50 protein-coding genes and 1 pseudogene (1 of these 51 running past the window's edge) are annotated in these 56955 nt (G+C 62.1%); 23 read left to right on the top strand and 28 right to left on the bottom strand.

Features of this window, described 5'->3' with window-relative positions:
- A protein-coding gene (locus LPW39_RS15115; RefSeq protein WP_230776738.1) for an Rrf2 family transcriptional regulator crosses the window boundary here: on the bottom strand, positions 1 to 40 show its beginning. The gene continues 446 nt to the left of window position 1, outside the view; the window shows 40 of its 486 coding nt (coding positions 1-40); it begins with the start codon at positions 38 to 40; its stop codon lies beyond the left edge, outside the window.
- Between the two features lie 403 nt (positions 41 to 443).
- Positions 444 to 1346 carry a LysR family transcriptional regulator gene (locus tag LPW39_RS15110; RefSeq protein ID WP_230776736.1) on the bottom strand — a complete coding sequence of 301 codons (903 nt, stop codon included), beginning with the start codon at positions 1344 to 1346 and terminating at the stop codon, positions 444 to 446.
- Between the two features lie 98 nt (positions 1347 to 1444).
- On the opposite strand from LPW39_RS15110, the gene LPW39_RS15105 reads away from it, so the two are divergent.
- The 4 genes from LPW39_RS15105 to LPW39_RS15090 all read left to right on the top strand — a co-directional run bounded on the left by LPW39_RS15105 (position 1445) and on the right by LPW39_RS15090 (position 5387).
- Positions 1445 to 2398 (top strand): hydroxymethylglutaryl-CoA lyase, encoded by a 954-nt coding sequence (locus LPW39_RS15105; RefSeq protein WP_230776734.1) that lies wholly within the window; start codon positions 1445 to 1447, stop codon positions 2396 to 2398.
- 58 nt (positions 2399 to 2456) lie between these two features.
- A complete protein-coding gene (locus tag LPW39_RS15100) occupies positions 2457 to 3662 on the top strand; it encodes a CaiB/BaiF CoA transferase family protein (RefSeq protein ID WP_230776732.1) in 1206 nt (401 codons plus the stop codon).
- Between the two features lie 65 nt (positions 3663 to 3727).
- On the top strand, positions 3728 to 4723 hold the full coding sequence (locus LPW39_RS15095; protein ID WP_230776730.1) for a Bug family tripartite tricarboxylate transporter substrate binding protein: 996 nt from the start codon (positions 3728 to 3730) through the stop codon (positions 4721 to 4723).
- 316 nt (positions 4724 to 5039) lie between these two features.
- Positions 5040 to 5387: a VOC family protein gene (locus tag LPW39_RS15090; protein ID WP_230776728.1), complete on the top strand. Its 348-nt coding sequence runs from the start codon at positions 5040 to 5042 to the stop codon at positions 5385 to 5387.
- 75 nt (positions 5388 to 5462) lie between these two features.
- On the opposite strand, the gene LPW39_RS15085 is transcribed toward LPW39_RS15090, so the two are convergent.
- From LPW39_RS15085 to LPW39_RS15005, 17 genes are all read right to left on the bottom strand, one after another.
- Positions 5463 to 5969, bottom strand: coding sequence for a DUF6882 domain-containing protein (locus LPW39_RS15085; RefSeq protein WP_230776718.1), 507 nt, complete (start codon positions 5967 to 5969; stop codon positions 5463 to 5465).
- Positions 5970 to 6179: 210 nt separating this feature from the next.
- Positions 6180 to 6794, bottom strand: coding sequence for a L,D-transpeptidase (locus LPW39_RS15080; protein WP_230776716.1), 615 nt, complete (start codon positions 6792 to 6794; stop codon positions 6180 to 6182).
- Positions 6795 to 6890: 96 nt separating this feature from the next.
- The gene (gene efeO, locus LPW39_RS15075; RefSeq protein WP_202883117.1) at positions 6891 to 7730 is read right to left on the bottom strand and encodes an iron uptake system protein EfeO; all 840 of its coding nucleotides are present in this window, start codon (positions 7728 to 7730) and stop codon (positions 6891 to 6893) included.
- A gap of 140 nt (positions 7731 to 7870) precedes the next feature.
- Positions 7871 to 9217: an iron uptake transporter deferrochelatase/peroxidase subunit gene (gene efeB / locus LPW39_RS15070; RefSeq protein ID WP_230776713.1), complete on the bottom strand. Its 1347-nt coding sequence runs from the start codon at positions 9215 to 9217 to the stop codon at positions 7871 to 7873.
- Positions 9218 to 9262: 45 nt separating this feature from the next.
- A complete protein-coding gene (gene efeU, locus LPW39_RS15065; RefSeq protein ID WP_230776703.1) occupies positions 9263 to 11368 on the bottom strand; it encodes an iron uptake transporter permease EfeU in 2106 nt (701 codons plus the stop codon).
- A 364-nt stretch (positions 11369 to 11732) separates the two neighbouring features.
- Entirely contained in the window at positions 11733 to 12341 is a 609-nt protein-coding gene (locus LPW39_RS15060) for a response regulator transcription factor (protein ID WP_230776691.1), read from the bottom strand.
- Positions 12338 to 13408, bottom strand: a complete 1071-nt coding sequence (locus LPW39_RS15055) for a sensor histidine kinase (RefSeq protein WP_230776683.1) — start codon at positions 13406 to 13408, stop codon at positions 12338 to 12340. Before LPW39_RS15055 ends, LPW39_RS15060 begins: the two co-directional genes overlap by 4 nt.
- A gap of 80 nt (positions 13409 to 13488) precedes the next feature.
- Positions 13489 to 14613: a porin gene (locus tag LPW39_RS15050; RefSeq protein ID WP_230776674.1), complete on the bottom strand. Its 1125-nt coding sequence runs from the start codon at positions 14611 to 14613 to the stop codon at positions 13489 to 13491.
- A gap of 205 nt (positions 14614 to 14818) precedes the next feature.
- Positions 14819 to 15727 (bottom strand): CorA family divalent cation transporter, encoded by a 909-nt coding sequence (locus tag LPW39_RS15045; RefSeq protein ID WP_230776672.1) that lies wholly within the window; start codon positions 15725 to 15727, stop codon positions 14819 to 14821.
- Complete coding sequence (locus LPW39_RS15040; protein WP_230776671.1) at positions 15724 to 16677, bottom strand: CorA family divalent cation transporter; 954 nt, start codon at positions 16675 to 16677, stop codon at positions 15724 to 15726. Before LPW39_RS15040 ends, LPW39_RS15045 begins: the two co-directional genes overlap by 4 nt.
- Complete coding sequence (locus tag LPW39_RS15035; protein WP_230776669.1) at positions 16674 to 17087, bottom strand: hypothetical protein; 414 nt, start codon at positions 17085 to 17087, stop codon at positions 16674 to 16676. The genes LPW39_RS15040 and LPW39_RS15035 overlap by 4 nt, the downstream gene beginning before the upstream one ends.
- The gene (locus tag LPW39_RS15030) at positions 17059 to 18003 is read right to left on the bottom strand and encodes a CorA family divalent cation transporter (protein WP_230776667.1); all 945 of its coding nucleotides are present in this window, start codon (positions 18001 to 18003) and stop codon (positions 17059 to 17061) included. The genes LPW39_RS15035 and LPW39_RS15030 overlap by 29 nt, the downstream gene beginning before the upstream one ends.
- Before the next feature lie 2 nt (positions 18004 to 18005).
- Complete coding sequence (locus LPW39_RS15025) at positions 18006 to 18335, bottom strand: hypothetical protein (RefSeq protein ID WP_230776665.1); 330 nt, start codon at positions 18333 to 18335, stop codon at positions 18006 to 18008.
- 128 nt (positions 18336 to 18463) lie between these two features.
- Positions 18464 to 18829, bottom strand: a complete 366-nt coding sequence (locus LPW39_RS15020) for a hypothetical protein (RefSeq protein WP_230776663.1) — start codon at positions 18827 to 18829, stop codon at positions 18464 to 18466.
- A gap of 407 nt (positions 18830 to 19236) precedes the next feature.
- A complete protein-coding gene (locus LPW39_RS15015; RefSeq protein WP_230776661.1) occupies positions 19237 to 19797 on the bottom strand; it encodes a DUF6036 family nucleotidyltransferase in 561 nt (186 codons plus the stop codon).
- Entirely contained in the window at positions 19794 to 20483 is a 690-nt protein-coding gene (locus LPW39_RS15010) for a helix-turn-helix transcriptional regulator (protein ID WP_230776659.1), read from the bottom strand. Before LPW39_RS15010 ends, LPW39_RS15015 begins: the two co-directional genes overlap by 4 nt.
- A gap of 249 nt (positions 20484 to 20732) precedes the next feature.
- Positions 20733 to 22967 (bottom strand): NADP-dependent isocitrate dehydrogenase, encoded by a 2235-nt coding sequence (locus LPW39_RS15005; RefSeq protein WP_230776657.1) that lies wholly within the window; start codon positions 22965 to 22967, stop codon positions 20733 to 20735.
- Positions 22968 to 23298: 331 nt separating this feature from the next.
- Between LPW39_RS15005 and arfB the strand changes: the two genes are divergently transcribed.
- From arfB to LPW39_RS14990, 3 genes are all read left to right on the top strand, one after another.
- The gene (gene arfB / locus LPW39_RS15000) at positions 23299 to 23715 is read left to right on the top strand and encodes an alternative ribosome rescue aminoacyl-tRNA hydrolase ArfB (RefSeq protein WP_230776647.1); all 417 of its coding nucleotides are present in this window, start codon (positions 23299 to 23301) and stop codon (positions 23713 to 23715) included.
- 73 nt (positions 23716 to 23788) lie between these two features.
- Positions 23789 to 24538, top strand: a complete 750-nt coding sequence (locus LPW39_RS14995) for a response regulator (RefSeq protein ID WP_230776644.1) — start codon at positions 23789 to 23791, stop codon at positions 24536 to 24538.
- Positions 24535 to 25953: an ATP-binding protein gene (locus tag LPW39_RS14990; protein ID WP_230776642.1), complete on the top strand. Its 1419-nt coding sequence runs from the start codon at positions 24535 to 24537 to the stop codon at positions 25951 to 25953. Before LPW39_RS14995 ends, LPW39_RS14990 begins: the two co-directional genes overlap by 4 nt.
- A 33-nt stretch (positions 25954 to 25986) precedes the next feature.
- Here LPW39_RS14990 and LPW39_RS14985 read toward each other — a convergent pair whose 3' ends face one another.
- A complete protein-coding gene (locus LPW39_RS14985) occupies positions 25987 to 26325 on the bottom strand; it encodes a hypothetical protein (protein WP_230776635.1) in 339 nt (112 codons plus the stop codon).
- 381 nt (positions 26326 to 26706) lie between these two features.
- On the opposite strand from LPW39_RS14985, the gene LPW39_RS14980 reads away from it, so the two are divergent.
- Positions 26707 to 28842, top strand: coding sequence for a TonB-dependent receptor domain-containing protein (locus tag LPW39_RS14980; RefSeq protein ID WP_230776632.1), 2136 nt, complete (start codon positions 26707 to 26709; stop codon positions 28840 to 28842).
- A 68-nt stretch (positions 28843 to 28910) separates the two neighbouring features.
- Here LPW39_RS14980 and LPW39_RS14975 read toward each other — a convergent pair whose 3' ends face one another.
- Positions 28911 to 30134: an MFS transporter gene (locus LPW39_RS14975; RefSeq protein ID WP_230776624.1), complete on the bottom strand. Its 1224-nt coding sequence runs from the start codon at positions 30132 to 30134 to the stop codon at positions 28911 to 28913.
- A 278-nt stretch (positions 30135 to 30412) separates the two neighbouring features.
- On the opposite strand from LPW39_RS14975, the gene LPW39_RS14970 reads away from it, so the two are divergent.
- Positions 30413 to 31087, top strand: a complete 675-nt coding sequence (locus LPW39_RS14970) for a phytanoyl-CoA dioxygenase family protein (RefSeq protein WP_230776621.1) — start codon at positions 30413 to 30415, stop codon at positions 31085 to 31087.
- Between the two features lie 21 nt (positions 31088 to 31108).
- Here LPW39_RS14970 and kdgR read toward each other — a convergent pair whose 3' ends face one another.
- Both kdgR and kduD read right to left on the bottom strand, forming a co-directional pair.
- Positions 31109 to 31969 (bottom strand): DNA-binding transcriptional regulator KdgR, encoded by an 861-nt coding sequence (gene kdgR, locus LPW39_RS14965; protein WP_230776619.1) that lies wholly within the window; start codon positions 31967 to 31969, stop codon positions 31109 to 31111.
- Positions 31970 to 32010: 41 nt separating this feature from the next.
- On the bottom strand, positions 32011 to 32838 hold the full coding sequence (kduD, locus tag LPW39_RS14960; RefSeq protein WP_230776617.1) for a 2-dehydro-3-deoxy-D-gluconate 5-dehydrogenase KduD: 828 nt from the start codon (positions 32836 to 32838) through the stop codon (positions 32011 to 32013).
- A 256-nt stretch (positions 32839 to 33094) separates the two neighbouring features.
- Here kduD and kdgT point away from each other — a divergent pair, with 256 nt between their 5' ends.
- The 7 genes from kdgT to LPW39_RS14925 all read left to right on the top strand — a co-directional run bounded on the left by kdgT (position 33095) and on the right by LPW39_RS14925 (position 39519).
- On the top strand, positions 33095 to 34126 hold the full coding sequence (kdgT, locus tag LPW39_RS14955; RefSeq protein ID WP_230776615.1) for a 2-keto-3-deoxygluconate transporter: 1032 nt from the start codon (positions 33095 to 33097) through the stop codon (positions 34124 to 34126).
- 84 nt (positions 34127 to 34210) lie between these two features.
- Positions 34211 to 34972, top strand: coding sequence for an SDR family oxidoreductase (locus LPW39_RS14950; protein ID WP_230776613.1), 762 nt, complete (start codon positions 34211 to 34213; stop codon positions 34970 to 34972).
- Between the two features lie 98 nt (positions 34973 to 35070).
- Positions 35071 to 35916: an ureidoglycolate lyase gene (locus LPW39_RS14945; protein WP_230776611.1), complete on the top strand. Its 846-nt coding sequence runs from the start codon at positions 35071 to 35073 to the stop codon at positions 35914 to 35916.
- A gap of 188 nt (positions 35917 to 36104) precedes the next feature.
- Positions 36105 to 36410 (top strand): hypothetical protein, encoded by a 306-nt coding sequence (locus LPW39_RS14940; RefSeq protein WP_230776609.1) that lies wholly within the window; start codon positions 36105 to 36107, stop codon positions 36408 to 36410.
- A gap of 114 nt (positions 36411 to 36524) precedes the next feature.
- Positions 36525 to 37547 (top strand): P1 family peptidase, encoded by a 1023-nt coding sequence (locus tag LPW39_RS14935; RefSeq protein ID WP_230776607.1) that lies wholly within the window; start codon positions 36525 to 36527, stop codon positions 37545 to 37547.
- 42 nt (positions 37548 to 37589) lie between these two features.
- On the top strand, positions 37590 to 39023 hold the full coding sequence (locus LPW39_RS14930) for a TAXI family TRAP transporter solute-binding subunit (RefSeq protein ID WP_230776605.1): 1434 nt from the start codon (positions 37590 to 37592) through the stop codon (positions 39021 to 39023).
- A complete protein-coding gene (locus LPW39_RS14925) occupies positions 39016 to 39519 on the top strand; it encodes a hypothetical protein (protein WP_230776603.1) in 504 nt (167 codons plus the stop codon). Before LPW39_RS14930 ends, LPW39_RS14925 begins: the two co-directional genes overlap by 8 nt.
- Positions 39520 to 39609: 90 nt before the next feature.
- On the opposite strand, the gene LPW39_RS23665 is transcribed toward LPW39_RS14925, so the two are convergent.
- Together LPW39_RS23665 and LPW39_RS14915 are read right to left on the bottom strand one after the other, a co-directional pair.
- Complete coding sequence (locus LPW39_RS23665) at positions 39610 to 40029, bottom strand: DUF7684 family protein (RefSeq protein ID WP_456236975.1); 420 nt, start codon at positions 40027 to 40029, stop codon at positions 39610 to 39612.
- A gap of 1298 nt (positions 40030 to 41327) precedes the next feature.
- Entirely contained in the window at positions 41328 to 42116 is a 789-nt protein-coding gene (locus LPW39_RS14915) for a hypothetical protein (RefSeq protein ID WP_230776599.1), read from the bottom strand.
- An 881-nt stretch (positions 42117 to 42997) separates the two neighbouring features.
- Between LPW39_RS14915 and cydD the strand changes: the two genes are divergently transcribed.
- The 5 genes from cydD to cydX all read left to right on the top strand — a co-directional run bounded on the left by cydD (position 42998) and on the right by cydX (position 49465).
- Entirely contained in the window at positions 42998 to 44728 is a 1731-nt protein-coding gene (cydD, locus tag LPW39_RS14910; protein ID WP_230776597.1) for a thiol reductant ABC exporter subunit CydD, read from the top strand.
- Positions 44725 to 46446, top strand: coding sequence for a thiol reductant ABC exporter subunit CydC (gene cydC, locus LPW39_RS14905; protein ID WP_230776586.1), 1722 nt, complete (start codon positions 44725 to 44727; stop codon positions 46444 to 46446). Before cydD ends, cydC begins: the two co-directional genes overlap by 4 nt.
- Before the next feature lie 94 nt (positions 46447 to 46540).
- Entirely contained in the window at positions 46541 to 48142 is a 1602-nt protein-coding gene (locus tag LPW39_RS14900) for a cytochrome ubiquinol oxidase subunit I (RefSeq protein ID WP_230776577.1), read from the top strand.
- 4 nt (positions 48143 to 48146) lie between these two features.
- Entirely contained in the window at positions 48147 to 49301 is a 1155-nt protein-coding gene (gene cydB, locus LPW39_RS14895) for a cytochrome d ubiquinol oxidase subunit II (RefSeq protein WP_230776569.1), read from the top strand.
- Between the two features lie 29 nt (positions 49302 to 49330).
- Positions 49331 to 49465, top strand: coding sequence for a cytochrome bd-I oxidase subunit CydX (cydX, locus tag LPW39_RS14890; protein ID WP_021025677.1), 135 nt, complete (start codon positions 49331 to 49333; stop codon positions 49463 to 49465).
- A gap of 64 nt (positions 49466 to 49529) precedes the next feature.
- Here cydX and LPW39_RS14885 read toward each other — a convergent pair whose 3' ends face one another.
- On the bottom strand, positions 49530 to 50864 hold the full coding sequence (locus LPW39_RS14885; RefSeq protein WP_230776559.1) for a L,D-transpeptidase family protein: 1335 nt from the start codon (positions 50862 to 50864) through the stop codon (positions 49530 to 49532).
- 69 nt (positions 50865 to 50933) lie between these two features.
- On the bottom strand, positions 50934 to 52295 hold the full coding sequence (locus LPW39_RS14880) for a L,D-transpeptidase Cds6 family protein (protein WP_230776553.1): 1362 nt from the start codon (positions 52293 to 52295) through the stop codon (positions 50934 to 50936).
- Between the two features lie 405 nt (positions 52296 to 52700).
- On the opposite strand from LPW39_RS14880, the gene LPW39_RS14875 reads away from it, so the two are divergent.
- A complete protein-coding gene (locus tag LPW39_RS14875) occupies positions 52701 to 54155 on the top strand; it encodes a hypothetical protein (protein WP_230776551.1) in 1455 nt (484 codons plus the stop codon).
- 95 nt (positions 54156 to 54250) lie between these two features.
- Here the strand turns inward: LPW39_RS14875 and LPW39_RS14870 are convergent, their stop codons facing one another.
- Complete coding sequence (locus LPW39_RS14870; RefSeq protein ID WP_230776549.1) at positions 54251 to 55381, bottom strand: nuclear transport factor 2 family protein; 1131 nt, start codon at positions 55379 to 55381, stop codon at positions 54251 to 54253.
- Positions 55382 to 56065: 684 nt separating this feature from the next.
- Between LPW39_RS14870 and LPW39_RS14865 the strand changes: the two are divergent.
- Positions 56066 to 56955 (top strand): annotated as a pseudogene (locus LPW39_RS14865) (hypothetical protein); the annotation flags it as partial.

Raw genomic sequence — 56955 nt, 5'->3', positions numbered from 1 at the left:
GCACATGCAGAACATCGGAAAACTGGCTGTTGTGTTTCATGCAACTATTGTAGTTACATGAAATGAATCCGCGCCAGCAGCTCCGCAAAGAACCATTACCCCCGCTAAGGTCAAGCGCTTGTCGTCATTTCTATCGACCTTACAAGTTTTGTCGGCTCTCCATGCGCTTTGAATTTTTCTCACTGAAGTTTGAGCTCGGAACGTTTTGAGCTCAGCCAGAGGGTGTGCAGGGGCTGCGGATTGAAAACGAGGATCGCGGTCTTGCTATCGCGCCACGTGGTGTAGCCAAGCCGCTGGTCAATGGCATCACCGAAGGATTTTGGCCCCTTTCAGAACTTGCACGCTGCGATGAAGACGTTGCGGTCGCCCTCGCGCAGCACAATGTCGGTCTTGCCCGCCCTATTGAATGTCTCGCCCGTCGCCTTGCCCTGCAAGGCCTGCGGCTACTGCGCCGCCAAATGGTTCAACAAAGCCTTGGCCGCCGACGACAGCAAGGCCGCGTCCCGGTAGCTGATCGCAAACTGCCGCTTCGCCCAGCTGTCCGCCAGCGGAATCACCCGAACATCCGTGTTGGCGGCAAAGCTCAGTGCCACTTCGCGCGGCACCACGCTGATCGCCAGGTTGGCCTGGACCACGCGCAGCGCAGCATCGAAGTTGGAGACGTGCACGCGGTGGCGCAGCGCCTTTCCTTCTTGTGCGGCAGCGCGGGTGAGCAAAATTTGCACTGCGCTCAACGCCGGCATGCTGACATGTTCGTAGTCCAGTACGTCAGAGAAATGCACCGCTGCGCTTTGCGCCATGCGTGCGATGGGGTGGCTTTTGTGGGCCGCAATGGCCAGGTGGTCGCTGCCATAGGGCTGGGTCTGCAGGCCGCTCAAATCGGCTGCGTCCCAGCAAATCCCCATGGCCGCACGCCCTTCACGCACGCCGCGCACCACATCCGGGCTCACGCACTCCTCCAAAGTCACACGGATACTGGCATGCGCGGGTTGCTGCAAAAAACTCGCGACATGGTCGGCCAGGGATTCGGCCATCACCGACGCCGTGACCAATACCCGTACCTGCCCCTGTACGCCCTTGCTGTAGGCCGCCATCTCCTGCTGCATGTGGTTGGCGGCGGCGAGCATGGTGCGCGCATGTTCCAGCAAAGTGTCGCCCGCTGCCGTGGGGCGCAGGCCGCGCCGTTCGCGGATGAACAAGGGCGCGCCCATCTGGTGCTCAAGCTGCGCCAGGCGCTTGCTGATGGCGGATGCCACCAGCGCCTCGGCCTGCGCCACACGGGCAATGCTGCGCTGCTCACATACCTGCACAAACAGCCGCAGGTTCAGCAGACTCAAGTCATACATGATTTTCCTTTTTGGAACGAAACCGCTTCCGCATTGGATTATTGCTGATGCTTTGGAAAATCTAAAATCAGAGCCAACGACAAAAGCCAGGAGACACGATGACCGCCACCTCAACCCTAGCTACACGGCGCGCCAGCATTCGCGAAGTTGGCCTGCGCGATGGCCTGCAAAGCCTGGCCAGCATCGTCAGCACCGCCGACAAATGCGCCTGGATTGACGCCGCCTACGACGCCGGTATGCGCGAGATGGAGGTGGGCTCGATGGTGCCCGCGCACCTGCTGCCCCAGCTGGCCGATACCGAAGCCGTGCTTGCCCATGCCTGCAGCAAACCCGGCTTGCTCGCTTCCGTGCTGGTGCCCAACCTCAAAGGCGCCGAGCGCGCCTTGGCAGCGGGCGCGCAGTCCATGGTCGTGCCCTTGTCGGCCAGCCATGCGCACAGCCTGGCCAATCTGCGCAAAACCCCTGACGAAGTCGTGGCGGAAGTCGCCCGCATCCGCGCAGTGCGCGACGCAGCGGGCAGCCACGCCCACATTGAAGGCGGCGTGGGCACGGCCTTTGGCTGCACCCTGCAAGGCGATGTGGCCGAAAGTGAGGTGCTGCGCCTGATGCAGGCCTTGCTGGACGCAGGCGCCGACCATGTGAGCCTGGCCGATACCGTGGGCTATGCCGACCCCGACAGCGTGCGCCGTTTGTTTGAAAAAGCCCGGCGCCTGGTGGGCAACCGGCTGCGCACCGCCCATTTTCACGACACCCGCAGCATGGGTCTGGCCAACGCCTATGCGGCCTGGCAAACCGGCATCACCCACTTTGACGCCTGCCTGGGCGGCATTGGCGGCTGCCCGCATGCACCGGGTGCCAGTGGCAATGTGACCACTGAAGACCTGGCCTATATGCTGCAGCGCATGGGCGTTGATACGGGTCTGGATGTTCCCGCCCTGTTGCAGCTGCGCCAACGTATGCAGGCCTGGCTGCCCAACGAGCGGCTGCACGGCAGCCTGTGGCAAGCCGGTGTGATTGCAGCACCCCAGGCTTCCACCGCCATTTGCGCTTAATTTTCAAACCAAATCAACCGCTGGCGCTAACCCCATGCATGCTGGTGGCCATCAAAATATGAGTACCCCATCTCGCTCCCCATCGCTCCCACTCGCCGGAATCCGCGTGGTCGAATTCACCCACATGGTCATGGGCCCCACCTGCGGCATGGTGCTGGCCGACCTGGGTGCCGAAGTCATCAAGGTCGAACCTGTCGAGGGCGACCGCACGCGTTACTTGCTGGGTGCGGGCGCCGGCTTTTTCCCCATGTTCAATCGCAACAAAAAAAGCATTGCGCTGGACCTGCGCCAGCCCCAGGGACTGGAAGCTGCCATTCGCCTGGCCAGCACTGCCGATGTGGTGGCGCAAAACTTCAAGCCCGGCGTGATGACCAAGTACGGCCTGGATTATGCCGCGCTGTCCAAGCTGAACGAGCGCCTGATCTATGTGAACCACACCGGCTTTTTGCCCGGGCCGTACGAGCACCGCACGGCGCTGGACGAGGTCGTCCAGATGATGGGGGGCCTGGCCTACATGACAGGCCGCCCCGGCGACCCGCTGCGCGCGGGCACCAGCGTGAACGACATCATGGGCGGCATGTTTGGCGCGATCGGCGCCATGGCAGCGCTGATGCAGCGCGCACAAACCGGCAGGGGGCAAGAGATTGACTCGGCGCTGTTCGAGAACAACGTCTTTCTCGTCGGCCAGCACATGATGCAGTACGCCGTGACGGGCGAGGCGGCCGATCCCATGCCCAACCGCATCTCGGCCTGGTCGGTGTACGACGTGTTCACCGTCCAAGACGGCGAGCAGATCTTTTTGGCGGCCGTGAGCGATGCCCAGTGGCGCACCATGTGCCAGGCCTTTGGCTGGGCCGATCTGCTGGCCAACCCGCGCTACACCACCAACAACGAACGCGTACGTGAGCGCCCGGCCCTGCTCGCCGATCTGCGCGCGCGCCTGGCCCGCATGGATGTCGCACAGGTCGCCAAAATCTTTGAAGACAACGCCCTGCCCTACGCCCCCATCAGCAAGCCAGAACAACTGCTGGACGACCCGCACCTGCAGGCCTCCGGCGGTTTGGCCGAGGTAACGCTGACCGACGGCGAACGCGCCGGCCAAACCGCACAGACCACCTTGCTGCCGCTGCGCATGGCGGGCGAGCGCCTGGCCGTACGCCAAAACCCGCCGCGCCTGGGCGAGCACACCGCCGAGTTGCTGGCCAGCCTGGGCTACGACGCCGCGCAGATCAGCGCCATGCAGGCCACCCAGGCAGCGGCGTAACGCTACCAATATAAGAGCAAAACATCCCTTACAGACAGGCGCAAAGCCGCAATCAGGAGACAAACATGCACCCCACCCGCCCATTCACCCGCCGCACCGCACTGGCCATGGCGCTGGCCAGCCTCACGAGTGGCGCCTTGCCCGCGCTGGCGCAAACCAAGCCGGCAGGGCACGATAAAGCGCTGCGCGTCATCTTGCCGCTATCGGCGGGCTCGGGGGCCGATGGCGCCATTCGCGCCATCAGCACGCCCATCAGCAAAGTCCTGGGCCAGACCCTGGTGATTGAGAACCTGCCTGGCGCAGGCGGTATCACTGGCACGGCGCAGATTGTGCGGGCGGCCAAAGATGGGGACACCATCGGCATCGTCAGCAACAACCATGTCGTCAACCCCAGCCTGTACAAAAACATGCCCTTTGATTCGATCAAGGACATCGCGCCCATCACCATCATCGGCACCACGCCCTTTGTGCTGGTGGCCAACCCCAAGGTGCCCGCACGTACCGTGCAGGAGCTGATTGCCCACGCCAAGGCCCATCCCGGCACGCTCAATTACGGCTCATCGGGCAATGGCACCATCCTGCATTTGGGCGCCGCCATGTTTGTCGAGCAGGCCCAGATCGATGTGCCCCACATCCCCTACAAAGGCACGGGCCAGCTGATGAATGACTTGCTCAGCGGCCAGGTGCAACTGGGCGTGGTGGCGGTCGCACCCGCCATGGCCCACATCAAGGCCGGGAACCTGCGCGCCATCGGCATCACCAGCGCCAAACGCAGCGCCAGCCTGCCCGATGTGCCCACCATTGCCGAACAAGGCCTGCCGCAGTACGAGCTGGACGGCTGGATCGCCGCCATCGCCCCAGCGGGTGTACCCAAGGCCGAAATGGATCGCCTCTACCAAGGCTTTGTGCAAGGCATTGCCTCCCCAGAAGCCCGCGAAGCGCTCATCGCCCAGGGCTACGAGATCCAGCTCACCCCGCCGGATGTGGCGACCCGCTTTATGGCGAGCGAAAAGCTGCGCATGCAGGCGGCGGTGAAAGCCGCGCAAGTCAAAATGGATTGAGCCCGCAGATGGGTCGAGCTCCTCCAACAAAAGGCAGAATCAGACTGCTCTACGCTTTGAGACTGTCTTTTCGCACGTAGTTGCCACCATGAAACTTTGGATCGCCATCGCTGCCCGAGGTGTTTAGACCCGGGATTTGATGGATAGGATTCATTTTTAATCGTTCGGGCTCGGATGACGCAAGCGACGACGACAATCGCTGCGCTGCTGTAGTTCAGCTTTGTGAAGCGACCCACTGCAACGGGTTGTGCATTCAACCGGTCAATGCGCTATGCCACAATCGCGCAGCCCACCACCACCCCCCAAAGCAATGGAAATGGCCTTGTTCAAGAAGCTGGAGTCTGTCGTTTTGTTTGTCGCCGATATCGATGCCGCGGCCGCCTGGTATGCGCAGCTCTTGGGCACGGAGGTACAGCACGAAAACGCGCACTATGCCTTTGTGCAAGGCCCGGGCCTCTTGATCGGCTTCCATCCCGCCGATGGCAAATGCCCGGGTGGCGTGGGCGGCACCACGGTGTACTGGGAGGTGGCAGACCTGGGCGCGGCCATCGAGCGCCTGCAGGCGCAGGGCGCCCGGCTGTACCGGGGGCCGATGACGACCAGCCTGGGGGCTACAGCGGCGATGCTGCTGGACCCCTTTGGTTGCAGCCTGGGCTTGCTTTGACCGGCGGACGGCTAGTCGCGGGCGGCTAGTCGTGCGTAGCTAGCTGCGGGCGGCTAGCTGCCGGGCGGCAACCCTCTACTGCAGCGCCTGGTCCGGGTTCTGCACCACTTGCAGATGCAGGATGCTGAAGTACAGCGTGATATCGCCTTGCTGGTCGATAAAGGTGCCGATGGCGCGCTGCAGGCGGGCGGCAATGCAAAGGCACTCGGTCGCCTCGGGCCTGCCACCGGGAATGCTTGCGGTGGTCAGCAAGGCCAGCTGGTGCTCGCGGCCAAAGTCGTGCACGACCTCCAAGGCCTGGCCATGCTGGGCGGGGATATTGGCATTGGCCCAGCTCCACACAAAGCTGCCTTCGCTCTCGCTGCTGGTGCCCACCAGGCAGACGGTGCCCCGCACTTCATGCAAGGGCGCCTGCAGCACCAGACTGGCACTTTCCAGATCCCAGTGGTACTGCGGCGCGCTCTGCAGGCCAAACTGGCGTGGCCATTCGGTGTTGCGGGCCATCATGGTCTCGACGGCCTCGCGGCTCCATGCTGCCCAGTCGGTCTCGCCCGCTTCGGGGCTGGTGGTGGTGTCGTTCATAGCGCTAGCGGTTCAAAATGCAGCCGCCATTGTCGGCCAATATAGGAACCTGTTCAAAGTCTCTACGCAGCCGCGCTGGAGTGCAATCGGGATGAGTTCGAGGAGCTGGTGCGCAGCATGCACCGGGGTGCAAGCAAGGGCCGGCGCGCAGAAATCGCCCGACTCCACTCCAATTTGATCGCTGACGTGCCACCCTCAGACGGGCTTAGCTCATTCAATGTGCACGGCAATGCCGGTAGGGATCAGCGAGAAGAGGTCAACTATCTCGTCATTTCTCATACGTATGCATCCATGCGAAACCGGTCTTCCAATTAAATGCTCGTCGGCTGTGCCATGGATGTAGATGAATCTTCTCAAGGTGTCCACACTGCTTGCGCGATTGATGCCGTATTGCAAGCCTTCTAACCAGAGGATGCGTGTCAAGATCCAATCGCGGTCCGGAAAACGTTCTGCGAGTTCCGGATCAAATATCTCGCCGGTGGACCTTCTCCGCCGAAACACTGCGCCCTTAGGACATCCCTCTCCTATCTTCAACCGAATGCGGTGAACGCCGGTAGGCGTGCAATAGCTACCAGTTTCGCAACCCGTTCCGTTCGCTGCCGTCGATACATCGTAATGACGTTCAACGCCATTGGCCAACGCTAAATGAAGCGACTGCCGTTCGACCGAAACGTGTATACGCGCGGGCATTTCGATGGAGGAAAGCACTTGTACAAGCATCGTTCGGCGACTCAGTTGGAAGTTGAACTGAGAGCAGCATATCGCCAACGCTGAAATTGTTCCAGCCAGCGCCGTCATTGCTAAACCGGCCGTATCTGGCTTCAACGTAGTCCAGCGAAATGCGGCACTGAAGTCATCATGAAATAAAAAAACCGCCCCTTGCACAGGGGCGGTTCATCGTTCAGCAAGCTGAGGGCGCTATCAGTTCAGGCCGAGCATGCCGCGCAGCTTGGACAGGTCTTCGGCCAGCGTGTTCACGCGGCCAGCCAGGATCTTGCGGTCGGCCTCATTCAGCTTGGTGTACAGCTCAAAGCTGCCATCGGGCTTGCGGTACTTGGCCAGGATGTCGAACACGGTCTTGAAGTTCGACGCGGTCTTTTCGACAAAGGCCTTGTCCTTCTTCTCGACCAGGGGGCGCAGCAGTTCGAAAATCTTGTCCGCACCTTCGAAGTTGGCCTGGAAGTCATCCAGGTCAGTGTGGCTGTAACGCTCTTCTTCACCCGAGATCTTGGTGGCAGCCACCTCTTCCATCAGCACGGCAGCGCCGCCCACCACCTTTTCCGGCGGGAAGGTCAGGCCGCTCACGCGCTTTTGCAGTTCCTTGGCATCGGCCAGCAGCTTGTCGGCAAATGGGGTCAGGCCCTTGGTGCTTTTTTCAACCCAGAGGCCGTATTCGATGCGGTGGAAGCCGGTGAAGCCCGGGTCCTTCTCGGCCTTTTCATGGTCATCGGCGCGCGAGTCCATGCTCTTGTCCAGATCGGCAAACAGCTCGGCGATTGGCTCGATGCGCTCGTAAGGGCGGCGCACGGTGGCGTACATCTTCTTGGCTTCTTCCACCTTGCCGGCCTTGACCGCATCGGTGAAAGCCTGCACGCCCTTGACCAGCTCGCGCAGGTTGTTGTTGACGTACAGCTTGTACTCCGCCAGTGGCTTGACCAGCTCCAGCGCAGACACGCCTTCTGCCGCCCAGCTGGACAGGGGGATGACGCTGGCACTGCCGGCCAGCAGCAGGCCTTGCAAGAATTGGCGACGCATGGACATACGAGAACTCCTAGATACTGTTAGATTGATAATTTTTGGCTTCCAGTATCTCAATGCCAAACCCAGGCTGGCGTCCTTCAGGAAGATGGACGCGCCCAGGCCTTGCAGTACAGACACCAGTGGCTGGTTAGGAAACGGGATCAGGCCTTCTTGGCGGCAGCGGCCAGCAGGCCACGGCCCAGCCAGTCATTGGCATCGGCCACGCCGGGCAGCACATAGAAAAAGCCGCCACCAATGGGCTTGATGTATTCTTCGAGCGGCTCGCCATCCAGGCGCTTTTGCACCGTGACAAAGCCCTTTTCCAGATCGGCCTGGTAGCAGATGAACAGCAGGCCCATCTCCAGCTGGCCCGACTTGGTCACGCCATTCGAGTAGTTAAAGGGGCGACGCAGGATCAGGTTGGCTTCACTGCCATGGTTGCGCGGGTTGGCCAGCCGGATATGGGCATCCATCGGCGTCTTCTTGCCTTCGGGATCGGCCGCATAGTCCGGCGTGTCGTGCTCGGTCTTCTTGCGTGCATCCAGCGGCGCGCCGCTGTCCTTGTCGCGGCCCATGATGGCCTCCTGCTCGCCCAGCGGCGTGCGGTCCCAGCGCTCGACAAAGTTGCGGATGATGCGCACCGCCTGGTAGCTGCCACCAGCGGCCCAGGCGGGCTCGTCGGACTCGGGCTGCACCCAGACGATGCGGCGCATCATGGCCTCATCGTCCGATGGGGGGTTGGCCGAGCCATCGCGGAAGCCCAGGAAATTGCGCGCGCTCTCTGCAGGCTGGCCTGCAGCGGCAGGAATCGGCGGCACCGAGCCCTCCTGCTTCCAGCGCACCATCAGCAGATCGGGCAGGTTCTTGATGATGTCGCGCAGCGCATGGATATTGGTGTCGGGCGTGTTGGCGCAGAACTGGATCGACAGGTCGCCATGGCAGAGCGCGGCCTGCAGCGCGTCGTTGGGATGCTGCTGCATGGGGGTCAGGCGCTTGGGCCGCTGGTCCTTGAGGCCAAAGCGGTCATCAAACAGGCTGTGGCCCACACCAACCGTCACCGTCAGCGCATCGGGCTGCACCACCGGGCCCAGAATGCCCGAGCCCGCAGGCGGCAGCTTGGGGTCGAGCACCGGCTGGACCCCACCCTGGGTCAGAAAGTGGATGCGCTCGGTCAGGGTCTTGAAGAGGCGTTCCAGCTCCGCCGGGTTGCTGGCCAGCACATCAAAGCTGACCAACATGCCGGCCAGCGGCCGGGGCGTGACGATACCGGCCTGGTGCTTGCCGTAAAAGGGCACGCGTTGCTGCGACACACTGGAATGCGGCGCATCGGCCACCTGGGTGTTGCCGGGCGAGGCATCGTCGGCAGCCAGCGCCTGGCGCGCGGGCATGCCGGCCAGCACACCGGCGCCCATGACGCCTGCGGCCTCACCCAGCCAGCGGCGGCGCGAGGGGTTGGTGCCGTCCTGGACGATGGATTGAGACTCGTTCCTGTTCTTGAACAAAGACATGTGGTGCTTTCTGTATGTTATTTGTAGAAATAGAAGGCGGAAAGTTTAGGGCTGCAAGCCCAGCGCTGCATTGACCTTGGCCATGCTTTGCGAACTCTGGTAGAGCGCCTGCGCCAGGTTCTGGCACTGCACCGGGTTCAGTGCCTGGCCGGCCATGTCGGCCACCTGGCTGTCATCGGCGGGCACGCCCAGCTCTTCCATGCGCTGGCGCAGCTTGGCCAGGCTGTCCTGCAACTGCTGGTTTAAGGCCGGGTTGGCGTTGGTCAGCACCGGGCCCAACACCTGCTGCGCCTTGTTGGCAGCCGCCCAAGTGCCATAGGCAAACTGCAGCACAGCCCTGCCCTGTTCGGGCGTGGTCGCCTCGCCCGGGATCAAGGTGGAAGCACGCTCCAGCGCCTTGGCCGCTGCGGCGGCAATCGACTGCGGCTGCAAGGCCGTATCGCCCAGGCGCTGGGCCAGTTGCTGCACATCCTGCTGCAGGCTGGTGGCCAGCGGCAGCAGCTGCTCAGCCGGCTCGCCCGCTTGCAGGCCGGCGGCAATGCGCTGCAGCCCCACAAAGGCCGGGTCCTTGTCGCGCAGCGCAAAGTCTGCGGCACGCGCATCGATGCGGGCATTCAAATCGCCGAACTGCACCGCCAAAGGGGCCAGCTTTTGGTACTGGCCACGCGCAAGTGCGGCCAGTTGCAACGCATCGGCAGGGTAGCCATCGGGCGAGGTGGCACCGGCCTCCAGTGGATGGGCCAGGCGCTGCTGCAGCGCATCAACCATCTCCTGCAGGCTGGCCGTCTCGGTCAGCATGTAGACCTGGTACTCGGCCAGTGCGCCCAGGAAGGCGGTCACCGGCGGCTTGGCGGCTTCGGCCTTGAAGGCGTCCGAGGTCGTCACCGTCAGGCTGCCGCGCGCGGCGTTGAGCAGGCCGCAGGTCATCTCGTAGTTGCCCGGGACCAGGCGTGCACTCAGCTGCTGCGTCATGCCGGGCAGAATATTCTCGCGCTCTTCGAGCACCATCACGCCGTCTAGAATTTCCCATTCCAGCGCCCGCTGCGACTGGTTGACGATGCGGAAAATCACCTTGCCCGCTGGCACGGTCACCGCATTGGGGGTGCAGGTGCCCTGGTTGATCTCGATGGTCACCACCGGCACGCCATCGACCGATGTATTGCTGCCTGCAACGTCGCTGGCACGCGGCACCGTCGATGCCTGCCAGAAAGCGGCAGCACCGAGCAGAAACACGACGACGCTGCCCAGGACGACCGGGCCAAGACGCGGAGCGGACTCATCAGCGGCCACTTCGGCCGCTGCAGCTGCGGGGGTGGGCGTGGCAGGAGCGCCCGCCACGGCAGGCGCCACCTTGACAGGCCAGAAGAACATCACCAAGGTCACGGCCAGGTACAGCGCCCAGGCCAGCACTTCGCCGGCGACGGGCGCATGCATGTAGCCCAGCAGCCCGCCCAGAATCACGCCCAGCGGGCTATCCTCAGGCAGCACACCACTGCTGTCGAACACCACTTGCTGCAGCTGGTTCCAGACCCCGGCCTCATGCAGGCGGCGCACCGCGCCGGCGAGCAGGCCAGCGGCCACGACCAAAATAAAGATACCGGTGTAGCGGAAGAACTGGCGCAGATTGATGCGCACGCCGCCTTTGTAGAGGCCCACGCCCAGCAGCACCGACAGTGCCACGCCGAGGAAGGCGCCGGCTGCGGCACTCCAGCCCGAGCTTTGCTGGAAGATGGCCAGCAAGAAGAAGACGGATTCGACGCCTTCGCGCGCCACCGCCAAAAAGACCATGCCGATCAGCGCCCAGCTGGCACTGCCCGAGGTGCTAAGCGCCTTGTCGACCGAGGCCTGCAGCTCCCCTTTGATCGAGCGCGAGGCCTTGCGCATCCAGAACACCATGCCGGTGAGCATGCCCACCGCGATAAAGCCGACCAGCGCTTCAAACAGCTCCTGCTGCTTTTGCGGAAACTCGGCCGCCATCCACTGCAGACCCGCGCCGACAAACAGCGACAGACCCAGCGCGAGAAACACGCCGGCCCAGACAGCGGGCATCAGGCGTGCGCGGCCTGTGTGGCGAAGGAAACTGGCAATGATGCCAACGATCAGCGCGGCCTCGATGCCCTCGCGCAACATGATCAAAAAAGGAACCAGCATGTAATGTGTTGCTCAAGCCGGGGCGCACGTCATGGCTGCGCCGCCCGCTGATCTTTCTCAGTTCTGTCGAAGAATGCCCATGCCCTACCGGTGGCTCAGGGTCCGCCATTGGCAGACTGTGCCGCAGTGCAGCAAAGGCAGGTGCAGCATGTTAAGACCAAACCACCGTCTGAGGCAGCGCTTTCGGAGGCCGCCTACACGCAGGCACATTATTCACAAGCGAAAACGCATATCTTATCACCGCTCACCTGGCTTTCAAGCTATCAATTAGATAGCAAATGTCACACCATAAACACCCATACCGCCAGCATGGCGTAAGGCAGGCTTCAGCGTCCACTCGCCTCGGGCCCCTGGCGGCGAACCGCTAAACGCCCAGCTTTTCGGTGAGCCGCACCAGATCGGCCAGCGATGTCAGTTGCAGCTTGCGCATCGCATTGCCCCTGCGCACCTTGACCGTCACCTCGCTGAGCTGCAACTGATGCGCAACTTGCTTGTTCAGCAGGCCTTGCACCACCAGCAGCACTACTTCGCGCTCACCGTCGCTCAAGGCCTGCCAGCGCCCAAGGAGCAGCGCTCGTTCAGCATCCTCCAGGCGCCGTGCGCCATCTTGCGCAATGCCTTGGTGGATGGCGTCCAGCAAATCCTGGTCCCGAAACGGCTTGGCCAGAAAGTCGATGGCGCCGCTTTTCATGGCCTTAACGCCCATCGCAATATCACCATGGCCGGTGATGAACACCACCGGCAGCTGCAATCCCAAGGTCTGCATCTGGCGCTGAAACTCCATGCCGCTCAGCCCCGGCATGCGCACATCCAGCACCAGGCAGCCCGGTACATCCGCCAGCGGCTGCGCCAAAAACTCGGCTGCAGAGGCAAACGCCCGCACCGGCAAACCTACCGATGCGAGCAAGTCTTCCAGCGCCGCGCGCACCGAGTTGTCATCATCGACCACATAGACCATGGCTGCCTCGCTCATGCCTCGCCCTCCCCTGGTGCTGCCGGTATGCTGAATGCAAACACGGCCCCATGCTGGGCCGGTAGCTCCGCCCAGATATGGCCGCCATTGGCCTCGACAATGCTGCGGCTGATACTCAGCCCCACGCCGATGCCCTCGTGTTTGGTGGTCCAGAAGGGTTCAAACACCTGCTCCTGTGCACCAGCAGGCAGGCCCGGGCCGCCATCCGATACGCGAAACACCAGCTTGTCCTGCAGCTGCAGCGATTCCACCAGCAGAGTGCGGCGCGCGACGTCGACCAGGGCCACCGCCTCCATCGCATTGAGTACCAGGTTGGCAATGACCTGCTGGACCTGCACCGGATCGGCCAGCGCCAAGGGCAGCCCGGGTGCCAGATCGGCACGCATCGCAATGTCCAAGCGCTGCATCTCCGCTTGCGACAGCGCCAGCACTTCGCGCACGGCGGTATTGAAGACGAATGGCCGGGTGCTGGCAGGCTCTCCCTTGCTGAGCTTGCGCACCCGCGCAATGATGCCGCTGGCCCGGTCCGCATCGCCCAGAATGCGCTGCAGCGCCTGGCGGGCCTTGTCGAGGTTGGGTGGGTCCTGCGCCATCCAGCGCTGGCAGGCATTGCCGCTGGTGACAATCGCCGCCAAGGGCTGGTTCAGCTCATGCGCGATCGAGGTGGTCAGGCCCTCCAGGCTGTGGATGCGCGAGATGCGCAGCAGACTGGCACGGGCCTCATGCGCAGCCGCACGTGCCAACTCCGCCCTGCAGGCCAGATAGCCAGTGATCAGAATCGCCACGGTGCTGATGAGCATATTGACAAAGCCTGCGCGTTGGTCGCCATAGCTGGTGATGAAATAGCTCAGCCAGGTCAACGCGCTGCAGCTGCCCGTAAGCACGATAAGCCCGCGCCAGGCCAACACATGGGCCATTGCCAAAATGATGACGGTATAGAACACGGACACCGCCACCTCGTAGCGCGTCGCCGTGTCGATCAGAAACAGCAGTGCCAGCGCAAGCACCATGGCCGTCAAATGCAGGCCTCGGCGGCGGGGTTGGGTGGGAAGGGACTGGGTCTTCATCAGAAACAAAGCAGCTGTGGGTTGCGGGAATCGCAAAAGGCTACCACGCCCGCCGAAAGGAGCAGCGAAGACCCGGTTCATCAAAAACGGGTGTTCAGTCCGAACGCCACTCGGCTCACCGAGGGTTGGCTGGCATCCAGGGCCACATCCATCGCATAGGCGCGGCCATGGGCGGCAAACGCGTACAGGCTGGTGCGCAGTGACAGCGGGTAGATGTAGCCCAGCGACATCACCTGGCTGGTCTTGGCGCGTACGCCGCTGTCCTGCCAATCCCAATGGGGCCGTGCCTGGGACCATTGCATCTGCAGCTCGCCATGGCCCATCGGAATCGACGCGGCCAGATAGAGGGCATCAAGCCGGCCACCATTGATGAACTCGACAGGCCCCAGACCCTTGAGACCAGCTGCCTGCAACGGCGCCGGGCCATCGCCGCCATTGCGCCCGACAAAGCCATTGCGCTGGCGGCTCCACCCTGCTGCCAGGCGCGCCACGCCAAAGTTGTAACTGGCGCCCAGTTGCGCGGCACTGGGACGCCGGCCCCCCAATGCCTCCACACGCAGGGCGCTGCCTTGCTCCCAGCTCGTGGCCAGCAGCCAGGGGCCTTGCTCATAGCGCAGCGCCAAGCTGTAGAGCTTGTAGGTGCTGCCACCGCTCGCATCTGCAGCTGGCGCATCGCCCGCGTCAAAGCTGTAACTGGCGCCCAGCTGCATACCGCTCCACTGCGGGCTGCGCCAGCTGATCTGCTTGGACACCTGGTAGTTGTCCGAAGCCCGCAACAAGGCACCCAAGCCGAAATCCTTCCAGGATGCCACCTCAATCCCGCTGACAAAGGCTTGCCCCACGGTGTACTGGCGGCCCAGGCGCAGTTCGCCCAGGTTGGCGTTGCCGACTCCCACCCAGGACTGGTAGTTGAACGGCCTGGCCGGGTCATCGGGCGCGCCGTGGGCAACATCCAGGCCGCCCTCCAGTGCAAAGGCAGCGTAGCTGCTGCCACCCAGCGCCTCGTGGCCCTGCAGGCCCCAGAGCGAGTCTGACTGGCCTCCGCTTAACAGGCCCTTCTCTGTTGGAGCCCCGCTCACGCGGGTCACACCGACAGCGGCATCAACCGTGCCATACAGACGTACGCGGGTCTGCGCCTGGGTCGGCATGGCCGCCAACGCGGCCAGCAAGGCGGCGCCAGTGGCGCATGTGCGTTTGATTGACAACTGACGGTACTCGGCTGAGCGCGAAAGATGCAATGGAGAAAATAACGAATACATGGCGGGCTCGGTCATGGCTGGGCCGGGAACTGTCGCATCGTGCGACAGGCATTGCGGCCTGGCTGGTGGAAATGAGGCAAATGGAAGATAAGGGGCAAAGGATTGTTCAGGCAATGGCGCAAAAACAACCGAGGGGGTCGCACTGGTCCGGTCATCGCAAGGTGCCCGATTGTTTGACCATCCAGACGGGGATCGCGGTCAGCACCAAGACGGCCAGCAATTGCATCCACAGCGATCCATGCCAGGACAGCTCGGGCATCACCCTAAAGTTCTGGCCATACCAGTTGATCAAGGCCGTGCCAGGGATGAAGGCCGCCCAGAGCACGCTGAACACCTTGGTCACATTCAGGTCGCTCATGGCTACTGTCTCTTCGGCCGCACGGCGGTGAAAGCGCTGGCGCTCCAACATGAAGCGGCCACGCCGCTGCACACTGTCGATCTCCGCCAGCAGCGCATCGGTATGCCTGCACTCCAGCTGTGAGCCCTGCAACACACTGCGCCGCAATTGCCTGGCCGCTTTCTCCAGATCGTCCAGCGCCTCCAGCACCACCGCAAGCGGCCGGCTGAGCATCGTCAGATCGGTGTCCACGCCGGTCAGGTCCTCGGCCCCTCGGGTGCCGGGCGTACCCACCGTCAGCTGAAAGCTGCGCAGCGAACGCATGGTGGTTGTCAGCCCCGCGTCAATCCGATCGAGCACCAGCCCGGTCTGGCCCAGCAACTGGTGCAGCAGTACCAGAGCGACCGCGTGCGCACTGCCCGCCGGCAGGCCCTGCGCCTGGAAGCGCTGCTGTGCCTGGCCGGGGCGCAGCATGCGCTGCCCTGTCTCTACCGTGTAGAGTGCTTGCGCATCACCAGACTGGTGCCACAGCAGATCGGCCACCAGCACCCGCCCGTCTTGCGCGCGCGCGCAGCGGATGCGTATGGCAGCGCCTGCAGGGGGTGGGCTTGGCTCGGCGTTTGGAACCAGGTCCACGCCATGTCTTCTGCCCAGATCGTGCACCGCCTCGGGGCTGGCAGCGTGCAGCCGGTTCCATAGCCGCAAGGTTGCGTCCCAAGTCATCGCATCCACCCCTTGCGTTTGATATAGGCCAGCGGCATCAGCGCAAACAGCCCCGTGAGCCCCATGACCATCCACTCTCCCCAGGGCAGTGCCAGCTCCGGCATATAGGCAAAGTTCTGACCGTAGAAGGCAGCAACCAGGGTGGGCGGCGTGAACACGGCGGTCACCACGGTGAAGACCTTGATGACCTGGTTTTGCTTGATGTCCAAGGTGGTCATCAGCGACTGCTGCAGGTTGCGGATCTTGTCGTGCTGGAACCGGGCATAGCGGCGCAGGCTGTGGATGTCCGACAGCAGCACCGGCAAACGCGGCCCCAGGCGGGCATCGCCTGCCGCACGCCGCAGCCAGCGGCCTGCGCGCGCCAGCATCAGCTGGCCCTCCACCGCTTTGGCGACCAGCTCCTCGGCCTCCCCCAAGGCCATGGCGGTGCCGGCAATATCGGCCACCCCCGCCTGGCGCTTGGCGGTGTCAAAGCCGCCGCTGGCTGCCGCCACGGCATCGCTGCGCTCATCCAGCCTCGTCGCAATATCGCGCAAGCTGGCATGGGCTGCGTCGTTAAGCGCTTCAAGCATGCAAAACATCATCGCGCAGGGATCGAGAGCACAGCTATCGGCCAGGGACGCGAACAGCTGCTTGCTGGCACGGTCCAGCGCCTGCAGCTGCAGGCCCTGTTCGACACTGATGAGCCGATCCTTGCCCAGCGCAAAGATGACGACCGTCTCCCGGAACTCTCCGTCCTGGCAGATCACGAGCTCCACCGGGATGACGATGAAATCACCCTCCTCCATCGCCGCCCTGCCACGCGCCGAGGACAAGTCCAGCCCATGCATGCGCTGCGCCGCCGCCAGCGGCTCGGCGTGCTGGGTATTGAGCCGCTGCCAGCCGGCCTGGGCCAGGCGCGCCGCCATCAGGCCGCCAGCGGCATGGGGGTTGATGCGGTCCTCGTTCATGGCAGCACCTCGGGCTTGGACTCCGTGCCCGGTGCTGCCAATGCGGCAGCCTGCGTGGCCTGTTCCTGCTGCTCCAGCACATAGCCGCCATACAGATGCAGTGCGGCAAAGCTGCCCAAGATGAGCGCATACAGCACGATCACCGCGACCATGATTTCGCGCTCAATCTGCGCGGTGCGCGGACGGCTAGCGCGTGCCTCATTGATCGCCTGGCGGCGCTGGGATGCAGCCTCGCTCGCATCCTGCAGGCTCAGGTCGGCATTCCAGACCAGGCCTTCGAGGTTGCGGTTGAGCGTGGTGTAAGTGAAATGGGTTTTGTCGGTCGTTGGCGGCATGGGAATAACTCCGGGTTCGGGGCGGGTGGCGCGCTCGGCCTTGCGTTCAGCGCAGCCAGCCACGGTGTTTGACATACAGCAGTGGCAGCAGCGCCAGCCCCGCTGTCAGCGCGATGGTGATGGGCTCGCCGTATTGCCACTCCAGGATGGGCATCCGGGCCACATTCATGCTGTAGTAGGTGGAGATCAGCATCGCCGGCAGAAACACCGCCGTCACGACCGAGAACACCTTGACGATCTGGTTTTGCTTGACGTTCAAGGCCATGTTGTTGGTGGTCTGCAGCAGGCGTACGCGGTCATGCACAAAGCTCACATGGTCCTCCACCGCTTCAATGTCTTCGACCAGGCTCGCAAACAGCGCCTGCACTGCGGCATCGGCCTGGGGCATGCGCGCCAATGCATGGCGGGCTGCCAGCGCCAGCTGCAGCTGGCTCTCCAGACAGTCGGACAGCAGCTCTTCGACCTCGCCCAGATCCAGCTGCGCAGATACGACGTCGCTCACGCCAAAATCACGGTCCCGCGCCTCCAGGCTGTTTAATACCGAATTGGTTTGCACCAGCACCCTGCCCAGATCGCTGTTGAGCGAATCCAGCAACTCGTCTGTCGCATCGTTGATGGCCTGGAGCACCACGGCAAAGTTTTCAAATGCGGACAAGGCATGCCCCTGTCGCTCCAGCCTGCGCTGCGCGGTCTCCAGCGCCTGCGGCGCAGTGCTGGGTTCCAGCGATACCAGCATGTCTTGGCCGAGCACAAAGATGACGCGGCTGGCTTTTCTCAGGCCTTGCTCAACGCCCAGAAAAGTGATGGCAATGTAACTGAATTCGCCATCCTGGCTCAGATTGCGCTGCAGGCCATAGGCGATATCCAAGCCCATGCTCTGCTTGATGCCAGTGAGCTTGCAAGGCTCATCGGCGCGGATTCGCAGCCACTGGGGCAAGGCATCAAGCGCGGCACCGGCAGCGGGCTGCAAAAGACCAGATCGGTATTGCATGTTCATCGAGAGGATTCCTTCGCGGAGGTATCGGATTTGAGTGATTTCGCACTTTCGTAGAAACCAGAGTGCGAGCCCGAGGTGGACGAGGTCTTGGTATCGAGGTGGTAATTGCCTACATGCAGCGCCGCCACGGCAATCACCAAGATGCCCCAGGTGACGCCCAGCATTGAAAAAGAGAGGCGCTCATAGCGCGACCAATGCCGTTGGCGCTGGTGCGGCAATACAAAGGGGCGGCGTGCAGGCCGGCTCCAGACAAGGCTGTGCAGGTTCACTCCGGCATTGGAGGGCGGTGGCGTTCCACCGGACGAGAAGTGTTGGAAGTACGGCATCGCGTGTCCTCGGTTGGCGCAGCTCCGCGCTGGCCATGGCACACGCAATGCGTGCCTAGGCTTGGCGGATTGACAAGTGGGGAAAAGGCCGGCTGAAGGCTTTGCGTGTGGCGAAGCGCAGTGCAGGGTTAGCGGCGGGCGTCAGCAGCAGTCCGGGATACAGGCAGACCTGCCCGGTAGCCAAATATCCAGCACAGTGCGCGAGAGCGGCCCGTGGGACGACCGGTCGCCAAGCGGGCGGGCCGATCCAGGCTCTGCAGCCGATGGCGGGCGAGCCGGCTCAACTGGGGTAGTACGCGCGCACGGTCGCGGGCGGGCAGCTTTGACAGGGCATCAGCAATCACTGGGCCTGAAAGCCCTGACAAGGCCTGGGCAAAAGGCTTGTCGCCGTGCGATGCCAGAAAGGTGGACAGCGCCGATGGCGCATCCGATGCCACAGCGGCGCGGATGACGCGCTGCATCAGTGCAATGTATGAGGAGTGGATGAACAACATGAGATTCTCCTGGAGGCAGCGCGCCACCAAGACCTCTCATGCATTCAGCTGCGCAAGGGCCTTGGGCTGCGTGCCCGGTGGGGGGTGGTCATAGGAAGGTGGCGCTGGCAGCAGCGCATGGCAGGCTCGGGATCGGGATCCATGGCTTTTCTCCAGTTGAACGGTTTGGGATGCCCATGTCCTGGCTTCAGCAACTGAAGTGCACATCGGCGGCAATCGCCGAGTCGGTACATGGCGCAAGGCGGAGCGTCGTCGCAAGCTGAAAGCGCAGGTCTTTCGCGACGACAGGAGGGATTCTCGCAGGCCCATGGCGGGATCGCCAGTGGACTTTGGGGTGCATGCCATTGTCATTGGCATGGGGTCAAAATACCTTGGTATATGAACCGACATCAGGCATGCACTGCTTCTTAGCCCTGCGCAACGGAATGGCCAGCGTCGCGCAAAGCCTTGGCCCAGCGGCGAATCGTGGCACGCAGCGATTTTTGTGCACTGTCATCCAATGGCATATCAGCTACCAAGGCTAGCAATGCGGTTGGCAATACATAGCCATGCAGCAGAAGCGCCATGCAAAACACGCGGTCCTTCTCACGCCCAGCAACCGCCTTTGCCAAGAAGAGATCACGCAGATCCAGGCAGTAGCCAATACGATCTTGGGTATTGCTGTTCTGCACTCGCTGCAGCCTGGCCTCCCAACCAGCCGGCAGCACCGCCGTTTCGGGGCCAACCCCCTGGGCGTAGTAGCCGTAGGTTTGGTGGAACTGCGAACCCTCGCCAATAGCACCGTCAATCCTGTCAGCCAGATGCGGCGCCAGCAGCGGATAGATGTCGGCTTCCATGGACACGACGAACACTTCTTCAGGATAAGGAACCGTGCCCAGCATGGATTGGCTGCCAATGATCACGAATTCATATTGGTCGGTAATATCCGCACTGGCGCGAATGATGTGCTCCAACTCCTCGCGAGTCATGGCGTCTCCTCAGCAACGGGTAACTGCGAGGCATCGCCTAGCACCACGCCTTGTTTGAGAACGGCAGCCTGCGCCAGGATGCGCTGGCGCACTTCTGCCGGCAACGCAGTAACCAGGGGCGAAGCCTGTCGCAACTGCTGGGCATGCCTGGTCTTGCCCAGCACCTTGCGCCATGACCTGTTCTTCAAAATCTCCGCCCATTCGCGCCACAGCGGTGCGGAGCGCGCATCCTCCTTAAGCAGCCACTGTTCCAGTGTCTCTTGCGCCTGCTCCAGCACCTCGGGCCGCGTCTTGGCCCAGCGAACCGCCTCATCATGCAACGCAAGGCTTTGCAGATCCTGCAACTGGTGCCTGGTGGTCTCTGCCGAGATACGTACTTCCACCACAGGCGCAGCTCGAACCGAGCGGGCACCTGCAGAGCCGGCCGGTGCAAACTGCAAACTATCACCGGCAAGCAGAGCCAAGTCTCCGCTCACGCCCAATACCGACATGACGCGCAAGTAGCTTCCCATCGTTGGCGCCGGGTCGCCTGTTTCGATCGCCCGCAAGGTATTGCGCGTCATCCCTGCACGTTCAGCCAGCTCTACCGTTCCCAGCCCCTGTGATTTACGCAAGCGCCGTAGCCGATCCCCCAACTGCAGCAGCAATTGGCGTTCGAGAAGTGGGCTGGTGTTTTGGCTGATCATTTGGTGAATATTTTAACCAAAATTCAATATTTTGGATATTTTGAAGATCAGTTAAACGAGATTTACAAGCATCCAGTGTGCAGTGCTTCACTATAGGTAGGTGTAGGCATTGAAGGCTTAACCGGAGCTGTCCGGCAAGCACTGATGACCCAAATAGGCACGAAAAAACCGGCAGCCCATACGGTACTGCCGGTTGTACTTGGAGGATCGCAACCGGGGCGGCATCAGCCAGCCCAGGCCAGGGCCTTATCAGGCCAGGGCAGCCACCGCTGCGTTGAAGGTGCTGCTGGGGCGCATCACCGCGTCCAGCTTGGCAACGTCAGGCTGGTAGTAGCCGCCGATATCGGCAGGCTTGCCTTGCACGTCCTTCAGCTCGCCAACGATCTTGGCTTCGTTATCGGCCAGGCTCTTGGCCAGTGGCGCAAACTTGGCGGCCAGTTCGGCATCGGCGGTCTGGGCGGCCAGCGCCTGGGCCCAGTACAGGGCGATGTAGAACTGCGAGCCACGGTTGTCCAGTTCACCGGTGCGGCGCGATGGCGACTTGTTCTCGTCCAACAGCTTGCCGGTGGCCTGGTCCAGGGTCTGTGCCAGCAGCTTGGCGCGCTCGTTGTTGTTCTTGATGCCCAGCTCTTCGAAGGACACGGCCAGCGCCAGGAACTCGCCCAGCGAATCCCAGCGCAGGTGGTTTTCTTCCACCAGCTGCTCAACGTGCTTGGGCGCCGAGCCGCCAGCGCCGGTTTCGTACAGACCGCCGCCTTGCATCAGTGGCACGATCGACAGCATCTTGGCCGAGGTGCCCAGCTCCAGGATCGGGAACAGGTCGGTCAGGTAGTCACGCAGGATGTTGCCGGTCACCGAGATGGTGTCCAGGCCACGGGCTGCGCGCTCCAGCGTGAAGCGCATCGCGCGCACCTGCGACAGGATGTGGATGTCCAGGCCGTTCGTGTCGTGGTCCTTCAGGTAGGTTTGCACCTTCTTGATCAGTTCGGCTTCGTGTGGGCGGTAGGGGTCCAGCCAGAACACCGCAGGCATGCCGGAGTTGCGGGCGCGGGTGACAGCCAGCTTGACCCAGTCGCGGATCGGTGCGTCCTTGACCTGGCACATGCGCCAGATGTCGCCCTGCTCCACGTTCTGGCTCATCAGCACTTCGCCGGTGGCGATGTCGACGATGTTGGCCACGCCGTCTTCGCTGATCTCGAAGGTCTTGTCGTGCGAGCCGTACTCTTCGGCCTTTTGCGCCATCAGGCCCACGTTGGGCACGGTGCCCATGGTCTTGGGGTCGAAGTTGCCGTGCCACTTGCAGAAGTTGATCACTTCCTGGTAGATGCGGGCAAAGGTCGACTCAGGCATCACGGCCTTGCAGTCGTAAGGCTTGCCATCGGCGCCCCACATCTTGCCGCCAGCGCGGATCATCGCGGGCATCGATGCGTCCACGATCACGTCGTTGGGCGAATGGAAGTTGGTGATGCCCTTGGCAGAGTCCACCATGGCCAGCGCGGGGCGGCCCTCCTGGCACTTGTGCAGGTCGCGGATGATTTCTTCGCGCTGCGATGCGGGCAGGGTCTCAATCTTTTCGTACAGATTGGCCATGCCGTTGTTCACGTTCACGCCCAGCTGCTCGAACAGCTTGCCGTGCTTCTCGAACGCTTCCTTGTAGAAAATGCGCACGCAGTGGCCGAACACGATGGGGTGGGACACCTTCATCATCGTGGCCTTGACGTGCAGCGAGAACAGGATGCCTGACTGCTTGCAGTCTTCGATTTCCTTTTCGTAGAAAGCCAGCAGGGCCTTCTTGCTCATGAACATCGAGTCAACCACTTCTGCGTCCTGCAGCTTGACCTTGTCCTTGAGCACCACGGTCTTGCCGGACTTGGTCTCCAGCACCATCTTCACTTCGCGGGCCTTGTCCAGGGTCATGGACTTTTCGCCGTGGTAGAAGTCGCCCTCTTCCATGTGCGACACATGGGTTTGCGACCACTGCTTCCACTCGCCCATCGAATGGGGGTGCTTCTTGGCGTAGTTCTTCACGGCCAGCGGCGCGCGGCGGTCGGAGTTGCCTTCGCGCAGCACGGGGTTCACGGCCGAGCCGATGCACTTGCTATAGCGGGCCTTGATGTCTTTTTCTGCGTCGTTGGCAGGGCTGTCTGGGTAGTCAGGCAGCTTGTAGCCGTGGTCTTGCAGTTCCTTGATGGCTTCTTGCAGCTGGCCCACCGATGCGGAGATGTTGGGCAGCTTGATGATGTTGGCATCCGGCGTCAGGGTCAGCTTGCCCAGGTCGGCCAGGTTGTTGGGCACGCGCTGTGCTTCGGTCAGAAACTCGGGGAATTCACCCAGAATGCGGGCTGCCAGCGAAATATCACTCTCGGCCACATTGATGCCAGCGGCGCTCGCAAAGCTGCGAACAACGGGCAGGAACGCTGCGGTCGCCAGACGAGGGGCTTCGTCGGTCAGGGTGTAGATGATGGTGGGTTGCTGGGTAGTCATCTGGTCTTTCAAGTGGCAAAAGTTCTGATGTGCGTCGCGCCTTGGCTGGTCTCCACGGCTCAGGGCGCGCCCGCGTAAACTCCCTCATGATGTACTGCTCGACCACCGTTGGGAAGCCTGTCCCTCAAATGCTGCAATGCAATATCACAATACGGAATTCAACGCCAAGGATTGTCGCTGCTTTTTAAGTCTTATACAAGAGTTGGCCCAGCGTTTGTTGAGGCTTCCCGGACAGCTGCCGCAAAATACAGGTTATGCCAGCGCAGCACGACAGCGCTGTGAAACCCAACCCAGCCTTTCCCTGCCGCTTTACCGCCATACGCCCCCCGATATGACCACGCCCTTGCCCGCCGCCCTCACCCTGCATGAAGCCGATGTTCAGTGGACGGCCATCCGCGCCCAGGGGCCCGGCGGGCAGAACGTGAACAAGGTCAGCTGCGCCATCCACATGCGCTTTGATGTGCGTGCCTCGCGCCTGCCCGAGCCCGTGCAAACCCGTTTGCTGGCCTTGGCCGATTCGCGCATCACGCAGGAGGGCGTGGTCGTCATCAAGGCGCAGAGCTACCGCACCCAGGAGCAAAACCTCTGGGATGCGCTGGAGCGCCTCAACGCCCTGGTGTCCAGCGTGGCGGTGGAGCCGCGCAAGCGCCGCGCCACCAAGCCGACCTGGGGCTCGCAGCAGCGCCGCCTGCAAAGCAAGAGCCTGCGCGCCAATGTCAAAGCCCAGCGCGGCAAGGTGCGGGATTGACCATGCACGGCACCCACGGCCAGATGGCCGGTGATAATAAGAAGTAATCTCATTTGCCAATGCCCGAATTTCCATGAATGTGCGACGCAGCATCCTGATCGTCGATGACCATCAAAGCATCCGCGACCCTCTTGCCACTTTCATGCGCCGCTATGACTTCGATGTCGACACTGCCTGCGATGGGCTGGCGATGCGGCAGTTGCTGAAGGACCGCAGCTATGACCTGATCATCCTGGACGTCATGCTGCCCGGCGAGGACGGTCTGTCGCTGTGCGGCTTTGTCGCCGAGCACATCGGCACCCCCGTCATCCTGCTGACCGCGATGACCGACCAGGCCGACCGGGTGGCGGGCCTGGAAATTGGCGCCGACGACTATGTGCTCAAGCCCTTTGACCCGCGCGAACTGGTGGCCCGGGTCCGCAGCGTGCTGCGGCGTGGCGCCCGCCGGCGGGCAGACGATGCGGCCCAAGCGGCGCCCACCGCCGACGTGTCGGCAGAAAAGCGCTACACCTTTGAAGGCTGGTCCTTTGACCTGACCACCCGCGAGCTGCAGGACCCCAACCTCAGCCCTGTGCCGCTGACCACGGCGGAGTTCCACCTGCTGCGTGCACTGCTGGAGAACCCCAACCGCGTGCTGAGCCGCCAGCAGCTGATGGACCTGACCCAGCGTGAAGGCGACGCTTTTTTTGACCGCAGCATCGACACGCAGATCAGCCGCCTGCGCAAAAAGCTCGAATCCGATCCGCGCCAGCCGCGCATGCTCAAGACCGTGCGCGGCGACGGTTACCTGCTGGCCGCCAGAAACATCAGCCTCGCCCCATGAAGCTGCTGCCGCGCACCTTAGCCGGCCAGTTGCTGGCCCTGTTGCTGCTGGCCCTGATCGTCGCCCACCTGGTCGCCGTGCTGCTGCTGACCTGGCTGCGCCAGGACAGTGATGTTGTGCACCCGCTGTCGGCCCACACCATCGAGACCCGGGTGGCCGCCGCCTACCGCGCACTGGAGGGCAGCCCCGAATCCGCCCAGCGCCTGGTGCACAGCATCAGCCTGCCCGATTCGCAGTTCCGCATCCGCCCACGCCCTTTTGACGACGGCCAACCCGTCACCGAGCAGGAAGCCAAACTCACCGCCAGGCTGCAGGAGCGCCTGGGGCTGGATGCCGGTGCCAATGCTGCAGACCCGCCAGTGCGCATCCATCTGCGCATGCGCTCTCCTGCAGCCGCCAGCGAGGCCGGCGATGTGGACCAGGACATCCTGGGCAAGCTCAGCCCGGCATTTGATGACGATGGCAGCTGGATGCTGCATGTGGATGTGCGCCTGCCCGATGGCCAGTGGCTCAGCAGCTGGCACCTGCCCACCATGCTGCTCAGCCACTGGAGCCGGGTGCTGAGCTTCTCGATCCCCGTCGGCATGCTGCCCATCATCGTCATTGCGGTGCTGTTTGGCCGGCGCATCATGCAGCCCTTGCGCATGCTCACCGACGCGGCCCAGCGCATCAGCCGGGGCGAGCGCTCCGCGCACCTGCCGCTGTCCGGCCCCGAAGGTGTGCGCGAAATCATCGAGGCCTTCAACGAGATGCAGGACCGCCTGCTCGGCGTCGTGAACGACCGCACCCGCATGGTTGCCGCCATCGGCCACGACCTGCGTACCCCCCTCACCTCGCTGCGCATCCGCGCCGAGCTGGTGGACGACGACGAACTGCGCCAGGCGATGGTGAACACCATCAACGAGATGCACAGCATGGTCGAAGAGATCCTGCACTTTGCCCAGGACGACGCGATGCGCGAAACCACCCAGCCGGTGGATCTGGATGCGCTGGTCGGCGAAGTGGTCGCGCAGCAGCGTACCCTCGGCCGCCAGGTCGACTGGAGCCCGCCAGACAGCATCAGCTACCGCTGCCGCCCCGCCCACCTCAAGCGCGCCCTCGCCAACCTGATCGACAATGCCGCGCGCTATGGCCGTGTGCAAGTCCGGTTGACCGTGCCAAATGCGGCAGTCCCGGGCACTGCCGGCACCGTGCGCATGGAAATCGAAGACGAAGGCCCCGGCATTGCCCCGCAGGACATGGAGCAGGCCTTTCAGCCCTTTAGCCGGCTGGAGGTCGCCCGCAATGGCGAGACCGGTGGTTTTGGATTGGGGCTGGCGATTGCGCGCTCATGCGTGCGGGCACATGGCGGCGAGTTGAAGCTGCATAACCGCAGCGAGGGTGGGTTACGGGCGGTGATTGAGTTGCCGGTTTAAGCGGGCTGGAAATGCTGCTAAACGTCGCATCAACTACAAATCGATCTCTGCTGCCGGTCGCTTGGTGTTCAAACTCACGACAAAAAAGTTGGCGTACATTTGCCAAAGAAAAGCGACGACAAGCATCCCAATTTTTACGGCTAACGAACATGAAAGAAACCACAGCGCAGGATAAAGAAGCAACGACGGTTCTTTCTTTACGCCTGGTGTAAGTGTGAGGGGAAGAGCATTCAAGATCAGATCCGCCCAGAATAAGCTCAAGATTGCTAGAGATACGATTGATGCCAGATGGTAATGAAAGCGGATCAGCAGATTTATTTGCCACCGCTTCTTCCCCACGCGACCTTGCTCCAATGGATGCCCGTCTTTCATATACTCCATCACTTCATAAGTAAAACTCCATATATTAAATCAATACTCGTAATCCGCTTCCGTGCATTCCTACGAAATTAGGTTAGCAAGGCAAACACGAAAGCAGGTGACAGCCGAGAGCAGATGAACTGAGAGGAGTTAACCGCCTTGCTAGGAGAGCCCTAGCAGACCTACTTAGTCACAAACTGACACAAACAGGCAAACACCAGCCACATGCGTCGCAAATGATTCCGATTGCGAATTCATTTGCTCACCCAGCCAACGTGGTCGGCCCCGCGCCGCGTCCACGCCAGCCAGCTCCGCTCTGCATACCTTTGGCCCGCCCGGCTTTGCCCGGGGCTGCGCCGCCTGCAGACCGTCTCATCGCCATTGTTTGTTGTCATGTCCCATCCCGCTGCTTCATTCCCCCTTCTTCCCATTGCGCTGGCCGCAGGCCTGTGCCTGGCGCCGGCCGCTTCTGCGCAAGACCGTGCCGAGGCCGGTACCACGCTGGACACCATCACCGTGACGGCAGCGGCCACGGCCACGGCCGCCAAGGACGCACCGGCCAGCTTGACGGTGCTGACCGCCGAAGACATCGCGCGCGTGCCGGCCACCGATTTGAACGAGGTACTGCGCCGCGTGCCCGGCCTGACCCAAGCCACCACGCCCGATGGCGGCACCAGCATCCAGATTCGCGGTCTGCCGCAGCAGTACACCTTGATCCTGGTCGACGGCGTGCGCGTGGGCAGTTCCAGCGAGACCTTTGACCGCTACACCCGCAATGAACTGAACTGGATTGCGCCTGAAGCGATCGAGCGCATCGAAGTGGTGCGTGGCCCCATGTCCTCGCTCTACGGCTCGGACGCGATGGGTGGCGTGATCAACATCATCACCAAGAAAGGCGGCGACAAATGGGCTGGCCAGGTCTCTGCTGGTGCCGAGATCAATCCCAAATCCATCCGTGGCAATGATTACAGCGGTGGCTTCAACATCAGCGGCCCGCTGGGCAAGGGCTTCAAGCTGCAGCTGAACGGCCAGCAAACCTACCGCCAGGCAGACAGCGGCCTGGAAGACGGCACCACCGCTTTCCGCTGGGGCGGCGGGCGGGAAGGCGCCAAGCGCCAGTCGCTGGGTGCACGCCTGGATTGGGACATCAACGACAACCACAAGCTAAGCCTGGATGTGCAGCGCGCCGAGTGGAAGACCCTGGGCGGCCCCTCGCCCTCCACCAGCAACCCAGGCGGCTTTGCGGCTGCGGCCACCACGCGCGGCCCCTCCAATATGGAGCGCGAAAGCACCAGCCTGACCCACCAGGGCAAGTACAGCTTTGGTACGTCCAAGCTCTCGCTCAGCCACAGCAAGTACAGCAACGAGACGACTGCGCCTCGGATTGAAAACGGCCAATTTGTGCCCGTGCCCGGCGGCACCGCGACCCAGACCTACAACACGCATTCGGTGTCGGAGGACCTGATCCTCGACGGCTCGGTGACCATGCCCTTCCAATGGGGCTTTGACCAGATGCTGACCGTGGGCGCGCAGTGGCAGCGCCAGGAACTGGACAACCCCAACTCGGTGGGCTCGGTCGCCAATGAGGCGGGCGTGGTCGGCCTCAGCTACAAGCAGGCCAAGTCGCAGGCCTTGTTTGTTGAAGACCAGCTCTTTCTGCGCGACAACCTGACCCTGACCCTGGGCCTGCGCGGTGACCGCCATGACGATTACGGCTCGCACATCAGCCCGCGCGCCTACCTGGTCTACCACCCGACGGCTGCCTGGACCTTGCGTGGCGGCTACTCCGAAGGCTTCCGCGCGCCCAACCTGCGCCAGTCCAACGAAAACTTTGTGAGCCAGTCGCAAGGCGCGGGCTGCGGCTTTGCCGGTTACACCGGTGGCGGTTGCAGCATCCGGGGCAACTCCGACCTCAAGCCCGAGACCTCGCAGAACTGGGAGTTTGGCGCTGCCTGGGAGCATGAAGGCTGGCAAGCGGGCCTGACCTTCTTCAACACCGACTTCAAGGACAAGATCGATTCGCAAGGCATTGGCTACCTGCCGGGCGGCAGCAACTACTGGGCCCAGTATGTGAATATCGACTCGGCCATCACGCGCGGACTGGAAGCCAATCTGCGCGTGCCACTGAGCCGCAGCATCACCTGGAACAACAGCCTGACCCATATGCTCAAGGCCGAGAACAAGACCACCGGCGTGGCGCTGACCACCGTTTCCAAGTGGAGCGGCTCCTCGGTGCTGGATTGGCAGGTCAACTCCGCCCTGGGCCTGAGCCTGGGCGCCGAGCTGGTGGGCAAGCAGATGGGCCTGGCCCAGCGCCTGGCCGACAACTCCAACTTTGGCGAGCAGCGCATCCAGAACAGCTATGTGCTCTACGAACTGGCGGCCAACTACCGCATCAACAAGGCGCTGCGCATCAACGCCGGCGTGAAGAACCTGTTTGACCGCAATGCCAGCGGCAACCGCGATGTCGGCAACAATTTCTACCTGCCCGGCCGCCGCTTCTTTGCCACCTTGACGGCCAGCTTCTAAGCTGATTTAACGCCCTAAGGCAAAGGCGCTGAGAGTCTTATCTCAGCGCCTTTTCTACGCCTGCTCGGTCAGGGCTGGGCCGCTGCAAAGCCATGGCGCTTGGCCAGCAGCACCACCGCCAGGCTCAGCAGCATCAGCAGCAGCACCGCTGGCGAGAAAGCCGCCACGCCCCACTGCGCCAGCAATACGCCACCGGCCATGCCGCCCCCGGCAATGGCCAGGTTCCATGAGGTCACCAGCATCGACTGTGCCACATCGGCCGCCGGCCCTGCGCTCTTGGCCAGGGCCGTTTGCAACAGCGGCGGCAGCCCACCAAAACCCAGACCCCAGACGGCCACCGCCAGATAGACGGCAGCCGGCAGCTGCATCGCCAGCGCCAGCAACACGGCACCCAACAGGAACAGCCCCGTGCTCGCCAGGCTCAGCGCCCGCAGATGGCGGTCTATCAGCAGGCCGGTGATCCAGATGCTGAGCACCGACATCAGCCCAAACACCAGCAGCACGCGGTCGATCTGCCCGCCCAGATCGGCCGGCGCCAGCAGGGGCGCGATATAGGTGTAGAGCAGGTTGTGCGCCAGCACATAGGCCAGCACCACCAGCAGCACCGGCCGCACCCCAGGCAGGCGGAAGACCTGGCCCAAACCAAAAGCCTGGCCCGCGGGCTGGCCGGCAAAATCGGGCAGGCGCAGCTGCACCCAGGCCATCAGCAGCAGCGCCAGCACGCTCATACTGGCAAAGCACAGGCGCCAGCCCAGGTGCTGGCCCATCCAGGTGCCCAGCGGCAGGCCCAGCGAAAGCGCCAGCGGCGCGCCCAGCATTGCAATCGCAATGGCGCGCCCGCTTTGGTGCGGCGGCACCATGCGCGTGGCATAGCCGGCCAGCAAGGCCCAAAGCAGGCCTGCCGCCACGCCCGCCACAAAGCGCGCCAGCAAGGTGAGCGCATAGCTGCCCGACACCGTGGTGATGCTGTTAGCCAGCACAAAGCCCGCCAATGCCGCCAGCAGCAAGGGCTTGCGGCGCATGCGCTGGGTGGCCGCCGTCAGCGGTATCGCCGCCACCAATGAGCCGATCGCATACAGGCTGACCAACTGCCCCGCCATAGCCTGCGACACGCCCAGCCCGGCGCTGATCTGCGGCAGCAATCCGGCCGGCAAGGCCTCCGTGAGGATGGTGACAAAGCCCGCCAGTGCCAGCGCCAGCAGCGATGCCAACGGCAGGCCGCTGCTCTGGGGTGGGCAGCTGGGTTCAAGATGGGGGGATGGGTGAGAAGAAAGCGAAGAAGAATCTGCCATGGCGCTACGCGAAAGTCCTGTACAAACCCGCGCAGGCCTAGGGCCGCTGGCGGGTGAAAACATCAGCCGCCATGGTGCAGCGATTGCCGCAGCAAGACAATCAGGCCGAGATTCAGAACATATCGGACAGAAATGTCCGCAATCTCGCAGCCGGCCACAGCCAGCGGCTACCACGGCCATGCAAGCTACTGATGTACACCGGCCTTTCAACCTTCGCTGGCTATACTCCCCGCTGCACCTCATCCGCCCTTACCCCACCGCAGCTTGAAAGGCAAACCATGGGCCCCCGCGAACAGCTCCAGCACGACGGCTATCTGCTGCTGCGCCAGGCCATTCCGGCCGACTGGCTGCCAGGTTTGCGCGAGGCCTTTGATGCGGGCATCACCAGCGACTGGCCGGTGCCCCGGGGCTGGGATTGGCGCCATGCGCTGGTAGATGACAACGCCCAGATGCTGGCGGTGTGCCAACTGCCGCAGCTGCTGGCCGCTGCGGGCGTGCTGATTGGCGAGCGCTTTTTTCTGTCGCAAGTGGAAGGGCGCGAGCCCGTGGGCGGCGGAGGCTACCAGCGGCTGCACCGTGACCTGTCCAACCAGCGCCCGGGCGACACCGTGGGCGCGCTGGCGTTTTTGGATGACTTTGGGCCTGAGAACGGCGCCACGCGCTTGATTCCCGCCAGCCACCGCCCCAACGCCGAAGAAGCCGCGCGCATGGAGCATGACGAATCACTGGCCATTCAGATCTCCGGCCAGGCTGGCGATATTCTGGTGTTTGATGTTGATTTGCTGCATGCCGCCAGCCTCAACCCCAGCGGCGCGCACCGCCGCAGCCTGCTGATCAACTATGCCGCCGAGGTGCTGTATGACGCGCACCAGCAAACGGCAGCGCTGCGCCAGGTGCGCATGGATACCAGTGCGCGCTATGCGCCTGGCGATTTTGTTCTGGCCTCTGCCTAAGCCAAGGCAACGTTAACTGCGTTAGGGCTGCTCGTCGCCAGCACTGCCCTGCTTGCCTTCTCCATCTTTTCCAACTGGCTCGACTGACGCAACTGCCGGCGCATGCCAGCCCATCTTTTGCGAGATCGCCGCACTGGCGGTTTTCAGCAAGCTGCGGTAGTAGTGCGGCGTGTCCGCGCCGCAGCGCATGATCGGGAAGGACACCGACAGCGCGGCAATCACGTGGCCAAAGCGGTCAAACACAGGCACCGCGATACAGCGCAGACCGGGTTCGGCCTCTTCATCGTCCTCGGCCACCTCCTGGGCACGCACGCGGGGCAGGATGTCCATCACGGCATCGACGGAGCTCAAGGTACGGGGCGTGAACAGCTTGAGCGGCTGCGACGACAGCAGGCTTTGCGCCTGCTCGGCAGGCATGAAGGCCAGCAGCACCTTGCCAATGGCGGTGCTGTGCAAGGGCTTGCGCCGGCCAATGCGCGACTGCATGCGCAGCCCAAAATCCGATTCGATCTTGTGGATGTAGATGATCGCGTCTTCATCAAGCGCACCCAGGTGGATGGTCTCGCGGGTCAGCGCGCCCAGGCGGCGCATTTCCTCGTCGGCCTCGCGCACGAGGTCGGTGTTCTCCAGCGCCTTGCCGCCCAGCTCAAACAGCCGCAAGGTGGCGCGGTACAGCTCCGATTCGCCATCCTGCGCCACATAGCCCAGGGCCTTGAGGGTTTGCAGCAGGCGGTGCACCGATGACTTGGACAGCGACAGCTGCTGGGCCAGCGCGGTCACGCTGACATCACGCTGGTTGCCCAGGCATTCCAGAATGGCAAAGGCTTTCTCCACTGCGGCGACGGTGTCGGTCTTGTCCATGGCTGCGGGGCTCTCGCTCATCGGTCCGTCCTTCTGTGTTGGGCTGTGGTGGATGGACTCGATTATCGGGCCAGCCAGCCGCCATCGACCGCCAAGGTATGGCCATGCACATAATCGGCCGCGCTGGAGGCCAAAAACACCGCCGCGCCGCCCAGGTCTGCCGGCTGCCCCCAGCGCCCGGCGGGGATGCGCTGCAGGATCTCGCCCGCGCGGGCTGCGTCCTGGCGCAGCGCCTCGGTGTTGTTGGTCTCGATATACCCCGGCGCAATCGCATTCACATTGATGCCCTTGGCGGCCCATTCATTGGCCATCAGGCGCGTAAGGCCCAGCACACCGCTCTTGGCTGCCGTATAGGAAGGCACCCGCACCCCTCCCTGGAACGACAGCAGCGATGCGATGTGGATGATCTTGCCGCCGCGCCATTGCGCCCCCTGCTGCGCGGCGCACTCCAGCATATGACGCGCCACGGCCTGCGACAGAAAGAACAGGCTCTTGAGGTTGGTGTTCATCACCGCATCCCAGTCCTCTTCGCTGAAGTCCAAGGCATCCGCACGGCGAATGATGCCGGCGTTGTTCACCAGGATGTCGACCTGGCCCACCGCTGCCATCACCTGGGCCAGGACACCGGCCATCGCCTCCGTGCGCGACAGGTCGGCCTGTACCGGTACAAATCGGCGCCCCAGCACCTGCACCTGCGCAGCCGTCTCACTGGCATCGCTGCGGTTGAGCCCGACGATATCGGCCCCTGCCTGCGCCAGCGCCACCGCAATGCCCGCGCCAATCCCCGTATTGCAGCCCGTCACCACTGCCACGCGGCCCTGCAGATCAAAGGGGTGACGCGGGCTGGATGGGGCCGCAACAGGCGCATGGGCGATGGAGGGTTGGGACATGGACAGGGCGATGGCTGGGTTCAAAAACAGCCAGCCCAGGAAGCGGCCAGCCAAGAGATATGGCAACCATTGGAACACAATCTTCATTTTTCAGAACAATGTTCCGTAAATTTTTATAAATGGAATTGGACAAAGGGTTTACCAGCTATTTTCCAGTTTTAAATTTATGGAACACTGTCCCGGTTGCCTCGGTAGTCATCGGACAACACCTCTACAAGCGATAACAAATTCACCACCAAAGTGTGAGGAGCGAGACATGGAAATCCAGAAAACCATTGAGCGTGTGCCCGGCGGGCTCATGCTGATTCCGCTGCTGCTGGGCGCCTGCGTGCATACGTTTGCACCAGATGCCGGCAAGTACTTCGGCTCGTTCACGAACGGGCTGATGACCGGCACCGTGCCCATTCTGGCGGTCTGGTTTTTTTGTATGGGGGCGACAATCAACCTCAAGGCGACAGGCGTGGTGCTGAAAAAATCCGGCACCTTGGTCGTCACGAAGATCCTGGTGGCCTGGGTCGTTGCCATGGTGGCAACGCGCTTCTTGCCGCCAGGCGGCATCCAGACGGGGCTGTTCACCGGCCTGTCGGTGCTGGCCCTGGTCACCGCAATGGACATGACCAATGGCGGCCTGTATGCCGCACTGATGCAGCAGTACGGCACGCAAGAGGAGGCAGGCGCCTTTGTGCTCACCTCCATCGAGTCTGGCCCGCTGGTCAGCATGCTGATCCTGGGCGCGACCGGCGTGGCGGTGTTTGAGCCGCGCTTGTTTGCCGGTGCGGTGCTGCCGTTTCTGATCGGCTTTGCGCTGGGCAACCTGGATGCCAACCTGCGTGAGTTCTTTGGCCGCTGCGTGCACCCGCTGATCCCCTTTTTCGGCTTTGCGCTGGGCTGCTCGATCGACCTGGGCGTCATCGCCAAGAGCGGCTTTACCGGCGTCTTTGTCGGCGTGGCCGTCATCATCGTTACCGGCATTCCGCTGATCCTGGCGGACAAGTTCATCGGCGGCGGCAATGGCACAGCCGGGCTGGCCGCCTCATCCACAGCCGGTGCCGCCGTCGCCAATCCGCAAATCATCGGCACCATGGTGCCCGAGCTCAAGTCCATGGCCGATTCGGCCACGGCGATCACCGCCACCGCCTGCCTGCTGACCGCGATCCTGGTGCCCATCCTCACCGCCATGTGGGCGCGCAAGTATGGCCGCAGCCAACAGGTATCCGCTACCGCACCTAGCCCGGTAACCAGCGCGGCTGGCAGCCCGCCCAAGCTGGCCCAGGACGGCCACTTCTAAACCCGCAGCGCTTTCATCCCCCGCCCTGCTGCGCTGACCTGCGGCGCAGCTGGGCCTTTTGATAGTTTTGACAGGACTGACTCCATGACCCATTCTTCCGTTTCTCCCGGCCGCCTGGCAGGCAAGGTGGCCCTGGTGACCGCAGCGGCGCAAGGCATTGGCCGCGCCAGCGCCGAGCGCCTGGCAGCCGAAGGTGCCCGCGTGATTGCCACCGACTTGCACATCGGCCCGCTGGCAGGCTCTGGCCTGGATGCGCGCCAGCTCGATGTGCGCGACAGCACCCAGATCCAGACCCTGGCCGAGGTGCTGGGCCCCATCGACATCCTCTTCAACTGCGCAGGCTTTGTGCATGCCGGCAGCGTGCTCGAATGCAGCGAGGAGGACTGGGATTTTGCCTTTGACCTGAATGTCAAAGCCATGTACCGCAGCATCCGCGCCTTTTTGCCGGGCATGCTGCAGCGGGGCCAGGGCAGCATCATCAATATGTCGTCGGCCGCCTCCAGCATCAAGGGCGTGCCCAACCGCTTCGCCTACAGCGCCACCAAGGCGGCAGTCATCGGCATGACCAAGTCCATCGCCGCCGATTACTGCACCCGGGGCGTGCGCTGCAATGCCATCTGCCCGGGCACCGTCGATTCGCCCTCGCTGGGCCAGCGCATCGCCACCCAGGCGGCGCACGATGGCCTGTCGGTGGACGCCGTGCGCGCTGCCTTCGTGGCCCGCCAGCCGATGGGCCGCGTCGGCAAGCCCGAAGAGATTGCTGCACTGGTGGCCTATCTGGCCTCGGACGAAGCAGCCTTCACCACGGGCCAGGCCCATGTGATTGATGGTGGCTGGTCCAACTGAGCCTGCCACCCCAGCTCGATTTTTTCGCTGCGCGACAGCACCCTGGCTGGCAGGCGCCTAGACTGGCGGCTGCCAGCCCTTGATCCTTTGGAGATGACATGAAATTACTGCGTTACGGCCCGGTGGGCCAGGAAAAGCCCGGCCTGCTCGACAGCAGCAACACCTTGCGCGACCTCTCGGGCGTGCTCAGCGATATTGAAGGCGCAGAGCTGGGCGACGCCGCGCTGGCCCGCCTGCGCGCGATCGACCCCAGCACCCTGCCAGCCGTGCCAGGCCAGCCCCGCATCGGCCCTTGTGTGGCGCGCGTGGGCAAGTTCATCTGCATCGGCCTCAACTACGCCGACCATGCCGCTGAATCGGGCGCTGCCATCCCCACCGAGCCGGTGATCTTCAACAAATGGACCAGCGCCATCTGCGGCCCCAACGATGCGGTTGAAATCCCCCGTGGATCCACCAAGACCGACTGGGAAGTCGAGCTGGGCGTCGTCATCGGTAAAGCGGCCAAATACATCACCGAAGCCCAGGCGCTGGAGCATGTGGCCGGCTACTGCGTGGTCAATGATGTGTCCGAGCGCGAATGGCAGATCGAGCGCGGTGGCACCTGGGACAAGGGCAAGGGCTTTGACACCTTTGGCCCCATCGGCCCCTGGCTGGTGACGCGCGACGAAGTGCCGGACCCACAAAACCTGTCCATGTGGCTGGAGGTGGATGGCAAGCGCTTTCAGAACGGCAACACCAAGACGATGATCTTCACGGTCGCGCAGATCGTCGCCTATGTCAGCCAGTGCATGAGCCTGCAGCCGGGCGACATCATCTCGACCGGTACCCCTCCCGGCGTGGGCCTGGGCATCAAGCCCCAGCCCGTCTACCTGAAGGCCGGGCAGACCATGCGCCTGGGTATTGAGGGCTTGGGTGAGCAGCAGCAAACCACCGTCAATGCCTGATGACGCATAGCACCCGGCGCCAGCGCGGCAACGGGTGCTTACAGGTGGAAAAATGGTAGCAACCATCGCCATAGATTTCCACCATCAAAACAGCCGCAACAGCTGATGTACAAAGCAACCATTGCTCATCTTTTGATACAGGATTTTCCGCTAAGCTGCCACCATCGTCCACCACCCCACCCCCTGCCATGAACCGTTTGTTGACCCCTTTGCTCACTGCGTTGGCGCTCTCCTGCCTGGCCGATGCCAGCTGGGCCCATGGCGGCGGCCACCGCCACCACCACCGCAAGGAACACAAGGAACAGTTCTGGGACGGCAACTGCCAGGTGGAACGCAAGTGGAAGCGCAATGGCGAATACAAGGAAAAGCGCCGCTGCCACGACCGCCCGGCCGCCTACTACGCGCCGCAGCCAGCCTACGCGGCCCCGGTGCTGGTGGCGCCCCGCACCCCCGATGCGATTGTGATCAGCCCGCAGATCGTCATCCGCCGCTGATCGGCGTGCGCTCGCACTCTTGCTCATCCATGTTTGCGGGCTGCCAGACACCTGTTTGACAGCCCGCTGTCTTGGCCGCTGCAGCTGCAAGCCCAGTTGGCCCACAATCGGGCCATGTCCTCCTCCCCCCTCCCCATGGCTCCGGCCGGCTCCATCACCTTGGTGCAAGGCATCGAAGTGGGCCACTTCACAGACACGCGCCGCCCCACCGGCTGCACGGCCATCCTGGCCAAAGCCGGGGCGGTGGGCGGTGTCGATGTGCGCGGTGCCGCACCCGGCACGCGCGAAACCGACTTGCTCCACCCCACCAACCTGGTCGAGCGCGTGCACGGCATCATGCTGGCGGGTGGTAGCGCCTGGGGCCTGGATGCGGCCAGCGGCGCGATGCGCTGGCTGGAAGAGCAAGGCGTAGGCCTCGATATCTCCGTGGGCCGCATTCCGCTGGTTCCTGCCGCCGTGCTGTTTGATGTGCTGGTGGGTGATATGCGCATCCGCCCCGATGCCCACGCCGGCTATGCGGCCTGCCAGGCCGCCAGCAGTGCCATGCCCGCGCAAGGCAATGTGGGCGCGGGGGCAGGTGCTGCGGTGGGCAAGATCTTTGGCATCCAGCGCGCGATGAAGGGCGGCATCGGCACCGCGTCGGTCACCGTCGATGGCGTCACCGTGGGCGCCATCATTGCCTGCAATGCACTGGGCGATGTGCTGCACCCGGACACCGCCCAGGTGGTGGCCGGCGCGCGCACCAGCGATGGTCTGGGGCTCATCGACACGCGCCGCGCGCTGCTGCGCGGCGAGCCCCCGCAGCCGCTGCTGGCGGGCACCAACACCACCATCGGCGTCATCGCCACCGACGCGACCATCACCAAGGCCCTGGCCAGCCGCCTGGCGACGGTGGGCCACGACGGCCTGGCCCGCGCGATCAACCCGGTGCACACCATGTCGGACGGCGACACCTTGTTCTGCCTGGGCACGGGAGCCGCCGGGCGCAGCCCCGGCATGATGGTGCTGGCCACGATGGCCGCCGAGGCTGTCGCCCAGGCCACCTTGCAGGCGGTGCTGCATGCCAATCGTTTACAAATCGATGCCGGAGAAAACCACAAGGCCTTGCACCTGCCCAGCGCGGCTGATTTACAGTAGGCGCCATTCCAACAGCGCTGCGCCGGCAGCCCGCCACACACCATGGGTGACCGCTCCACGTCCATGCGCCAAAAAGCCTACGGGCTGCGCCAAACCCTGATCACCCTGGTGCTCAACATCCGCGATGCGCTGGTCTCCGGCGGCCCGCTGGTCATCCTGGCCGTGGCCTTGATCGTGGCCGCCTACTGGTGGCTCAAGCCCAACCCGCCCTCGCAGGTCAAGCTCGCCACCGGCCCAGCCCAAAGCGCCTATGCCAGTTTTGGCGAGCAGTACCGCACGCCGCTAGCCAAGAACAAGATCCGGGTCGATTTGGTCGGCAGCGAAGGCTCTTTCGACAACCTGCAGCTGCTGCGCGAGGGCAAGGTCGATCTGGCCTTTGTGCAAGGCGGCACCGCCGAGCTGACCGAGGACGACCTGGACAGCCTCACCTCGCTGGGCGCGCTGTTTGTCGAGCCCGTCTGGCTGTTCTACCGCAGCGACTCGGCCCAGCGCCTGACCAAGCGCCCCCATCTGAACAGCCTTACCCAGCTCGCCGGTTGGCGCATCAACGTCGGCACCGCCGGCAGCGGCGTGCCCAATCTGTTCAACCAATTGCTGGAGGCCAACCACCTGAGCCTGGCCCAACTGCGCGTATCGCACCTGGCCGAAACGCCTGCAACGGTGGAGTTTCTGGCCGGCAAGATCGATGCGCTGGTGCTGGTCTCCGCGCCCGAATCGCCGATGGTGCAAATGCTGCTGAAAACACCTGGTGTGCAGCTGATGGATTTTCCGCAGAACGAGGCCTACGGCCGCAAGTTCAGGTTCCTGAGCCCTGTCACCTTGCCGCGCGGCATTGTCGACCTCGCCGCCAATGTGCCGCCGCAAAACGTGCACCTGCTGGCCTCCACCACCTCGCTGCTGGCCCGCGATGACACCCACCCCGCCATCAAGCAACTCTTCGCCCAGGCCTCGCAGGGCATCCACAGCCAAGCGGGTTGGTTCAACCGGGCTCGTGACTTTCCCAACACCCGCAGCAGCGAACTGGCCGTCGCCCCCGAGGGCGTACGCGCCATCAACGAGCCCGCCCCCTTGCTGCAGCGCTACCTGCCCTTCTGGCTCGCCAACCTGGTCGAGCGCATGTGGCTGGTGCTGGGCGTTTTGCTGGCCTTCATGCTGCCGCTATCACGGGTCGTACCACCCCTCTACCAGTTCCGCGTGCGCTCACGCGTCTTCAAGTGGTATGGCCAGTTGCGCGCCATCGAGCACGAGATGGAGCAACCCAACCCCGACCGCGCAAGCATCCAGGCTGAGCTGCTGGAGCTGAGCCGCAAGGTGGAGAAGATCACCGTGCCACTGTCGTATGCGGATGAGTTGTATGCGCTGCGCAGCCATATTCATTGGGTGTTGCAGAAGTTGGAGCAGCAAGGGCACGGAGATGGCGCAGCCCGCGCGAACAATGCGGAAAATTCCGACCACCTGGCTAATTCACATGCATAGAACTATCACCGCCATCGCCCTTAGCCTTGCCCTGCTCACCGCCCATCCTGCTGCCAATGCATCTAACCCTTTCGCCCCAACGGAAAGCCAATGCGCTGCCATCTTTAAAGCAGCAGGAGATAAATACGCAGGCATGTGGCTGGGAGAAGATAGCAAATTGGTGCTGGGATTGACATCACCGGTAGAGCTGGATCGGGAGATTCAGCAAATGCTGCATATTGTTTATGTCCCATACAGCATGGCGGAGCTGCAGAGGCTTCACAAGCAAATTGTTCTTAAGAAATTTAATAACAACCAATACATTACCGGTTCGCAGATTGACTACAAAATGAACCGCATTGTTATCACCACCCAAAAAGAGAATTTATCAAAAGCAATGAGTCTTTTTGAGGACCAAGGCATTGATGTAAAAATGGTGCATTTTAAAGCTCAACATACCACTGTGACGTTTATGCCTCTTGTGGATGAAGGCAGCTGTAAAGGTCCAAGCCACTGACAAAGCCAAGGTACTGCCAACCATTTAAGTATGCAGACTAGTCAACGAGCACAGGGCGATCATCCCATTTGATGGCCTAGTATTGAATACTCACTTATTTCTCGAGATTTCAAGCCTCAATTTCCCTAGAATATCACGCACTGCATCACCCTCCTTGTAATATCCAACTACGCAGCGCACATTTGTTTCACCAGGAATCGCTGCATTGAACAAAAACGATGCTACGTCTTCGGCAGACTCATCGTTGTGAACAGCAGTAGGCGTACCACAATACCCAAAATCACAATCATCAATTGCGAAATCTAAAGCGTCATGCACGTCCTCCGCTGCATGGCCTATGATCATAAAGTATTGACATCCTGCGGGTATTAGGGTTCGAACGAAAGCTTTGAAATCCATGGCTGGAGATATAGCATCAATGACCAGCAAACTTACTGTAGGGTGCGGGGTCAACTCAATCGATTCGCTCGATTGCAAATTGATTATTTGCAAGTTAAATGTAGACCTCATATTTCAACACCACCATCCTAATCAATATATCCAATGACGTCACGCACACCGCGATAAATACTTCCATCCTATCTTCCTACTATCCTGCGCATATATTATTGCATCTTCTTAAACGTGTTAGCCAGGCGCCTTTCACTCATGCATGCATCTAGAGCCCGATGAAAAATTTGAATTGCAAAGGCACGCATCTGCAATGAGATATGTATGAAATTTGGATCGACGCTATCGAATCCGGCCATGCATACACAATCAATCGACCATCTAACTGCTCAAGCTCGAAAGTGGAACCAACCAAACCACCTTCCCCAGTGACTTTCGCAGCAACCCCAGAAGCAAGTAATACCTCTTCCGCCCAAGGCTCTAATACCAATAATACAGCGCTGGAAGAAGAGTTTGTATAAAAAAATTACAAACGTATGTCATTTTTACAAAGTCAATTAATTTTTAAATATGATCAATATAATTTAATGCAATCAAATCGTTTAACGTAAAAAATCCAACCCAAGCAATTCAGCAAATCTTCCCAGGTATTCGCAATCAACCCACCTCTAATTGCTTAACATATCCTTGAGTAAATATTTGGTCTCCATTGGCATCACGCCCCTAGACACTCAATCAAATTAAGAGTCTTAGGACTAATAAACCTCCCTTTCCACAAATAAATAGCAATTACCGCTTCTAATGCCGAGCCATATTCGGCAAAATAAATAAATCTTTGTATTACACCTAATTCAGCATCGAGAAATATCGCTTTAGCCTCAGCCATTAATTGAAATAAAAGATTTTCAACGTTTCCAAAAACTATCAATTTATCGCGTCAGGTACAAATTTTCGCATTTATTCTCTTTAGTTAACACGGATATTACAGCAGGTTCCAGCCCTAGTACATGAAGGCGACATTACCACCAGAACTTCGTGGTAAACATACCCAACGGGGCCCAACGCGTCCTGTCGACCCTCGCTTATTGTAAACGCTACGGATATTCTATCGACATTCATAGAATCTATGAGACTCGAGATATTTTGCATTCTTTTTCTAGAGACCTCAGCTAATTTTTTATTACCCTTGGGATACATTGAAACAATGTCAATTCCGTCATAGCGTCTGAGATCTCTTTGGTGCGCAAACCATTGGACAAGAGCCACAGCTTCTTCTTTACCTAAAGTAGGCTCATCACCATCGAATTTCACCTCATGCTGCAGCCCAGTCAATGAGCAGGCATATGCAGAACTTGACACCCCAAAAGTAAATAACAATGCAAATGCCGCATTTCTTCGCAAATAAGTTAAATTAAACATCAATAGCGCTCCTGTCGCGGATTGGTCCCGATAATGTATGCCGCAAGACTATCTGCGTTAAATCGAATGCCAGGATCTTCTACGTATTTAATAGATCTAAAAGTACTATAGAAATTATCATTTGAGCCAAACACATCTTTAAAATGGGTGACTTCATGCACCAGCGTCAAAAGTTGACTATCTCCATCTCCGATCTCTCCGTTGTATGGATTTCTTTTATCTCTGCTCAGACCACAAAATTTTGGCGCGATCATTATCCTCTTGTTAGCGACATCCACTGGACAAACCGATGCTGCTGCCTCAGGATCAACGACCGATCCGTGGCATGAACCCAGCTTGATATTTTCCTCTGAATACTGAACGAAATCTTTCGCCCTTAGCGCTCGTAAGCTTACAATGGTTGCGGCAATACCCTTAAGCAAAAAATCTCTTAGCTCTTCGCTTGAAGAGTTAAACCAAATCCACGTACGCTTTTTTGCCGCGGCATCCCAGCGTTGAAGCTCTGCCTGCCTTTGCTCCGCAAGGACAATTGCATCTTTGCAAAGAGCCATCACTAGCACTGAAAATTCTGCTTCACTCAGCTCTTCGCACATTAATCCAGCAGCAATATCTGAATTTGTTACTTTGTTAGCTAACGGCGTTGAAAAATATGGAGCCCCCACTGCACCATCAAAGCCATGACTAGGAGCTTGATGAACGCCATTGTGGAAGAATTTACTAATGAACGGCCCATCGTGGTTATTGCTATGCTCACGCACGCCGAGCGGCCCTGGAATTTTAAAGTACACCAATTTTCCATCCTCTCAAAATGAAGCAGCTGTGAATTTTTGCAGACCTTGGCGCCAAGCGCATTTCCGTCCAAAATCAGCAAACGCTAAAAGTCTAATTTATTCATGAATTCCGACAATTCGAGATAATCATTGCTCTGCTAAATATTTCTATCCAAACAATCTGCTTCACAAAAAATTGCAAGATTTTGGGCAGCTTCGGAGATCCGCTAAGAAGACGAGCACCGATCTCTATCCAATCTTGCGGTGAGAGAACCTTGAAATTGCGCTTGGTACGTCTGCTAGATGCACGTTATTGAGCTACTTGGCTTCAACTTGCTCTGCCATACAAAACCTTCTACTTTTCTAGAACTAGCAACTTTCTAAGCTTGGGATACCTCTCCCACTTGGTTTCCAAAAGCAACGGTCACTGCCATCTGGAGCGTTCGTCACTCAATCCTGAACGAGCAGCCTTCGCCATGCGCGCACCCAGACCCTTTTCCCTAGTTTTGCCAGCTAGCGACGATTCCAGTCGCCCCCAAACAACGCCCCATCTCTCCCATCCCACCCCCTAGGGAGAACCCGCACTGTTCTTGACTTACAGCAAGCTCTGTTCACACTCTAGGCAACACAATCGGCTCAAGCGTTTGGCAAAGCGGGCCAGAAACACCGTGCAGCAGCCAGAACGTAAGGCGTTCAGGTTTGTGGAAGTTTGTGCATAACCCAAGCATTCAAAGACCTTAACGCTCTCAATTTCGTAGCATCTGACACCGATGCATCGACCGAGGAGTCCCGCGCATTCGATCAACATTGCCCTTATCAGGTATTCGATAAATTGAATTAATAAGTATCTTGGAGATACAATACTTTCAAGAATTTCTGAAAACTAAAAAGTCGCCTCCATGCCATCCATCCGTGCAACCCCCTCCACCAGCAGCTCTGCTGTGGCATCGCGCCCCTCTGCGCAGGGAGCGTGGTGGCAGGTGCTCGCGGCCTTGCTGTGGTTGCCACAAGCGGCGGTGATTGCCTGGGGGATTGAGGCGATTCACCAGCAAGCGGACTGGTCGGCGCTGGCCAAGGCTTGCGCCGTGTTCCTGGCGCTGGGTTTGCTGCGGGCCCTGGTGGATGGCTATGGCCTGCGCCGGGCTTTTGCAGCGGCGCGCGCCCACACGCAGCTGCTGCGGCTGCAGGCATTGCAGGCCCTGGCGCTGCACTCGCCCTTGCACCCACAGCGCCCATCGGCCGGGTTGGCGGCCAGTGTGCTCAACGAGCAGGCTGACCACATCACGCCCTACTTTGCCCGTTACACCACGGCGCGCACCAAGGTCATGGTGGTGCCGCTGGTCATCCTGGTCTGCGTGTTCAGCCTGTCCTGGGTCGCTGGCCTGGTGCTGCTGGTGGCTGCGCCCCTGATCCCCATCTTTATGGCGCTGGTGGGCTGGCGGGCCGAGGCGGCCAGCAAAAAGCATCTGCAGGATGTTGGCAACCTGAACCAGTTCTTGCTCGATCGCCTGCAGGGCTTAGCCAGTATTCGCGGACTGGGCGCCGTCGCCCAGGTGGCCCAGCAGCTGGCCCGTACGGCAGAGCAGCTGCGCGCCAACACCATGGCGGTGCTCAAGATTGCGTTCCTGTCCTCTGCGGTGCTGGAGCTGTTCTCTGCGTTGGGCGTGGCCCTGGTCGCTGTCTATGTCGGCTTTCATTTGCTGGGCCAGATCCCGTTTGGCAGCTGGGGCGGTACCTTGGGCCTCGCCCAGGCCCTGTTCGTGCTGCTGCTGGCCCCCGCGTTTTTTGAGCCGCTGCGCGAGCTGTCTGCGGTATGGCATGACAAGGCAGCCGGTGTCGCTGCGCTGGACGCGCTGCAAGCGCTGCAGCAGCCTGGCCCGCAGTTGGTGGGTACTGGTAATGGGCACCCAGACAGCGCTGCCAGCGCCCCCAAGACAACGGCTGCTGCGCTGACGATCCAGGACCTCAGCTTTCAATACAGCACCCAGAGTCCGCTGGTGGTCCAAGCCTTCAGCGCAGAGATTGGCGCTGGCGAGCGCGTGGCGCTGTGGGGAGAAAGCGGCAGCGGCAAATCTACCGTCATGGCGCTGATCGCAGGCCTGGCAGCGCCCAGCGCGGGCAGCATCCTCATCGATGGCCAAGCCATGGATCCAGCCTATGCAGACAGCCTGCGCAGCGGCATGGCCTGGGTCGCACAAAAGCCCCATGTGCTGGCTGCCAGCCTGGTGGACAACATCCGCCTGGGCCGCGATATCGACGACGCCGCACTGCAGCAAGCAGTGCAGCGCGCAGCGCTCGGCCCTGTGCTGGCCTTGCGCGGCAATACGGTGGTGGGCGATGGCGGCCTGGGCCTGTCGGGTGGCGAGGCCTTGCGCCTGACCCTGGCACGCGCGGCTGCCACGCCCGGCTGCCGTCTGGTGCTGGCCGATGAACCGACGGCCCACCTGGATGCCGAGACCGCCCAGTTTGTACGCCAGGGCCTGCTGGCGTTGGCAGCGCGCGGCGCCACCCTGGTCGTGGCCACCCATGATCCGCTGCTGGCCGCCTGCATGGACCGGGTGCTGTCGCTCGATGGCAGCCAACCACCCATTGCCACCGGCCTGCCCGCCGCCATGAGGAGCATCGCATGATGGCCTGGAACGCGCTGCGCCCCATTGTTCAGCTGTTTGCGCAATCGCCCTACCGCCGGCGCCTGCTGCTGGGCAGCTTGCTCGCTGCCATCACCGTGTGCGCCGGCATGGCGCTGCTGGGTCTGTCGGGCTGGTTCCTCACGGCTGCCTATGTGGCGGGTCTCTCTACCGCCACGGCCGTGGTGTTTGATGTATTCGCGCCCGGTGCCGGAGTGCGCTTTTTCTCGATGCTGCGCACCGGCGCACGCTACAGCGAACGGGTGGTGACCCACGATGCCACCTTGCGCGTGCTGGCTGCCCTGCGGGTGCAGCTGTTCTCGCGCCTCGCCGCCGCCGATACCGCATTGGCACTGCGCCAGCGCCCTGCCCGCCTGCTGCACCGCCTTACCGCCGATATCGATGCGCTGGACGCCGTCTACCTGCGCTTGCTGACCCCGGCCGTCTCGCTGCTGGTGAGCGCCTGCGTCACGGCCTTGGCGTTGACGATCTTTTTGAACTGGCAAAGCGGATTGCTGGTCGGCGCCATGGTGCTGGCAGGTGGCCTAGCATGCGTGGCCTGGTGCATGCGCTACGGTTTTATGACCGCGCTGCGCCGCAGCTTTGCCGGCGAGCAGTTGCGGGCCCAGGTGATTGATGCCGTCGGCGCGCAGACCGAGCTCGTGATGGCCGGCACCCTGCCCCGCCAGATGGCGCGCATTGCTGCGGCAGAGCGCCAGCAGTTTGCTGCCGATATCCGTCTGAATCGGCTGGAATCGGGGGTCGCCGTCGCGATGGCCATGCTGGGCCACCTGGCCACCGCAGCCGCCTTGCTCTGCGCCGCCTGGCTGGCCCAGAAGGGTGAAATTGGCGCGCCCGTTGCCGCGCTGGCCACCTTGCTGCTGCTGGCAGCGCTGGAGCCTCTCGTCCATATCCGCCGGGGCGCGATGGAAGCGGGCCGCACCTTGCTCGCTGCGCGCCGCATTGCACCGCTGCTCGATGACGCTGTCGACACCCACTCCGGCGAAGCCCAAGCACCTGCTACCGGCCTGGCCGTTGACATGCAAGCGGTCCGCCTGCAGCACCCGGGCAGTGCCAGCGCCTTGCTGCAGCAGATCGATCTGCAGGTGGCCGATGGCGAATGGCTGGTGCTGGCAGGGCCCAGCGGCGCTGGCAAATCCAGCCTGATGGCACTGATCGCTGGTGACCTGGCGCCCAGCGCCGGCCAGGTGCTGCGGGCGCCCTGCGCCAGCCTGCCCCAACGCACAGAGCTGTTCCAGGCCAGCGTGGCCGCCAACCTGCGCCTGGGCCGGCCTGACGCCAGCGACGCGCAGCTGTGGGACGCGCTGCAAACGGCAGGCCTGGCCGACGTCATCCGCGCACTGCCCCAACAACTGAACACGCCGCTGGGCAGCCAGGGCGCAGGCCTGTCGGGGGGCGAATCGCGCCGCCTGACCCTTGCCCGCCTGCTGCTGCACCCAGCCCCCTTGCGCTTGCTGGACGAGCCCACTGAAGGCCTGGACCGCCAGACCGCTGCCCAGGTGATGAACACGTTGGCGCAATGGCATGCCCAGCGCGCAGCCAGCGGCCGCAGCGCCATCGTGATGGCCAGCCATTTGCAGCGCGAGGCGCGCCACGCCGACCGCATTGTTTGGATCGCCCCCTTGCAAGGAGGATTGGCGCAAGCGCGCAAGGGCACGGCGGAGTTTGAAGCACTGCTGCAGCGATTGCGGCCTGGCTAGCCCCCGCCGCCTGCGCAAGCCACGGATTTGTCAGTTTGGAACCCACGTAGTTTTTCTACCAGATCGAGCACTTACAACACGGAAGGACCAGTTCATGGATCTCGACATCGTCGGGCTATCAAGATTGCAGTTTGCACTCACAGCCCTGTACCACTTTCTCTTCGTACCTCTGACCCTGGGGCTGTCCATGCTGATCGCCATCATGGAGACGGTCTATGTGATGACGCGGCGCGTCATCTGGCGCCAGATGACCAAGTTCTGGGGTGTGCTCTTTGGCATCAACTTCGCCATCGGCGTGGCCACCGGCCTGGTGATGGAGTTCCAGTTCGGCATGAACTGGAGCTACTACAGCCACTATGTGGGCGATATCTTTGGCGCCCCGCTGGCCATCGAAGGGCTGATGGCCTTCTTCCTGGAGGCGACCTTTGTCGGTCTGTTCTTCTTCGGCTGGGACAAGCTCTCGCCGGTCAAGCACTTGATCGTCACCTGGCTCACCGCCCTCGGCACCAACCTGTCGGCGCTGTGGATTCTGATCGCCAACGGCTGGATGCAGAACCCCGTGGGTGCCGTCTTCAACCCGCAGACCATGCGCATGGAGGTCAATGACTTCGCTGCCGTGCTGACCAACCCGGTGGCGCAGGCCAAGTTTGTGCACACCGTCTCTGCCGGTTATGTCTGCGCGGCCATCTTTGTGCTGGGCGTGTCGGCCTGGTACCTGCTCAAGGGCCGCCATGTGGCATTGGCCAAGCGGTCGATGACCGTGGCTGCCGCCTTTGGTCTGGCCGGTTCGCTGTCGGTGGTGGTGCTCGGTGACGAGTCCGGCTACCTGTCGGGCGAACACCAGAAGATGAAGCTCGCCGCGATCGAAGCGATGTGGGAGACCGAGCCTGCGCCGGCCGCCTTCACCGCCATCGGCTTTCCCGACCAGGAAGCGCGCGAGACCCATTACGCCATCCACATCCCATGGGCCATGGGTCTGATCGGCACCCGCTCGCTGGATACCGAGCTGCAGGGCATCAACGACCTGGTCAAGCATGCCGAGGTGCTGATCCGCGACGGTATCAAGGCCTATGACGCGCTGGAGAAGATCCGCGCAGCGGGCTCCACGACGACGATCTCGCCCGAGCTCAAGGAGCAGTTCGAGGCCAATGGCAAGTCGCTGGGCTATGCGCTGCTGCTCAAGCGTTATGTCGATGACCCACGCCAGGCCAGCGACGCGCAGATCGCCAAGGCGGCCTGGGACACGGTTCCGCAGGTGGCTCCACTGTTCTGGACCTTCCGCATCATGGTCGCGCTGGGCATGTTCTTCATCGTGCTGACGGCGGTGTTCTTCTACCTCGCGTCGCGCCACCAGCTGGAAAACCGCCGCTGGCTGCTGTGGGTGGCCGTCTGGTCGATCCCGCTGCCCTGGGTCGCCATTGAGTGCGGCTGGTTTGTGGCCGAGTTCGGCCGCCAGCCCTGGATCATTGAAGGCGTGCTGCCTACCGCTGTGGCCGCGTCCAACCTGGGCGTGACCACCCTGCTGATCACCATCCTGGGCTTTGTGGCGCTGTACACGGTGCTGCTGATCATCGAGATGAAGCTGATGCTCAAGGCCATTCAAAAGGGCCCCGAGCTCGAGCCCGAGCAGCGTGACCCGCAGCCGCTGAGCTATGCCTCGATCGCCACGGCACAACCTACCTATTCGGGAAAGTAACACCATGATCTTGCATACACTTTTGAACTACGACACCCTGCGTGTCATCTGGTGGGTGCTGCTGGGCGTACTGCTCATCGGCTTTGCCGTGATGGACGGTTTTGACCTGGGCACCGGCATGCTGCTGCCCTTTCTGGGCAAGAACGATCTGGAACGCCGCGTCATCATCAACGCCGTAGGCCCCACCTGGGAAGGCAACCAGGTCTGGCTGGTGCTCGGCGGTGGCGCCATCTTTGCCGCCTGGCCACAGCTGTATGCGGTGTCCTTCTCGGGCTTTTACCTGGCCATGTTCGTGATCCTGATCGGTCTGATCCTGCGCCCGGTTGCCTTCAAGTACCGCAGCAAGAACGAGTCACCCACCTGGCGCAGCCGCTGGGACTGGGCACTGTTTGCCGGCAGCTTCATCCCCGCGTTGATCTGCGGCGTGGCCATGGGCAATGTGTTGCAGGGCGTGCCCTTCCGCCTCACGCCTGAGCTCTACATCCACTACGACGGCAGCTTCTTCGGCCTGCTCAACCCCTTCGCGATCCTGGCTGGCCTGATCTCCGTCACCATGCTGCTGATGCATGGCGCGGCCTGGCTGTGCATCAAGACCGAAGGTGCGATTGCCGCCCGGGCCCGCACCGTGGGCAGCATCTCGGCCGTCGTCACTGCCGTGCTGTTTGTGCTGGCCGGTATCGTGCTGTGGAAGTTTGTCGATGGCTACAGCATCACCTCGGTGCTGAACACCACCGGCCCGTCGAACCCGCTGTTCAAGACCGCTGCCCACGCCCCTGGCGCCTGGATGCAGAACTACCAGCAACACCCCTGGACGATGGCTGCGCCCATTCTCGGCGTACTGGGTTGCCTGCTGGCGGCCGTGCTGATCCGCGCCCGCAAGGATGGCCTGGCGATGATCACCAGCGGCCTGGGCATTGCCGGCATCATCCTGACGGTGGGTGCCTCGATGTTCCCGATGATCCTGCCCTCGTCCGTGGATCCGCGCTTCAGCCTGACGGTCTGGGATTCCTCGTCCAGCCACATGACCTTGTTCATCATGCTGGTCTGCACGCTCATCTTCATGCCGCTGATCCTGGCCTACACCAGCTGGGTCTACTCCGTCCTCTGGGGCAAGGTCAGTGCCAAGGACATCAACGACGGCAACGGCCACGCTTACTGAGCGCCACCGCACACAGAAAGGATTCAACTATGTGGTACTTCTCCTGGATTCTCGGCCTGCCACTGGCCGCCGCCTTTGCGGTGCTCAACGCCATGTGGTTTGAGATGACCGAAGACCAGAAGCTGCGCCAGCAGCTGCTGGATGACCCGGACTCGCAGCACTAAGCCGCTGCACAAAGCACAAAGGCCCAAACCTCGGTTTGGGCCTTTTGCTATGGATGGAACCCGATCAGCTCTGGTTTTGCAGGTCTTCAGAGAACAAGCGCCAATCCTTGCCCACCTTGCGCCAGTATTGGCGCAGCGACAAGGGCTGGGCCTGTTCACGGCTCTTGAGCTTCAGGTTGGCCACGCGGATCTCGCCCTTGTCGTCTTTCCAGCCGTAGGTGGAGATGTCCTGCAGCTCCACGTTGCGGCCCTTGAACAGCCCGGCCATGCGCGTCTGCCAGGCCTGGCCTTCGGCGGAGGCCGTCCATTGTGGCGTGGCCAGTTGCAAGGCGGCCTGGGGGTCGTCCTGCATCCAGGCTTGGTGCCACTGCTGGAGCACAGCATGGAAGGCCTCCGTGTTCTGGCGGTGGGAGGCATCGCTTGGCGCTACCCACTGGAGCTGATCGCGGATCAGCACCGGTGTCAGCTTGTCCACCGTGCGCATCAGTGCGATCAAATCGGGGTTGGCCAACACCACGCAGCCATCGCTGGCCTGGGGCAGGCGCGCAAACTGGTCCGGCGGCGCACCATGCAGCCAGATGCCACTGCCCGAGCGGCCCATGGCCTTGTCCCAGTCATTGGGGTAGTTCAAGGTCAGGGCACCCTTGCCATAAAACTCGGGCAGGCGCTGGCCAGCAATCTGCCGGCCAATAAAGTAAATGCCTTCGGGCGTGCGCTGGTCGCCCTCTTCGAGCTTGCCCACGCCGAGCTTGCCAACGGAGACATAGAAGCTGTCCACCAGTTGCAACTGGCCTTTGTCATGGCGCAGCAGGTAGAGGCGCGACTGGCTCGCATCGATGGCAATAACCTGGCGCACCGATGGCGACAGCGACAGAAACTCAGAAGGCACTTGGCCAGCAGTGGGCAAGGACTGAGCACCATGCATACGGCGGCGGATTTCGTCCTGCAGGCCCTGGAGCTGCTCCAGGCTCTGCGCGCCCTGAACGCTGGCGGCAGGGATGGGCAACGGCGCTGCACCGGCTTGCGGCAGCGGGACATGCTTGACGGGCAGCATCGCAGCCCGCGCGGCCACCGCAGCCGGTGTCAATGCGCCGGGCTGTCCGGAGCGAAAACGCAGCAGATCGGCATACACCAGCTGCGCCGCCTGAAAATGCGGCACATCGGCCGTCAGGCTGGCAGCCGCGCGCAAGGCCTGGTCCAGCTGCTGGTTTTGCACCAGCGCAATGATCTGCACCAGGCGCTCTTCGGCATCGGGCTGGCGGGCCTTGGCGGCAGCGGCCGTATTGGTCTGCGCAGCAGCACGCGGCGTGGCGGGGGAGCCGGCGGCCAGCGCCGCACCTGCGGCGGCCACTATGGCTACGCCCACCCCTGAGCACCAAAACTGCTTGCGAAAAGGCATAGCCTGTGATTCCTTCTACTGACTTCTGTGCGGACCAGCGCCGATCATAGCCTGAGCAGCCTGGCCCGATCAGCCACCGGTGGTCTCGCGCATGATGCGCCAATGGCCTTTTTCCAGGCGCATCACCAAGGTCTTGCGGGTGGTCGTCTTGAGGGAACCGGCCGCATAGTACTGGCGGAACTTGGCCGTCGCCTGGTCGCCTTCGACGCTGACCTGCAGATTGCGCACATTCACCACAATCGCCTGCTTGCCGACAATGCGTTGGCGCCGCTCTTCCTTCCAGGCGCTCAGGCTGCCGCCACCGGCTGGGCTGAAATGGTCGCTATAGGCGGCCAGGTAGCCGGGCATGTCCTTCTTCTCCCAGGCTGTGGCCCAGGTGTTGACGGCACGCTCCACATCCAGCTTGGCGGTATCGCGTGCTGGCTTGGGCTTGGTCTCGGCCACCGCTGCTGCCGGCTTGGCAGCTGGGGCGGCGGCCACGGCCTTGGCGGGCTCGGCAGGCACAGGCGCCGGAGCGGCTGCTGGCGTGGGGGCAGGAGCCGGAGCCGCCTTGGGCGCCGGGGCCGGCGTGGGTGCAGGTGCTGGCGTTGGAGCGGGCGCCGCTGCCGCCTTGCCGGGAGCCGGCACAGGCGTAGTTGCTGCTTGGGCCACAACGGCCGGTGCCGGGCTGAGCGCAGGCGGTTTGGGCGCCGCAATCGGGGCGGGTGCTGGGACGGGCGCTGGAACCGGTGCGGTCGCGGGCACCGGTGCAGGAACCGGCGCAGGTGCTGGCGGTGGAGGCGGTGGCGCCACCGGTTTGGGCGGCACATCGGCACGGGCTTGTACCAGCGCGTTCTTACCGTTGGCGAGCGAGGCCGGAACAATCTGCGTGATCAGCGCCAGCTGGGGGCCCTGTTGCTTGGGCGCGCCTTCCAGCTGCAGCGCCTTGGCATAGGCATCGCTGGCCATGCGGGCATAGAGGTCGCCCAGGTTCTCATGCGCCGTTGTATAGCTGGGGTTGGTGCGCATCGATTGCTCCAGCGCCTGCGCTGCCTTGCGGTCCTGGCCGTCGGCTGCGTAGAGCACGGCCAGGTTGTTGTAAGGCTCGGGCATGCCGGGGTAGTCGCGCGTCAGCTCCTGGAAGATCTTGATCGCCTGCGCATTCTGCTTTTGCTCGGTCGCAATCACGCCCCGCAAAAAGCGCATTTCCACATCGCCGGGTTGCTTGCGCAGATAGGCATCGGCCTCCTTGGCAGCTTGCGCGGCCTTGCCCTGTTGCAGCAACTGGCGCACTTCTGCCACGGCGGGCGATGCCGGTGATGTGGGAGCCGCCTGCGCCTGCAGCACGGCGCCCCCCATCAGCACACCGGCGCAGACCGCTGCCCAGCGCTGGCGAAAAAGAACGGGCACCAGGGATCGCAGGGAAGAGCGCGCTGGAAAAGCACTTTGCATGGGGGATTTTCTCGTTGCAAGGGACCAAAGCCGCAGAAAACAGCCAGAAATCTTGTGTCTCTGTGCATACATCCGCTGGTGGCGAAAAGCCCCGCCTGGCGCATGCCAAAAACCGGCCGATTATACAGAGCCGGCCTGCGCCAAGGGCCAGCCCCCCAGAGGCGGAAGCGCTCCCACCACAGCGCAGGAACGTTACGTAACACCTCCGTAACAACCAGGGCAAAAATGGCGATTGTCAGGTAGCAAAAGCTGCGCAGAAAAACAAAATTCTTATTTAAAACAATTCACTTTGAAATTCCGCAGTGGTCACCACCTCGGGTTTGCGCACTGGCATGGGAGTTGCACCAGTCAGCGCAGGCCTGGGCATTTGTGCTTCAGGCCAGGCCTTAGACCGGAGACCTGCACATGACCCAAAACGCCCCCTTGCTCAGCCCAGCGGTCTGCGAAACCCTGTTTGACGAGTTGCAAGAGCGCCATATGTGCATGGAGGTGCATTGCACCCCCGGCCTGGCCCACCAGCTGAACCTGGCCGCGCGCTTTGTGGCGCAACAGGCGGTGGATCTGCCCCAGCCCTATGAAGGCTGCCTGATGTTTTTCACCATCACCGCGCAGAACCTGCCCGTCACCAGCTTCAGCATCCAGCAGCCCAGCCTGGCCGATGCCTGGTTGGAAGGCGCAGCGCGCATACGCCAATGGGCCTGGGCCTTCAACGCCACCGGCGTCGAGCTGCGCATTGATTGGGCCAAGGCAGTGCTGCCTCTGCCTGGCGATGACCCGCAGGATGCGCTGGCCGACCTGCGCCAGTCCTGGACCCTGGCCGACAGCGCGCAAGAGCGCGCCGAAATGCTCGCGCTGCTCAGCCACCGCATGACGCGCTCGCTCTCGCGCCTGCAACTGCTGAGCGATCCGGTGCCAGCCAGCACCCAGGGCCGCTGGCAACTGGTGCTCGAAGGCCTGCACATCAGCCCGCTGGGCGAAATGCGCACTCTCCCCCGCTATGGCTCCTCATCGCCGCGCAGCGGCCATGGCAACGCCGCCTCGGCCATCTATGAGGCCACGCAGGAGCTGCTGGCCAGCAGCCAGAGCGAGGACGGCAGCTGGTCCGAGGCCAGCACCTTGATCGACCATCTGGGCATCACCTACGCCTTGCTGCTGACCCAGCGCCAGATCGCGCCCACGGAAGCCTCGTCAATGACCGTGCACCGCGCCATCGCCTACCAGGCCGAGCAAATGCAGCGCTGGAGCCTGCATGAGTGCGGCAGCGACCTGCTCAAGGCCATGAGCCTGATCGTGCTGGTGCAGTATGTGCACCTCTACCCAGGCGCCGGCTGCGCCACGCCCCTGCGCGACCTGATCAGCCTGCTGTCCCGCCAACTCCATGGCCAGACCGCACGCGGTGCCAACGCCAGCGCCCCCTGGGCCCAACTGGCGCTGCAAAGCCTGCAAAAGAGCGGCCAGCAGCCCTCCGACCTGCAAGCCGCCGCCAGCGCCGCTGCCGATGGCGACAGCCAATGGCTGCATGCCGCGTGGCAGCAACTGCAAGCGCTGGCGCAAGATGAGGAACACAGCAAGCTGCATCCCGAGCCTTGGGTGTCTGCCGCGTTGATGGAATGCTCCCTGCAGCAAGGCAAGCCGCTGTTTGCCAGCCATGCGCAGCGCAGCCAGTTTGTCTCGGGCATGCAGTCCGTGTTCAAGACCTGCTACCAGCGCATGGTCTGGCCCAAGCTGCCCCGCACGCAGGCCAGCCGCCAGCGCTGGGGCTCCAGCACCGCCCCCCTCACCGATTGCCGCGTGGCCAGCCAACTTCTGATCACGATCAGCGCGGCGGTGAGCTTCTCCAATCTGGCTCAGGCGCGCTAACGACTACCCCCACGCAGTCATAACCACCCTCCACGATTCATAAACAAAGGCGCCTGCTTCAGAAAGAGCAGGCGCCTTTGCTTGATCCAACCGGGTCAACGCCCCACGGTCTCACTCACAATGCGCCACTGGCCTTGGTCGGGCTGGAGCACCAGGGTCTTGCGCGAGTTGCTCTTGAGTGCGCCAGCGGTATAGGCCTGCATAAAACGGGCCGTTGCGCGTTGGCCGTCCACGGCGACTTGTACGTCGCTCAGTGCCACGCTGATCTCGCGCTTGCCCTCGATGCGCTGGCGGCGCGACTGCTTCCAGGCGGCCAGGCTGCTGCCATCTGCGGGTTTAAAGCTGGGGCTATAGGCCGCCAGGTAGGCATCCATATCTTGCTGCGCCCAGGCCTTGGCCCAGGCTTGCACCACCGCCTCTACCGCTGCGGGAGAGGACTCCAGCGTCTGCGAAGCCGTGGCCGCAGCCGCTGCGTCCACTGCGGGGCTCGCGATGGCGGCGGACTTGACGGGCTTCGCAGCGGGCTGCGGTTCCGGCGTAGCCGACGCCATGCGCTCCGCAGCAGGATCTGTACGATCTGCAAGCGCCGGCCCAGGCACGCGCAGCGGGGCTGCGGGCTGCACGGGCGTCAAGCTTGGGGTGGGCGCCGCTGCAGCCGCAACCGCCACCGTGGGCAAGGCGGCCCCGGGCATGGCAGTGCCTGCCTTGCCAGGCGCAATCTGCGCTATCAGCGCCTGCTTGGGCGCAATGCCCTGGCGGTTGCTGTCCAGCTCCAGGGCCTTGCCATAGGACTGGCTGGCCATGCGCGCATACAGATCACCCAGGTTTTCATAGGCGGTGGCATAGCCCGGTTGGGCGCGGATGGCCTGCTCCAGCGCATCAACGGCCTTGCGGTCCTGGCCCTGGGCGGCATACAGCACGGCCAGGTTGTTATAGGGCTCGGGCATGGCCGGGTAGTCGCGCGACAGTGCGGAAAAGATCTGGATGGCCTGCGCCGGCTGCTTTTGCTCGGTAGCGATCACGCCCCGCAAAAAGCGCATCTCGGCGTCATTCGGGTTCAGCTGCAAGAACTGGTCGGCCTGCGCCGCCGCCTGCTCGGTCTGCCCCTGCTCCAGCAGCTGGGCCACGGCATCCACTTCACGTGCCGCTTGGGCGGGCAGCGCCAGCAATACAGCGGTACCACCTGCGCAAATGGCAGCCACCAGCTTGGGGAGACGAGCCTGCATTAACCAGAGAGGGGAAGAGAAATGACGAGACGCAATGCGCATAGATGGCTTTTTAAAAGTCATGAAAACAGAAGAGTACGACTGAAGTTCCCGGTGCCAGCGCATCAGAGACTAGGAGAAACACTAGGGATCCTCTGCAAAACCCTCGCCCAATGGGATGGGCGCGGATCGGGATGAGCCGCAAGGCGTCTTTTGCAGTGAATAGCCGTAGCTATTCATAAGAAAGACAACGCAGCGGATCGCCCGAGTCCGCGTTCAGACCAAGGCAGGGATTTTTGCAGAGGGTCCCTATTACGACAAGAGACAACAGAAATAGTATGCGAGCCCGGCATCGGATTCATTATGTAAATTTTTATCAACATCCCAGGATCATGATTTAAAGCCTATTAATCGCAAAAGCAGCCGAGAAATGCTCCGCAGTAACGGCAGAACGTTACGTAACAGCCGAGGGAACAACATTGGACATTGCTTAAACGCCAGATGCAACCATAGTTTTTAAATTCGAATTCATCAGCATTCAAATATATTTATCCATAAATTTCAATGACTTATGAAATACCAGAAGAACGCAAATAAAAAACAAATCTATGGCACGCAAGTTGCACAGGCTCCACCCAGATAAGCCTCGCGAGGCGAGTCGGAGCCCTTGCGTTTGATATTCCACTCTCCAACAGGACAGAGAACATGACCACCTCTACCGCCCTCCCTTCCAATACCGCAGCTGCCGCACTGGCAACCCACGGCATCGCGTCCCAAACCGGCAGTGGAGCGGCCATGGCCGCGTCGGCCAAGGGGACGCCGGCCACGCTGTCCCAGGCCACTGCTGGCGTACAGATCGTGCGTGACGGACAGACCATGGCAGCCCCCGCAGGCACCGCCCTGCAGGTGGGTGACAAGATCATCGTCCCGGCAGATGGGAGTGCGCAGGCGCAGTTCACCGGCGCTGGTGGCCAGAAGCTGATCGGTACCTTCGCAGGTGGCACCGAAGCGACCTTGGGCTACCAGGCAGGTGCCGACGGTGGCGGCGCAATGGCCCTGGATCTCGCCTCCGGCAAGGTCGATGTGGCCCCTGCTAACGACGACAGCAACGCGCTGGGCCTGATCGTGACCCAGGAAACCGCCGAGGCCGGAGGCTCCACCTTGGGTGATTTTCTGCTGGCCGGCCTGGTCGGCATTGGTGGCGGCGCATTGATTGCAGCCGCGCTGGACAGTGGTGACGATGACGACGACCGCACGCCGCCCGTCAACCCCACCAACCCCACGGATCCGACCAATCCGACAAACCCCACGAACCCTACCAATCCTACGGATCCGACCAATCCGACGGATCCCACCAATCCGACCGACCCCACCAATCCCACGAATCCGACCAATCCAACGGATCCAACCAACCCCACGAATCCTACGAACCCGACCAATCCAACGAACCCTACGAACCCTACGAATCCGACCAACCCCACCAATCCAACGAACCCGACTAACCCCACGAATCCGACCAACCCGACGGATCCTACGAACCCGACCAATCCAACCAACCCCACGAATCCTACGAACCCGACCAATCCAACGAACCC

This window comes from Comamonas koreensis (genome assembly GCF_021026195.1).
Lineage (GTDB): Bacteria > Pseudomonadota > Gammaproteobacteria > Burkholderiales > Burkholderiaceae_C > Comamonas > Comamonas koreensis.
Note: the sequence above shows the minus strand (reverse complement) of the source record. Positions and strands in the feature narration are given on the sequence as shown.

What these genes read in the sequence shown, in the direction of transcription:
- LPW39_RS15110 (WP_230776736.1), bottom strand. Translation starts at nt 1,346, where the DNA reads ATGTATGACTTGAGTCTGCTGAACCTGCGGCTGTTTGTGCAGGTATGT.
- LPW39_RS15105 (WP_230776734.1), top strand. Translation starts at nt 1,445, where the DNA reads ATGACCGCCACCTCAACCCTAGCTACACGGCGCGCCAGCATTCGCGAA.
- LPW39_RS15100 (WP_230776732.1), top strand. Translation starts at nt 2,457, where the DNA reads ATGAGTACCCCATCTCGCTCCCCATCGCTCCCACTCGCCGGAATCCGC.
- LPW39_RS15095 (WP_230776730.1), top strand. Translation starts at nt 3,728, where the DNA reads ATGCACCCCACCCGCCCATTCACCCGCCGCACCGCACTGGCCATGGCG.
- LPW39_RS15090 (WP_230776728.1), top strand. Translation starts at nt 5,040, where the DNA reads ATGGCCTTGTTCAAGAAGCTGGAGTCTGTCGTTTTGTTTGTCGCCGAT.
- LPW39_RS15085 (WP_230776718.1), bottom strand. Translation starts at nt 5,969, where the DNA reads ATGAACGACACCACCACCAGCCCCGAAGCGGGCGAGACCGACTGGGCA.
- efeO (WP_202883117.1), bottom strand. Translation starts at nt 7,730, where the DNA reads ATGTCCATGCGTCGCCAATTCTTGCAAGGCCTGCTGCTGGCCGGCAGT.
- efeB (WP_230776713.1), bottom strand. Translation starts at nt 9,217, where the DNA reads ATGTCTTTGTTCAAGAACAGGAACGAGTCTCAATCCATCGTCCAGGAC.
- efeU (WP_230776703.1), bottom strand. Translation starts at nt 11,368, where the DNA reads ATGCTGGTTCCTTTTTTGATCATGTTGCGCGAGGGCATCGAGGCCGCG.
- LPW39_RS15060 (WP_230776691.1), bottom strand. Translation starts at nt 12,341, where the DNA reads ATGAGCGAGGCAGCCATGGTCTATGTGGTCGATGATGACAACTCGGTG.
- LPW39_RS15055 (WP_230776683.1), bottom strand. Translation starts at nt 13,408, where the DNA reads ATGAAGACCCAGTCCCTTCCCACCCAACCCCGCCGCCGAGGCCTGCAT.
- LPW39_RS15045 (WP_230776672.1), bottom strand. Translation starts at nt 15,727, where the DNA reads ATGACTTGGGACGCAACCTTGCGGCTATGGAACCGGCTGCACGCTGCC.
- LPW39_RS15040 (WP_230776671.1), bottom strand. Translation starts at nt 16,677, where the DNA reads ATGAACGAGGACCGCATCAACCCCCATGCCGCTGGCGGCCTGATGGCG.
- LPW39_RS15035 (WP_230776669.1), bottom strand. Translation starts at nt 17,087, where the DNA reads ATGTCAAACACCGTGGCTGGCTGCGCTGAACGCAAGGCCGAGCGCGCC.
- LPW39_RS15030 (WP_230776667.1), bottom strand. Translation starts at nt 18,003, where the DNA reads ATGCAATACCGATCTGGTCTTTTGCAGCCCGCTGCCGGTGCCGCGCTT.
- LPW39_RS15025 (WP_230776665.1), bottom strand. Translation starts at nt 18,335, where the DNA reads ATGCCGTACTTCCAACACTTCTCGTCCGGTGGAACGCCACCGCCCTCC.
- LPW39_RS15020 (WP_230776663.1), bottom strand. Translation starts at nt 18,829, where the DNA reads ATGTTGTTCATCCACTCCTCATACATTGCACTGATGCAGCGCGTCATC.
- LPW39_RS15015 (WP_230776661.1), bottom strand. Translation starts at nt 19,797, where the DNA reads ATGACTCGCGAGGAGTTGGAGCACATCATTCGCGCCAGTGCGGATATT.
- LPW39_RS15010 (WP_230776659.1), bottom strand. Translation starts at nt 20,483, where the DNA reads ATGATCAGCCAAAACACCAGCCCACTTCTCGAACGCCAATTGCTGCTG.
- LPW39_RS15005 (WP_230776657.1), bottom strand. Translation starts at nt 22,967, where the DNA reads ATGACTACCCAGCAACCCACCATCATCTACACCCTGACCGACGAAGCC.
- arfB (WP_230776647.1), top strand. Translation starts at nt 23,299, where the DNA reads ATGACCACGCCCTTGCCCGCCGCCCTCACCCTGCATGAAGCCGATGTT.
- LPW39_RS14995 (WP_230776644.1), top strand. Translation starts at nt 23,789, where the DNA reads ATGAATGTGCGACGCAGCATCCTGATCGTCGATGACCATCAAAGCATC.
- LPW39_RS14990 (WP_230776642.1), top strand. Translation starts at nt 24,535, where the DNA reads ATGAAGCTGCTGCCGCGCACCTTAGCCGGCCAGTTGCTGGCCCTGTTG.
- LPW39_RS14985 (WP_230776635.1), bottom strand. Translation starts at nt 26,325, where the DNA reads ATGAAAGACGGGCATCCATTGGAGCAAGGTCGCGTGGGGAAGAAGCGG.
- LPW39_RS14980 (WP_230776632.1), top strand. Translation starts at nt 26,707, where the DNA reads ATGTCCCATCCCGCTGCTTCATTCCCCCTTCTTCCCATTGCGCTGGCC.
- LPW39_RS14975 (WP_230776624.1), bottom strand. Translation starts at nt 30,134, where the DNA reads ATGGCAGATTCTTCTTCGCTTTCTTCTCACCCATCCCCCCATCTTGAA.
- LPW39_RS14970 (WP_230776621.1), top strand. Translation starts at nt 30,413, where the DNA reads ATGGGCCCCCGCGAACAGCTCCAGCACGACGGCTATCTGCTGCTGCGC.
- kdgR (WP_230776619.1), bottom strand. Translation starts at nt 31,969, where the DNA reads ATGAGCGAGAGCCCCGCAGCCATGGACAAGACCGACACCGTCGCCGCA.
- kduD (WP_230776617.1), bottom strand. Translation starts at nt 32,838, where the DNA reads ATGTCCCAACCCTCCATCGCCCATGCGCCTGTTGCGGCCCCATCCAGC.
- kdgT (WP_230776615.1), top strand. Translation starts at nt 33,095, where the DNA reads ATGGAAATCCAGAAAACCATTGAGCGTGTGCCCGGCGGGCTCATGCTG.
- LPW39_RS14950 (WP_230776613.1), top strand. Translation starts at nt 34,211, where the DNA reads ATGACCCATTCTTCCGTTTCTCCCGGCCGCCTGGCAGGCAAGGTGGCC.
- LPW39_RS14945 (WP_230776611.1), top strand. Translation starts at nt 35,071, where the DNA reads ATGAAATTACTGCGTTACGGCCCGGTGGGCCAGGAAAAGCCCGGCCTG.
- LPW39_RS14940 (WP_230776609.1), top strand. Translation starts at nt 36,105, where the DNA reads ATGAACCGTTTGTTGACCCCTTTGCTCACTGCGTTGGCGCTCTCCTGC.
- LPW39_RS14935 (WP_230776607.1), top strand. Translation starts at nt 36,525, where the DNA reads ATGTCCTCCTCCCCCCTCCCCATGGCTCCGGCCGGCTCCATCACCTTG.
- LPW39_RS14930 (WP_230776605.1), top strand. Translation starts at nt 37,590, where the DNA reads ATGGGTGACCGCTCCACGTCCATGCGCCAAAAAGCCTACGGGCTGCGC.
- LPW39_RS14925 (WP_230776603.1), top strand. Translation starts at nt 39,016, where the DNA reads ATGCATAGAACTATCACCGCCATCGCCCTTAGCCTTGCCCTGCTCACC.
- LPW39_RS23665 (WP_456236975.1), bottom strand. Translation starts at nt 40,029, where the DNA reads ATGAGGTCTACATTTAACTTGCAAATAATCAATTTGCAATCGAGCGAA.
- cydD (WP_230776597.1), top strand. Translation starts at nt 42,998, where the DNA reads ATGCCATCCATCCGTGCAACCCCCTCCACCAGCAGCTCTGCTGTGGCA.
- cydC (WP_230776586.1), top strand. Translation starts at nt 44,725, where the DNA reads ATGATGGCCTGGAACGCGCTGCGCCCCATTGTTCAGCTGTTTGCGCAA.
- LPW39_RS14900 (WP_230776577.1), top strand. Translation starts at nt 46,541, where the DNA reads ATGGATCTCGACATCGTCGGGCTATCAAGATTGCAGTTTGCACTCACA.
- cydB (WP_230776569.1), top strand. Translation starts at nt 48,147, where the DNA reads ATGATCTTGCATACACTTTTGAACTACGACACCCTGCGTGTCATCTGG.
- cydX (WP_021025677.1), top strand. Translation starts at nt 49,331, where the DNA reads ATGTGGTACTTCTCCTGGATTCTCGGCCTGCCACTGGCCGCCGCCTTT.
- LPW39_RS14885 (WP_230776559.1), bottom strand. Translation starts at nt 50,864, where the DNA reads ATGCCTTTTCGCAAGCAGTTTTGGTGCTCAGGGGTGGGCGTAGCCATA.
- LPW39_RS14880 (WP_230776553.1), bottom strand. Translation starts at nt 52,295, where the DNA reads ATGCAAAGTGCTTTTCCAGCGCGCTCTTCCCTGCGATCCCTGGTGCCC.
- LPW39_RS14875 (WP_230776551.1), top strand. Translation starts at nt 52,701, where the DNA reads ATGACCCAAAACGCCCCCTTGCTCAGCCCAGCGGTCTGCGAAACCCTG.
- LPW39_RS14870 (WP_230776549.1), bottom strand. Translation starts at nt 55,381, where the DNA reads ATGCAGGCTCGTCTCCCCAAGCTGGTGGCTGCCATTTGCGCAGGTGGT.